58 protein-coding genes and 1 pseudogene (1 of these 59 only partly in view) are annotated in these 55,073 nt (G+C 63.2%); 37 read left to right on the top strand and 22 right to left on the bottom strand.

Annotated elements, in window-relative coordinates; all coding sequences use genetic code 11:
• The first annotated feature begins 226 nt into the window (after nt 1–226).
• Nucleotides 227–703 (top strand): Lrp/AsnC family transcriptional regulator, encoded by a 477-nt coding sequence (locus tag NKH33_RS20300; protein ID WP_352469300.1) that lies wholly within the window; start codon nt 227–229, stop codon nt 701–703.
• A gap of 322 nt (nt 704–1,025) precedes the next feature.
• Here the strand turns inward: NKH33_RS20300 and NKH33_RS20295 are convergent, their stop codons facing one another.
• The 3 genes from NKH33_RS20295 to NKH33_RS20285 form a co-directional block, all read right to left on the bottom strand.
• Complete coding sequence (locus NKH33_RS20295) at nt 1,026–1,601, bottom strand: D-sedoheptulose-7-phosphate isomerase (protein ID WP_352586848.1); 576 nt, start codon at nt 1,599–1,601, stop codon at nt 1,026–1,028.
• A gap of 7 nt (nt 1,602–1,608) precedes the next feature.
• On the bottom strand, nt 1,609–3,087 hold the full coding sequence (rfaE1, locus tag NKH33_RS20290; protein ID WP_352921182.1) for a D-glycero-beta-D-manno-heptose-7-phosphate kinase: 1,479 nt from the start codon (nt 3,085–3,087) through the stop codon (nt 1,609–1,611).
• A gap of 139 nt (nt 3,088–3,226) precedes the next feature.
• A complete protein-coding gene (locus NKH33_RS20285) occupies nt 3,227–3,859 on the bottom strand; it encodes a LysE family translocator (RefSeq protein ID WP_352921180.1) in 633 nt (210 codons plus the stop codon).
• Nucleotides 3,860–4,035: 176 nt separating this feature from the next.
• Here NKH33_RS20285 and rfaD point away from each other — a divergent pair, with 176 nt between their 5' ends.
• The 3 genes from rfaD to waaC are packed head-to-tail and all read left to right on the top strand — an operon-like array spanning nt 4,036 to nt 6,946.
• Nucleotides 4,036–4,986, top strand: coding sequence for an ADP-glyceromanno-heptose 6-epimerase (gene rfaD / locus NKH33_RS20280; RefSeq protein ID WP_352450437.1), 951 nt, complete (start codon nt 4,036–4,038; stop codon nt 4,984–4,986).
• Nucleotides 4,959–5,966, top strand: coding sequence for a lipopolysaccharide heptosyltransferase II (gene waaF, locus NKH33_RS20275; RefSeq protein ID WP_352921178.1), 1,008 nt, complete (start codon nt 4,959–4,961; stop codon nt 5,964–5,966). The genes rfaD and waaF overlap by 28 nt, the downstream gene beginning before the upstream one ends.
• Complete coding sequence (gene waaC, locus NKH33_RS20270; protein ID WP_352819953.1) at nt 5,963–6,946, top strand: lipopolysaccharide heptosyltransferase I; 984 nt, start codon at nt 5,963–5,965, stop codon at nt 6,944–6,946. Before waaF ends, waaC begins: the two co-directional genes overlap by 4 nt.
• A gap of 207 nt (nt 6,947–7,153) precedes the next feature.
• On the opposite strand, the gene greA is transcribed toward waaC, so the two are convergent.
• Together greA and NKH33_RS20260 are read right to left on the bottom strand one after the other, a co-directional pair.
• Complete coding sequence (greA, locus tag NKH33_RS20265; RefSeq protein WP_023719113.1) at nt 7,154–7,627, bottom strand: transcription elongation factor GreA; 474 nt, start codon at nt 7,625–7,627, stop codon at nt 7,154–7,156.
• A gap of 325 nt (nt 7,628–7,952) precedes the next feature.
• Nucleotides 7,953–8,510, bottom strand: a complete 558-nt coding sequence (locus NKH33_RS20260) for a tetratricopeptide repeat protein (protein WP_352541060.1) — start codon at nt 8,508–8,510, stop codon at nt 7,953–7,955.
• 236 nt (nt 8,511–8,746) lie between these two features.
• On the opposite strand from NKH33_RS20260, the gene NKH33_RS20255 reads away from it, so the two are divergent.
• From NKH33_RS20255 to NKH33_RS20240, 4 genes are all read left to right on the top strand, one after another.
• On the top strand, nt 8,747–9,172 hold the full coding sequence (locus NKH33_RS20255) for a DUF3775 domain-containing protein (protein WP_023678354.1): 426 nt from the start codon (nt 8,747–8,749) through the stop codon (nt 9,170–9,172).
• A 112-nt stretch (nt 9,173–9,284) separates the two neighbouring features.
• Nucleotides 9,285–10,217: an extensin-like domain-containing protein gene (locus tag NKH33_RS20250; RefSeq protein WP_352921175.1), complete on the top strand. Its 933-nt coding sequence runs from the start codon at nt 9,285–9,287 to the stop codon at nt 10,215–10,217.
• Nucleotides 10,218–10,335: 118 nt separating this feature from the next.
• Entirely contained in the window at nt 10,336–11,190 is an 855-nt protein-coding gene (locus tag NKH33_RS20245; protein WP_352921173.1) for an extensin-like domain-containing protein, read from the top strand.
• Between the two features lie 66 nt (nt 11,191–11,256).
• Complete coding sequence (locus tag NKH33_RS20240) at nt 11,257–11,964, top strand: LssY C-terminal domain-containing protein (protein ID WP_352921172.1); 708 nt, start codon at nt 11,257–11,259, stop codon at nt 11,962–11,964.
• A 47-nt stretch (nt 11,965–12,011) separates the two neighbouring features.
• Here the strand turns inward: NKH33_RS20240 and NKH33_RS20235 are convergent, their stop codons facing one another.
• Nucleotides 12,012–13,031: a zinc-dependent alcohol dehydrogenase family protein gene (locus NKH33_RS20235; RefSeq protein ID WP_352921170.1), complete on the bottom strand. Its 1,020-nt coding sequence runs from the start codon at nt 13,029–13,031 to the stop codon at nt 12,012–12,014.
• Between the two features lie 127 nt (nt 13,032–13,158).
• On the opposite strand from NKH33_RS20235, the gene NKH33_RS20230 reads away from it, so the two are divergent.
• The 3 genes from NKH33_RS20230 to NKH33_RS20220 all read left to right on the top strand — a co-directional run bounded on the left by NKH33_RS20230 (nt 13,159) and on the right by NKH33_RS20220 (nt 16,284).
• Nucleotides 13,159–14,100, top strand: a complete 942-nt coding sequence (locus NKH33_RS20230) for a LysR family transcriptional regulator (protein ID WP_352819949.1) — start codon at nt 13,159–13,161, stop codon at nt 14,098–14,100.
• Nucleotides 14,101–14,159: 59 nt separating this feature from the next.
• The gene (locus NKH33_RS20225; RefSeq protein WP_352541053.1) at nt 14,160–15,470 is read left to right on the top strand and encodes a hemolysin family protein; all 1,311 of its coding nucleotides are present in this window, start codon (nt 14,160–14,162) and stop codon (nt 15,468–15,470) included.
• A gap of 76 nt (nt 15,471–15,546) precedes the next feature.
• Nucleotides 15,547–16,284 (top strand): class I SAM-dependent DNA methyltransferase, encoded by a 738-nt coding sequence (locus NKH33_RS20220; RefSeq protein WP_352770984.1) that lies wholly within the window; start codon nt 15,547–15,549, stop codon nt 16,282–16,284.
• A gap of 118 nt (nt 16,285–16,402) precedes the next feature.
• On the opposite strand, the gene NKH33_RS20215 is transcribed toward NKH33_RS20220, so the two are convergent.
• Complete coding sequence (locus tag NKH33_RS20215; protein WP_352469830.1) at nt 16,403–16,627, bottom strand: NAD(+)--rifampin ADP-ribosyltransferase; 225 nt, start codon at nt 16,625–16,627, stop codon at nt 16,403–16,405.
• Nucleotides 16,628–16,833: 206 nt separating this feature from the next.
• Between NKH33_RS20215 and NKH33_RS20210 the strand changes: the two genes are divergently transcribed.
• Nucleotides 16,834–17,127 carry a hypothetical protein gene (locus NKH33_RS20210; RefSeq protein ID WP_352775083.1) on the top strand — a complete coding sequence of 98 codons (294 nt, stop codon included), beginning with the start codon at nt 16,834–16,836 and terminating at the stop codon, nt 17,125–17,127.
• A gap of 52 nt (nt 17,128–17,179) precedes the next feature.
• On the opposite strand, the gene NKH33_RS20205 is transcribed toward NKH33_RS20210, so the two are convergent.
• Nucleotides 17,180–17,470: a hypothetical protein gene (locus NKH33_RS20205; RefSeq protein WP_352450454.1), complete on the bottom strand. Its 291-nt coding sequence runs from the start codon at nt 17,468–17,470 to the stop codon at nt 17,180–17,182.
• A 611-nt stretch (nt 17,471–18,081) separates the two neighbouring features.
• On the opposite strand from NKH33_RS20205, the gene NKH33_RS20200 reads away from it, so the two are divergent.
• Nucleotides 18,082–20,079 carry an ABC transporter ATP-binding protein/permease gene (locus NKH33_RS20200; RefSeq protein WP_352921167.1) on the top strand — a complete coding sequence of 666 codons (1,998 nt, stop codon included), beginning with the start codon at nt 18,082–18,084 and terminating at the stop codon, nt 20,077–20,079.
• 247 nt (nt 20,080–20,326) lie between these two features.
• A complete protein-coding gene (locus tag NKH33_RS20195) occupies nt 20,327–20,800 on the top strand; it encodes a VOC family protein (RefSeq protein ID WP_352541103.1) in 474 nt (157 codons plus the stop codon).
• A 56-nt stretch (nt 20,801–20,856) separates the two neighbouring features.
• Here the strand turns inward: NKH33_RS20195 and gcvA are convergent, their stop codons facing one another.
• Nucleotides 20,857–21,750 carry a transcriptional regulator GcvA gene (gene gcvA, locus NKH33_RS20190; protein ID WP_352819945.1) on the bottom strand — a complete coding sequence of 298 codons (894 nt, stop codon included), beginning with the start codon at nt 21,748–21,750 and terminating at the stop codon, nt 20,857–20,859.
• Between the two features lie 207 nt (nt 21,751–21,957).
• Here gcvA and NKH33_RS20185 point away from each other — a divergent pair, with 207 nt between their 5' ends.
• The 5 genes from NKH33_RS20185 to NKH33_RS20165 all read left to right on the top strand — a co-directional run bounded on the left by NKH33_RS20185 (nt 21,958) and on the right by NKH33_RS20165 (nt 25,559).
• Nucleotides 21,958–22,143 (top strand): DUF1127 domain-containing protein, encoded by a 186-nt coding sequence (locus NKH33_RS20185; RefSeq protein ID WP_352567970.1) that lies wholly within the window; start codon nt 21,958–21,960, stop codon nt 22,141–22,143.
• Between the two features lie 72 nt (nt 22,144–22,215).
• Nucleotides 22,216–22,701 carry a VOC family protein gene (locus NKH33_RS20180; protein ID WP_352450460.1) on the top strand — a complete coding sequence of 162 codons (486 nt, stop codon included), beginning with the start codon at nt 22,216–22,218 and terminating at the stop codon, nt 22,699–22,701.
• Between the two features lie 34 nt (nt 22,702–22,735).
• Nucleotides 22,736–23,461, top strand: coding sequence for an SDR family oxidoreductase (locus tag NKH33_RS20175; RefSeq protein ID WP_352586823.1), 726 nt, complete (start codon nt 22,736–22,738; stop codon nt 23,459–23,461).
• 234 nt (nt 23,462–23,695) lie between these two features.
• Nucleotides 23,696–24,130 (top strand): FKBP-type peptidyl-prolyl cis-trans isomerase, encoded by a 435-nt coding sequence (locus tag NKH33_RS20170; protein WP_352450461.1) that lies wholly within the window; start codon nt 23,696–23,698, stop codon nt 24,128–24,130.
• Nucleotides 24,131–25,244: 1,114 nt separating this feature from the next.
• The gene (locus NKH33_RS20165) at nt 25,245–25,559 is read left to right on the top strand and encodes an HAD family acid phosphatase (protein WP_352921164.1); all 315 of its coding nucleotides are present in this window, start codon (nt 25,245–25,247) and stop codon (nt 25,557–25,559) included.
• Between the two features lie 41 nt (nt 25,560–25,600).
• Here NKH33_RS20165 and NKH33_RS20160 read toward each other — a convergent pair whose 3' ends face one another.
• The gene (locus tag NKH33_RS20160) at nt 25,601–26,581 is read right to left on the bottom strand and encodes a quinone oxidoreductase family protein (RefSeq protein ID WP_352921162.1); all 981 of its coding nucleotides are present in this window, start codon (nt 26,579–26,581) and stop codon (nt 25,601–25,603) included.
• A gap of 98 nt (nt 26,582–26,679) precedes the next feature.
• On the opposite strand from NKH33_RS20160, the gene NKH33_RS20155 reads away from it, so the two are divergent.
• Nucleotides 26,680–27,072, top strand: a complete 393-nt coding sequence (locus NKH33_RS20155; RefSeq protein ID WP_023678376.1) for a winged helix-turn-helix transcriptional regulator — start codon at nt 26,680–26,682, stop codon at nt 27,070–27,072.
• Between the two features lie 74 nt (nt 27,073–27,146).
• Here NKH33_RS20155 and NKH33_RS20150 read toward each other — a convergent pair whose 3' ends face one another.
• Complete coding sequence (locus NKH33_RS20150; protein WP_023678377.1) at nt 27,147–27,752, bottom strand: NADPH-dependent FMN reductase; 606 nt, start codon at nt 27,750–27,752, stop codon at nt 27,147–27,149.
• A 91-nt stretch (nt 27,753–27,843) separates the two neighbouring features.
• Between NKH33_RS20150 and NKH33_RS20145 the strand changes: the two genes are divergently transcribed.
• Nucleotides 27,844–28,212: a winged helix-turn-helix transcriptional regulator gene (locus NKH33_RS20145; RefSeq protein ID WP_023678378.1), complete on the top strand. Its 369-nt coding sequence runs from the start codon at nt 27,844–27,846 to the stop codon at nt 28,210–28,212.
• A gap of 50 nt (nt 28,213–28,262) precedes the next feature.
• On the opposite strand, the gene NKH33_RS20140 is transcribed toward NKH33_RS20145, so the two are convergent.
• From NKH33_RS20140 to NKH33_RS20125, 4 genes and pseudogenes are all read right to left on the bottom strand, one after another.
• Nucleotides 28,263–28,583 carry a hypothetical protein gene (locus tag NKH33_RS20140; RefSeq protein ID WP_352921160.1) on the bottom strand — a complete coding sequence of 107 codons (321 nt, stop codon included), beginning with the start codon at nt 28,581–28,583 and terminating at the stop codon, nt 28,263–28,265.
• Between the two features lie 143 nt (nt 28,584–28,726).
• The gene (locus tag NKH33_RS20135) at nt 28,727–29,122 is read right to left on the bottom strand and encodes an acyl-CoA thioesterase (protein ID WP_023678380.1); all 396 of its coding nucleotides are present in this window, start codon (nt 29,120–29,122) and stop codon (nt 28,727–28,729) included.
• Nucleotides 29,123–29,180: 58 nt separating this feature from the next.
• A complete protein-coding gene (locus NKH33_RS20130; RefSeq protein ID WP_352921158.1) occupies nt 29,181–29,399 on the bottom strand; it encodes a hypothetical protein in 219 nt (72 codons plus the stop codon).
• A gap of 119 nt (nt 29,400–29,518) precedes the next feature.
• Nucleotides 29,519–30,446, bottom strand: a pseudogene (locus NKH33_RS20125) (LysR family transcriptional regulator).
• A 107-nt stretch (nt 30,447–30,553) separates the two neighbouring features.
• Here NKH33_RS20125 and NKH33_RS20120 point away from each other — a divergent pair.
• The 6 genes from NKH33_RS20120 to NKH33_RS20095 all read left to right on the top strand — a co-directional run bounded on the left by NKH33_RS20120 (nt 30,554) and on the right by NKH33_RS20095 (nt 36,575).
• Entirely contained in the window at nt 30,554–31,345 is a 792-nt protein-coding gene (locus NKH33_RS20120; RefSeq protein WP_023678383.1) for an alpha/beta fold hydrolase, read from the top strand.
• A 127-nt stretch (nt 31,346–31,472) separates the two neighbouring features.
• Nucleotides 31,473–32,045, top strand: a complete 573-nt coding sequence (locus NKH33_RS20115; protein ID WP_198023584.1) for a GNAT family N-acetyltransferase — start codon at nt 31,473–31,475, stop codon at nt 32,043–32,045.
• The gene (locus NKH33_RS20110) at nt 32,026–32,682 is read left to right on the top strand and encodes a hypothetical protein (RefSeq protein ID WP_352921156.1); all 657 of its coding nucleotides are present in this window, start codon (nt 32,026–32,028) and stop codon (nt 32,680–32,682) included. Before NKH33_RS20115 ends, NKH33_RS20110 begins: the two co-directional genes overlap by 20 nt.
• A 148-nt stretch (nt 32,683–32,830) precedes the next feature.
• Nucleotides 32,831–34,447: a GMC family oxidoreductase gene (locus NKH33_RS20105; RefSeq protein WP_352921154.1), complete on the top strand. Its 1,617-nt coding sequence runs from the start codon at nt 32,831–32,833 to the stop codon at nt 34,445–34,447.
• Nucleotides 34,444–35,655 (top strand): mandelate racemase/muconate lactonizing enzyme family protein, encoded by a 1,212-nt coding sequence (locus NKH33_RS20100; protein ID WP_352816082.1) that lies wholly within the window; start codon nt 34,444–34,446, stop codon nt 35,653–35,655. Before NKH33_RS20105 ends, NKH33_RS20100 begins: the two co-directional genes overlap by 4 nt.
• A complete protein-coding gene (locus NKH33_RS20095) occupies nt 35,652–36,575 on the top strand; it encodes an NAD(P)-dependent oxidoreductase (protein WP_352921151.1) in 924 nt (307 codons plus the stop codon). Before NKH33_RS20100 ends, NKH33_RS20095 begins: the two co-directional genes overlap by 4 nt.
• A gap of 92 nt (nt 36,576–36,667) precedes the next feature.
• Here NKH33_RS20095 and NKH33_RS20090 read toward each other — a convergent pair whose 3' ends face one another.
• On the bottom strand, nt 36,668–37,606 hold the full coding sequence (locus tag NKH33_RS20090; protein WP_352683501.1) for a diacylglycerol/lipid kinase family protein: 939 nt from the start codon (nt 37,604–37,606) through the stop codon (nt 36,668–36,670).
• Between the two features lie 737 nt (nt 37,607–38,343).
• Between NKH33_RS20090 and NKH33_RS20085 the strand changes: the two genes are divergently transcribed.
• The 3 genes from NKH33_RS20085 to NKH33_RS20075 all read left to right on the top strand — a co-directional run bounded on the left by NKH33_RS20085 (nt 38,344) and on the right by NKH33_RS20075 (nt 40,591).
• Nucleotides 38,344–38,778: a DUF4383 domain-containing protein gene (locus NKH33_RS20085; RefSeq protein ID WP_023719157.1), complete on the top strand. Its 435-nt coding sequence runs from the start codon at nt 38,344–38,346 to the stop codon at nt 38,776–38,778.
• A gap of 6 nt (nt 38,779–38,784) precedes the next feature.
• Complete coding sequence (locus NKH33_RS20080) at nt 38,785–39,915, top strand: hypothetical protein (RefSeq protein ID WP_352921149.1); 1,131 nt, start codon at nt 38,785–38,787, stop codon at nt 39,913–39,915.
• A gap of 160 nt (nt 39,916–40,075) precedes the next feature.
• Nucleotides 40,076–40,591 carry a hypothetical protein gene (locus NKH33_RS20075; protein WP_352921147.1) on the top strand — a complete coding sequence of 172 codons (516 nt, stop codon included), beginning with the start codon at nt 40,076–40,078 and terminating at the stop codon, nt 40,589–40,591.
• Between the two features lie 8 nt (nt 40,592–40,599).
• On the opposite strand, the gene NKH33_RS20070 is transcribed toward NKH33_RS20075, so the two are convergent.
• The gene (locus NKH33_RS20070; RefSeq protein ID WP_352921145.1) at nt 40,600–42,222 is read right to left on the bottom strand and encodes an FAD-binding oxidoreductase; all 1,623 of its coding nucleotides are present in this window, start codon (nt 42,220–42,222) and stop codon (nt 40,600–40,602) included.
• Nucleotides 42,223–42,340: 118 nt separating this feature from the next.
• Here NKH33_RS20070 and NKH33_RS20065 point away from each other — a divergent pair, with 118 nt between their 5' ends.
• On the top strand, nt 42,341–42,835 hold the full coding sequence (locus tag NKH33_RS20065) for a YegJ family protein (protein ID WP_352469768.1): 495 nt from the start codon (nt 42,341–42,343) through the stop codon (nt 42,833–42,835).
• 15 nt (nt 42,836–42,850) lie between these two features.
• Here the strand turns inward: NKH33_RS20065 and NKH33_RS20060 are convergent, their stop codons facing one another.
• Both NKH33_RS20060 and NKH33_RS20055 read right to left on the bottom strand, forming a co-directional pair.
• The gene (locus NKH33_RS20060) at nt 42,851–43,822 is read right to left on the bottom strand and encodes a DUF3137 domain-containing protein (RefSeq protein ID WP_352921143.1); all 972 of its coding nucleotides are present in this window, start codon (nt 43,820–43,822) and stop codon (nt 42,851–42,853) included.
• Between the two features lie 72 nt (nt 43,823–43,894).
• Complete coding sequence (locus NKH33_RS20055) at nt 43,895–44,935, bottom strand: CapA family protein (protein WP_352921141.1); 1,041 nt, start codon at nt 44,933–44,935, stop codon at nt 43,895–43,897.
• A 141-nt stretch (nt 44,936–45,076) separates the two neighbouring features.
• Here NKH33_RS20055 and NKH33_RS20050 point away from each other — a divergent pair, with 141 nt between their 5' ends.
• The 6 genes from NKH33_RS20050 to NKH33_RS20025 all read left to right on the top strand — a co-directional run bounded on the left by NKH33_RS20050 (nt 45,077) and on the right by NKH33_RS20025 (nt 52,951).
• On the top strand, nt 45,077–46,321 hold the full coding sequence (locus NKH33_RS20050) for a hypothetical protein (protein WP_352921139.1): 1,245 nt from the start codon (nt 45,077–45,079) through the stop codon (nt 46,319–46,321).
• A gap of 114 nt (nt 46,322–46,435) precedes the next feature.
• A complete protein-coding gene (uvrB, locus tag NKH33_RS20045; protein WP_352921137.1) occupies nt 46,436–49,726 on the top strand; it encodes an excinuclease ABC subunit UvrB in 3,291 nt (1,096 codons plus the stop codon).
• Nucleotides 49,727–50,158: 432 nt separating this feature from the next.
• Nucleotides 50,159–51,688: an ABC-F family ATP-binding cassette domain-containing protein gene (locus tag NKH33_RS20040; protein ID WP_352469763.1), complete on the top strand. Its 1,530-nt coding sequence runs from the start codon at nt 50,159–50,161 to the stop codon at nt 51,686–51,688.
• Nucleotides 51,689–51,790: 102 nt separating this feature from the next.
• Nucleotides 51,791–51,964, top strand: coding sequence for a hypothetical protein (locus NKH33_RS20035; protein WP_023719167.1), 174 nt, complete (start codon nt 51,791–51,793; stop codon nt 51,962–51,964).
• A gap of 127 nt (nt 51,965–52,091) precedes the next feature.
• Nucleotides 52,092–52,520 (top strand): VOC family protein, encoded by a 429-nt coding sequence (locus NKH33_RS20030; protein WP_352921135.1) that lies wholly within the window; start codon nt 52,092–52,094, stop codon nt 52,518–52,520.
• A gap of 77 nt (nt 52,521–52,597) precedes the next feature.
• The gene (locus tag NKH33_RS20025) at nt 52,598–52,951 is read left to right on the top strand and encodes a DUF1428 domain-containing protein (protein WP_023678403.1); all 354 of its coding nucleotides are present in this window, start codon (nt 52,598–52,600) and stop codon (nt 52,949–52,951) included.
• Here NKH33_RS20025 and NKH33_RS20020 read toward each other — a convergent pair.
• The 3 genes from NKH33_RS20020 to NKH33_RS20010 form a co-directional block, all read right to left on the bottom strand.
• The gene (locus NKH33_RS20020; protein ID WP_352921133.1) at nt 52,938–54,593 is read right to left on the bottom strand and encodes a tetratricopeptide repeat-containing sulfotransferase family protein; all 1,656 of its coding nucleotides are present in this window, start codon (nt 54,591–54,593) and stop codon (nt 52,938–52,940) included. The genes NKH33_RS20025 and NKH33_RS20020 overlap by 14 nt on opposite strands.
• Nucleotides 54,594–54,777: 184 nt before the next feature.
• A complete protein-coding gene (locus NKH33_RS20015; RefSeq protein WP_352683477.1) occupies nt 54,778–55,044 on the bottom strand; it encodes a DUF1488 family protein in 267 nt (88 codons plus the stop codon).
• Between the two features lie 10 nt (nt 55,045–55,054).
• Nucleotides 55,055–55,073: the end of a hypothetical protein gene (locus NKH33_RS20010; RefSeq protein WP_023678406.1), read on the bottom strand. It continues 164 nt past the right edge of the window; the window shows 19 of its 183 coding nt (coding positions 165–183); the start codon falls outside the window, past its right edge; the stop codon is at nt 55,055–55,057.

The raw sequence follows: 55,073 nt of genomic DNA, 5'->3' as shown, positions 1-55,073 counted from the left end.
ATTGTGGCATGAACTCTCGTCGATTGTTGCGCGTAATGTAAGTGTTGCCTGCGATGCCAGCAAGGCAAGTTGCCGTTCGTCCCCGGAAAGCTTCGGCGCCGGCGACGGCGACAAGCAACCCGCAGCAAGATGTGCGAAAATCCTCGATCCAGCGGATGGAATGGACAGCAAAGTCGTTTAATTACAAAGTCGCGAAAGATTCTTTCGCGTCACCACGGAAGCCACCATGCCGATCAAGGCCGATCTCGATGCCATCGACTGGAAGATCCTGCGCGAGCTTCAGCAGGACGGACGCATGACCAATGTCGAACTGTCGGGCCGCGTCGGCATTTCGGCGCCGCCGTGCCTGCGCCGCGTCAGGCGGCTGGAAGAGGCCGGCATCATCCGCGGTTACCGCGCTTTGCTCAACGCTCCGGCGCTCGGCCTCGACGTCGTCGCCTTCTGTCTGATCGGCCTGCATCACCAGGCCGACGCCGAACTCAAGACCTTCGCCGAGCGCACCCGCGGCTGGCCGATCGTGCGCGACGCCTGGATGGTGTCGGGCGAGTCCGATTTCCTGCTGCATTGCGTGGCGAGCGATCTCGGCACCTTCCAGACCTTCGTCATCGAGGAACTGGCCTCGGCCCCCAATGTCGATACGGTGCGAACCGCGCTGACCATCCGCCGGGTCAAAGACGAAGGGCTGGTGGCGTTTTCGGCTTAAGAGAGCAGGCAAAGCGGCTGCGAAACAAAAAACCGGAAACAAAAAACCCGCCTCGGCGGGCGGGATCGTCGGTGGAATCATCACCATACCGAAATTAGTAGCATAGCTGCCGGCACAAAGCAAGAACAAAATTGCCTTCAGCGTTGAAGATTGGCTTCATTCCAGCTTAGGTTCCTCGCCCCACGAAAGTGGGGAGGTGGCTCGGCGAAGCCGAGACGGAGAGGGGAACCGCGCTCTACGAAGCCCCCTCTCCAGCCGCTTCGCGGCCACCTCTCCCCCGCTTCGCGGAGGGCGAGGAACCCAGGTCCTGAGAGTTCGAGGATCACCCTGCGTCGCAGAGGCGCGTTTCGACCATTTCGCACAAATGGTGGTAGAGGCACAAATGCCCCTGCTGGATGATCGGCGTCGAGGTCGAGGGTACGTTGAGCAGGATGTCCGAGAGCGGCTTCAGCTTGCCGCCGGTGTCGCCGGTCAGGCTGACAACCGTCATGCCCATCATGCGCGCCTGTTGGGCGGCGGCGAGGATGCTTGGCGAATTGCCGCTGGTCGAGATGGCGAGCAGCACGGCGCCCGCCGAACCATGCGCCTCGACCTGGCGCGCAAACACCGTGTCGAAGCCGTAATCATTGCCCCAGGCGGTCAGCACCGCCGCGTTGGCCGGCAGCGCGATGACGTTGTAGGCCTTGCGCTCCCTGAGGAAGCGGCCGACCAGCTCGCCGGCGATATGGATGGCGTCGCTGGCCGAACCGCCATTGCCTGCTATCAGCAGCGCCTTGCCCTGCGAAAGCGCGGCGACGACGGCGCTGACCGCCCGCTCCATCTCGCTGGTCAGGTCGCGCTCGACCATCGCCGAAATCGCGGCCGCCGAGCGCGCCAGGTAATCGTTCAGTTCGGACATGAAACCCTCAGTTCCCGGCGCGCAATCTGCCGATGGTGCCGGTCGTGCTCTTGCCGGCGACGAGGTCGACCAGCACGACGCGGCCGCCGGCCTTCTGCACGACATCGGCGCCAACCACCTGATCGACCGTATAGTCGGCGCCCTTGACCAGTATGTCGGGGCTCAGCGCCTCGATCAGCGAAAGCGGCGTATCCTCCTCGAAGATGACGACGGCGTCGACCGAGGCAAGTGCTGCCAGCACGCAGGCCCGGTCATGCTGGTCGTTGACCGGGCGCCCCGGCCCTTTCAGCCGGCGCACCGAGGCATCGCTGTTGAGGCCGAGCACCAGCCGGTCGCACTGGCTGCGCGCCGCATGCAACAGGCTGACATGGCCGGCATGCAGGATATCGAAACAGCCATTGGTGAAGCCGACGCTCAAGCCCTCGTCTTTCCAGCCCGCCACCAGCCGCACGGCGGCGGCGGCATCGAGGATCGCATCCAAGTGGGCGACCGGACCATGCGAGCGAAACAGCGCACCGGTGAGTTCCTCGATCGTCAGCCGCGCCGTGCCGCGCTTGCCGACGACAACACCGCCGGCGGCGTTGGCGATCGATCCGGCCATGACACGATCAGCCCCTGCTGCAAGAGCCAGCGCGAAGGTCGCGATTACCGTGTCGCCGGCGCCCGAAACGTCGAACACTTCGCGCGCCTGCGTGGCGATATGGCGGGCATCGTCCGCACCGATGACGCTCATGCCCTTTTCGCTGCGCGTCGCGACGACGAAATCGAAACCGTGCGCCGAAATCAGCTGGCGTGCCGCCGCCTCGATTTCGTCGTCGGCAAACACTGCGCGGCCGACCGCCTCGCCGAGTTCCTTGCGGTTGGGCGTGATTGCCGTCGCGCCGGCATAACGCGCATAGTCGCGGCCCTTCGGGTCGACCAGCACCGGCTTGCCCGCTTGCCGGCAGATCGAGATCAGCTCGCCGGCGACGCCGTCGAGCAGCACGCCCTTGCCATAGTCGGACAGGATGACGATGTCGGCGCCCGCCAGCGCTTGGCGAAAATGCCCGATCAATGTCGCGCGCTCGGCATCGCCCAGCGGCTTGATTTCCTCTTCGTCGAAACGCAGCACCTGCTGGTTGAGCGCGCTGAAGCGGCTTTTCGACGACGTCATGCGATCGGCATCCTGCGCCAGCCCGCCGGTGTCGACGCCAAAGTCGCCGAGCATGCGCATGAGGTTTTTGCCGGCCTCGTCAGCGCCGATCACGGAGACCGGCATGACGGCAGCGCCGAGCGAAACGATATTGGCGACGACATTGCCGGCGCCACCCATCGCCAGCGTTTCGCCGCGCCCGTGCAGCACGGGGATCGGCGCCTCCGGCGAAATGCGCTCGATCACGCCGTTGACGAAACGGTCGAGGATGAAATCGCCGACCACCAGCACGGTGGCGCCGCCGAAGCGCGAAATGGCGCGGTGAAGAGGTTCGGGAGAGGGCAGCTTGATCATGTCAACGCGTGGGAGAGCCGATTTTCAGTGATGGGAAATTCGATTGGCAGGGCCGGCCGTTCATGGCGATGCCGATATACCGCAATTTCAGCCGACGCAACGCCGGGCCTTCGACCGGTCGCGGCGGCGAGACAGTGCGTCAGCTTTTCTGCAACGCGACATGCACGCCCAGAGCGACAAGCACCGCACCGCCAGCGCGCCGCATCAGGCGCTGCGCCCGGCTCGACTGCCGCAGCCTGGCGATCACCGCGCCGGCCAGTATCACGCAAACAATGTCGGCCGACGAGAACATCAAATTGACGATTGTTCCAAGCACAACGAACTGCAGCCAGACCGGAAACGCTGCCGAGGCATCGATGAATTGCGGCAGGAACGCCATGAAGAAAATCGCCGTCTTGGGGTTGAGCACCTCGACGGCAATGCTCTCGAAAAAGGCGCGGCGGGCGGATTTCGGCTGAATTCCCGGCAAGACAACGTCGCCTTGCGCCTTGGCGCGAAACAGCGAAACACCGAGCCAGATCAGATACAGCGCACCGACCAGCTTGACCGCCATGTAAAGCACCGGCACGGCATGGAAAAGCACCGACAGGCCGACAGCGGCGGCGAAGACATGAACGTAGCCGCCAAGATGGATGCCGAGCGCCGCCATCAGGCCGGACCAGCGGCCGCGCGCCATGGTTTGCGCGGCGGCATAGAGCATGGCCGGGCCGGGGATATAGGCGAAGATCGCCGTGGTGGCGAAAAAGGCGACAAGCAGTTCGGTTGACGGCATTACCTTGCTCCTGTCGCCGGTCGGCCGGCAGGCCGACTGAAACGTGACGTTTGCGGCGCCACTATGGCGCTCATCCGGCCGCCCAGCCACCTGCTTTGTCGACAGCCCGGCCCGCCTCCCCTATAAGGCCAGAATCCCACAAGGGCTACAACCGGCACAAGGTACCAGAGGCTTTCATGATCATCGTCACGGGCGGCGCCGGCATGATCGGTTCCAACATCGTCGCCGCGCTCAACGCCGAGGGTTTCAGCGACATCCTCGTCGTCGACGACCTCACCGACGGCCACAAGATCGCAAACCTCGCCGATCTCGAGATCGCCGACTATCTCGACAAGGACGATTTTCTGGCGCGGATGGAGGCCGGTGACCTCGGCCGCATCGAGGCCGTCTTCCACCAGGGCGCCTGCTCGACCACCACCGAATGGAACGGCAAGTTCATGATGGAGGTCAACTACGCCTATTCGAAGCGCCTGCTGCACGCCTGCCTGGCCCTGCGCGTGCCGTTCCTCTATGCCTCCTCCGCTTCGGTCTATGGCAGCGGCGCCGAGTTCCGCGAGGAGCCGCAATGCGAACGGCCGCTGAACGTCTATGCCTATTCGAAAAAACTGTTCGACGACTATGTCCGCCGCACCGTTTTCGATACCGATCACTCGCCGGTCGCGGGCCTGCGTTATTTCAACGTCTATGGACCGCGCGAGGCGCATAAGGGCGCCATGGCCTCTGTCGCCTTCCATCTGTTCAACCAGGTCGAGCAAGGGCAGAATCCCAAGCTGTTCGGCGCCTATGGTGGTTTCGGGCCCGGCGAGCAGAGCCGCGACTTCATCCATGTCGGCGATGTCGCCGACGTCAATCTGTGGCTGTGGAAACGCGGCTCGAGCGGCATCTTCAACTGCGGCACCGGCAAGGCCCAGCCGTTCCGCGCCATTGCCGAAACGGTGATCGATACGCTGGGCCAAGGCCAGATCGAGTTCATCGAGTTTCCCGACCACCTCAAGGGCAGCTACCAGAGCTTTACGCAAGCTGATATGTCCCGCTTGCGCGCAGCCGGTTACAATGGCCAGTTCCGCACAGTGGAAACCGGCGTCAGAGACTATGTCGAATGGCTGAAAGCCCAACGATCCTCGTGATCGGCCCACGCTGGGTGGGCGACATGGTGATGGCGCAGTGCCTATTCCAGGCGCTGAGGGAGCTTCATCCGGATGCCGCCATCGATGTGCTGGCGCCGGCATGGGCAGCACCGCTGGTCAAGCGCATGCCCGAAATCCGTCAGCAGATCGACCTGCCGCTGCAATCCGGCGCATTCGAATTCCGCATCCGAAGGCGCTTCGGCCGCCTGCTGCGCGGCCGCTACGACATGGCCTTTGTCCTGCCGGGAAGCTGGAAGTCGGCGCTGATCCCGTTCTTTGCCGGCATTCCGCGCCGTGTCGGCCATCTCAGGGAAATGCGCTACGGGCTGCTGACCGACATCGTGCCCTTGCCCGATCGCCTGAAGCGGCGCACCGCGCAGGCCTATTTCAGCCTTGCCCGTGGCGGCGCCTTCCAGACGCCGAAGCTCGCCGTCGATCAAGCCAGCCAGGCGGCACTGCTCAGCCGTTTCGGGCTGACGGCGGGGAAATTCGTGGCACTCATGCCCGGCGCAGAATTCGGCCCGGCCAAGCGCTGGCCGAGCGAACACTATGCCGGCCTTGCCCGTGAGATGATGGCGAAAGGGTTTGGCGTGGCACTGTTCGGATCGAAGAACGACGCTGGGGTGACGGCGGAAATCGCCGCGCTGGCGCCGGGCACGGTCGATCTTGCCGGCCAGACGCGGCTCGAGGATGCCATCGACCTGATCGCCGCGGCGAGGCTCGCCGTCTCCAACGACAGCGGGCTGATGCATGTCGCCGCCGCGGTCGGCACGCCGGTCGTCGCCATCTACGGCTCAACCTCGCCGCAGAACACGCCGCCGCTCGCCGAGCGCCGCGAACTGGTCTGGCTCGGCCTGTCCTGTTCGCCCTGCCACAAAAAAATCTGCCCGCTCGGTCATCTCAACTGCCTGAAAACGCTGGAGGTCGAACGCGTCGTGGCGGCGGCGGAGCGGCTGCTGGAAATGCCGGCCGCCGCATGAAAGTGCTGATCGTCAAGACATCGTCCATGGGCGACGTCATCCACACCTTCCCGGCGATCGAGGACGCGCGCCGCGCTCGGCCGGATATCTCCTTCGACTGGTGTGTCGAAGAGGCATTTGCCGGCATTGTGGCGCTGCATCCAGCCATCCAGACCATCCACAGCGTGGCGATCCGGCGCTGGCGCAGGAAGCTGCTCGAGCCCGGCACATGGCGGGAAGTGATCGGCTTGCGCCGCGCCTTGCGCGATTGCCGCTACGACCTCGTTCTCGATGGGCAAGGCTTGCTGAAATCGGCGCTGGTGGCGCGGCTGGCGGCAGCGCCGATCGCCGGTTTCGATCGGTCGAGCGCTCGGGAGCCGTCGGCGACCTTGTTCTACGACCACCGGTATCCCGTGCCGCGCGGCCTGCATGCCATCGAGCGCACGAGACGCCTGTTCGGGCTGGCGCTCGGCTACGAGCCGGATCTTTCCCGGCTTGACTCCGGCATCGCGCCGCCGGCCGGAAGATCCATTCTTGTCGGTGAAAAGACCGCCTTCCTGCTGCATGGCACCAGCCGCGAGGACAAGAAATGGCCGGTCGCGGACTGGATCGAAACCGCCCGTCTGCTGGTGGACAAGGGGATGACGCCGGTCACCACCTGGTCGAACGATCGGGAACAGGCGGCTGCCGAAGCGATCGCCGGCGCCGTTTCGCAAACCGTGGTGGTCGCCAGGTCGCCGCTTGCCGAGATCGCCGCTGTCATCGGCGGCTCGACGCTGGTCATCGGCGCCGACACCGGCCTGACCCATCTCGCCAGCGCTTTCGGCCTGCCGACGGTGGCGATATTCCTCGCTACCGAGCCCGGCCTGACCGGCCCGCGCGGACCATTCTCATCGACGCTGCTGGCCAGGCCCGGTCACAGCGTCACCCCGCCGGAGGTGATGGCGGAAGCCGAGAGGCTTGTGGAGCGCCAGACGCTTGGTCAGGCCGGTGACCGCTGATTTGCTCAATCCATTCAATCGGAAAGGTCAGCGCTGCCCCTTCCCTTCTCCCCTTGTGGGAGAAGGTGGATCGGCGCGAAGCGCCGAGACGGATGAGGGGTGTTGGACGGAGTGCGGAGGGAGCCAAGCTGGAACACCCCTCATCCGACCTCGCTTCGCGAGGCCACCTTCTCCCACAGGGGGAGAAGGCAGAGCAGCGCCAATCCCCTAGATAAATTGCACCTGGACGATCTCGTAGCCCCTGGCGCCGCCCGGTGCGTTGACCTCGATGGCGTCGCCGACTTCCTTGCCGATCAGCGCGCGCGCGATCGGCGAGGAGATCGAGATGCGGCCGGATTTCACGTCCGCTTCCTGGTCGCCGACGATCTGGTAGGTCTTTTTCTCCTCGGTATCCTCGTCGACCAGCACCACGGTGGCGCCGAATTTGACCTTGTCGCCGCTGAGCTTGGTGACATCGATCACCTCGGCCCGCGCGATCAGGTCCTCGAGCTCGTTGACCCGGCCCTCATTGAGGCTCTGTGCCTCTTTTGCCGCGTGATATTCGGCATTTTCGGAGAGGTCGCCATGCGAGCGCGCTTCGGAAATCGCCTCGATGATACGCGGCCGCTCCTGTTGCTGGCGCCAGCGCAGTTCTTCCTTCAATGACGCGAACCCCTCGCCTGTCATCGGGACCTTGTTCATAATGCCTGACCTTTCCTGCCGCCGCCCCCGCAATCGGGAGCGACCTTGTCGATGGTACAAAAAGAAAACGGTCCGGCAGCCTCGCTAACGGAACCGTCTCACCACAATCTTGCAAGATATAGCAATCTTCGCGGGTTTTTCACGTCCAAAAAGTCGGTTTTTGAAAAATCATCCACCGATTGCACGGCTGACCCCACGTCGAGCGGGGTTTCCAAGATCGTATCGTGTACCGTGATGCCAAATTCCAGTTCCGAGCAGCATGTGAGCACAGCAAAAAACCGGCTGCGATCGCCGCAGCCGGTATGAGCAGCGTCCGGAAGTCGGATCAGCTCCTCATGAAGTGATCGATCTGCTCCGACAGCATGCCGTATTCGCGAGACCCCTTGCCCGTGCGCTTCTCGATCTCGCGGAGCTGTTCCTGGGCGCCAGCAAGATCGCCGATCTGCAGGTGCGCCTCGCCGAGATATTCGCGCACCAGCGTGTAGTTCGGGTCGATGCGCAGCGCTTCCTCGTAATAGCCGAGGCCGACGGTGACGCGGCCGGAATGGCGGTGCGAATAGCCGAGATAGTTGAGGATACGCGGGTCCTGCTTGTTGGCGGCGAGGCTGAGCACGGCGATCGCCTCGTCATAGCGTCCATCCATCGCCAGCGCGCGACCGGCATCATAGATGCTGTCGTCATCCAGCATGCCTTGCTTCGGCGAGACACATTTCTTCTGCTTCTTGTCCCAGGCCTGCCCCTTCTTGCACTGGCTCTGGCCGCCGCCGCCATTGCCGCCGCCGCCACCACCACCTCCCCCGCCTTCACCAGCCGAAAACGCCGGAGCCGCAATCAGCGGCAGGGCGGCAATGGCCATGGCGTAAATCAGCAATCGTCTGCGCATTACACTCTCCTTTGAACCTGACAATGCAACACTAACGCCGGGCCGAAGCCGTTTCGTCCCCGGAAAATGCCATCCTATCTCAAAACCGCGATCTCTCCCAGCAAGGCCATCTTATCCCGGGAAGAGAGGGCATCGGAAATCATGCTCACGATCAACGCCGCCGCGCAAGATAACGTGACGAGCGCTGCAAATCCGCTATCATCGGGCCGACCGAGCACGAAGCAGGGAGACGGCCGGTGCAGCAACGCGTTGAACGAGACTGGGAGCTTTCGATCGGTCCCGACACCGTGCGCCTGTTCATCCTGAAGGCGAAGGCGCTCAGCGCCGCCGTCAACGAAGACTATGCCGACGGCGCCGAGCACGAGGTAGAGCTCGACGGCAACGCGCACGACAACCACCATCATGACGGCCTTGCCGAGGAAAGCTCCGAAGATCTCACCGAAGAAGAATTGCGCGAGCTGATCGACGATCTCAATGTCGACGAAGCGGCCGAACTGATTGCGTTGGCCTGGGTCGGCCGCGGCGACTATGACGCGACGGAATGGACGGACGCGCTGTCCGCCGCCCGCGAGCGCGCCAACAAGCGCACGGCAAAATATCTGCTCGGCATGCCGCTGCTGGCGGACTGGCTCGAGGAAGGCCTGGAGGCGATCGGCGCGTGACGGCGCGGTTACCGATTGTGATCGCCTCGAACCTTCGTCCAAGGCAACTTCCCTGCATTCTGGCCGTTGCGAGCTGATGGCGGCGTTTGGTTTTTCCGGATTGTGCAGACTGATGCTCGCCGTTGCGGCGGCGTCGCTGCTGGCGGGACCTGCATTAGCCAAGGCGCCCGAACTACCGCAAACCGCACCGGTTCCCCAGCCCAACCGGGAAGCCACTTCGCCATCGCCAACCGAGATCCCGGTCCCCGAACCACGCCCCGCTCCGGAGGCTGAGCGGCCCAAAAACGGTCAGCCTCAAAACGATCAGCCCCAAAATGGCCAGTCCAAGACCGAGCAGCCGGAGCCACCGGCGATCGCACCGCAGCCGCCTGAAAAGCCGGCGCAGGCCGAGCCGCCGGCAAACCCATCGGTCGCGCCACCAAACCCCGCCGAGGCAGACGAGAAGGCGGAGCAAAAAATCCTTCCTGATCCTCGATCGGCCGCCATTGCCGGGAAAGAAATGCCGGCCGAGGAATTGGCCTGCCGCAGGCGGCTGAAATCGATGGGCGTCGATTTCGAGGAGCGCAAGCCCGAGCATGATACGGCGGTCGGTTGCTCGATCCCCTACCCGATCGTGCTGAGGACGCTCGGCAAATCCATCGCCATCGGCCCGGAGCCCGAGCTGAATTGCCAGATGGCGGAAGCGGCCGCACGCTTTGCTGCTTCGGTCATCCAGCCTGCCGCAAAGGCCGAGTTCGGCGCGGATATTAAATCGATCGGCCAGGCCTCCGCCTTTGTCTGCCGGTCGCGCAATGGCGGCGGCAAATTGTCGGAGCACGCCTTCGGCAACGCGCTCGATATCGCCAGCTTCAAGCTTTCGGACGGGAAGGAGATCGATGTCGGCCCCGCGCCGCCGGAAAAGGACGCGAAATTCCTGAACGCAGTGCGCAAGGCAGCCTGCGGACCGTTCAAGACCGTGCTTGGCCCCGGCAGCGATGCCGATCATTCGCTGCATCTCCACTTCGACCTCGAACCGCGCCGCAATGGCGGCACGTTTTGCCAGTGACATCGAGCCCGCCGAGATCGGGCGCCGCAATTTGGCCGCAGGCGTGAACGGCGCCGCTGATTTTTCCTTTACCCTTGGCGATTAAACTCTGTGCCATCTGGGGACAGGAACCCTGCCGATGGCCGGAATATTTCGCGCTGCGCTTGCCGCCGCGCGGCAAACAAGGCGCGCGCGTATGGCCGGCAGGCTTGCCGCCATGCTTGCCATTGCGGGGGTCTCCGCCTGCAATACCGGCAGCGTGCTGTCGCTGCAGCCGGCCGTCGATGTCGGCAGCCAGACCGCTGCCGTCCCGCCCAATTCCGGCGCGCCCAATTCCGACCCACAAAGTTCCCGCCCGGAATATTCCGGCATGCAGCGCCTCGTCCCGTCCAACCCCTATATGACCGCCGCCTATCCGCGCATGGACAACCCGATGTCGCCGGCCGAACAGATGCCGGCCACCGAGATCGATTGCCGCAAGGAACTGAAACGCCTCGGCGTTGTCTACACCGACGTTGCGCCGATCCATGAAGGCCAGTGCGGCATCGACTATCCGGTCAAGGTCTCGGCCATCGGCAGCGTCGAGATGAAGCCGGCCGCGACGCTGACCTGCGACATGGCCGCCACCTTTGCCGGCTGGACCAGGAACGAACTCGTCCCGTCGGCCCGCTGGCGCTATTTCTCGGGCGTCAAGACCATCCACCAGGGCTCGAGCTATTCCTGCCGCAGGATCGCCGGCGAAGGTGTTTTGTCCGAACACGGCAAGGGCAATGCGCTCGACGTGATGAGCATCGAACTCAACAATGGCGACGATATCGACGTCCGCAAGCCCGGCCTGTTCGCCTTCCGCACCCGCGGCTTCCTCAACAATGTGCGCGCCGACGGCTGCCAGTATTTCACCACCGTGCTCGGCCCCGGCTACAACTACGACCACCGCAACCATTTCCATTTCGACATCAAGAACCGCAAGAACGGCTATCGCGCCTGCCGCTGATTGCAGCCCCTGCCCAAGACTTGCTGCGCCGGTTAAGATGATGCGCAGACGCTTGGGTGGTGCCTCTTGAGCCAACGAAGCCTTCGACGACGTGCAACGACCTGGTTGGTGGCATGCTGTGCCGCTTATCTTTCGCTCGCCTATTTCGCCGCGCCTGAGTTCTGGACGTTGCGGGACCGCAATTTTCGCAATCAGCAATTCGAGATGGTGACGCACACGCCGCAAGGCATTCCGGGCGATCCGATCAATGTCGGCCTTGTCGGCACCAAGAAGGAGGTTGTCCATGCTTTTGCCGTCGCCGGCTGGGATACGGCAGACGCCATCACGCTGAAGACCGCCATCGAGATCGGCGAAAGCGTGCTGTTCAACCGCCCCTATCCCGACGCGCCGGTCAGCCGGCTTGTGTTCGAAGGCCGCGCCCAGGACCTCGCCTTCGAAAAGCCGGTCGGCGACAGTGCCGACCGGCGCCATCACGTCCGCTTCTGGCAGACCGATGCGACCGGAGACGACGGCCGGCCGCTCTGGCTCGGCTCGGCAAGCTTCGACCGGGGCGTCGGCCTCAGCCATGACACCGGCGCGATCACCCATCATATCGGCCCCGACGTCGACGCCGAGCGCGACGGGCTGATGCGCGACCTCTCCGCCGCCGGCATGCTGATCTCGACCAGCGAGATACCAGGCGTCGGCGCCACAAAGACCGGGCGCAACGGCGAAGGCGATCCCTATTTCACCGACGGCAGGGCCATCATCGGGGTCCTGCTGCAACTGCCGTAGGCGCGCAATCGGCCTTCCCGTCTGACAGCCATTTCGTCCCGACGGGCTCAGGGCACGGTGATCACGATCTTGCCGAACGGTCCTGTCTCCAGACGCTCAAATGCCTCCGGCACCTCGTCGAAGCCAAACACCTTGTCGATCACCGGCTTGATCGCGAGCGTCTCGATCGCCTGGTTCATTCGCTCGAAGGCGCGGCGGTGGCCGATCGATATGCCTTGTACGACGATCCGGTTGCGTATGAACGGCAGGACCGGAAAATTGAGTTCCATGCTGCCGAGAAGGCCGATCACCGACAGCCGGCCGTCGGCGCCCAGCGCGTTGAGCGAGCGTCGCGCATTGTCGCCGCCGACCATTTCCAGCACGTGGCTGACGCCGGCGCCGTTTGTCAGCTCACGCGCAGCCTCGTCCCATGCCGGCTGGCTGCGATAATTGATCGCCTTCCAGGCGCCGAGCGCCTTCGCCCGCTCGAGCTTCTCGTGGCTGCTCGAGGTGACGATGGCGCGCAGGCCGAAGGCGGCGGCAAATTGCAGCGCAAACAGCGACACGCCGCCGGTGCCCTGGATGAGAACGGTTTCCCCCGGGATCGGCTTGGCCGCCTCGACCAGCGCGAACCACGCCGTCAGCGCCGCGATCGGCAGCGTCGATGCCTCGACGTCGCTGAGCGACGGCGGCGCCGCCACGGCGGCATCCTCATGAAAAAGCACATGCTCAAACAGCATGCCGGGCAGTGACGAACCAAGCGTATGCTTGTGCAGCACCGGCGGGGCGTCGCCGTCCGGCCAGTCGGCGATCACCTGGCCGAGCACGCGCTGCCCGATGCCGAAGCGGCTGACTTCGCTGCCGGTGGCGACTACTTCGCCTACCGCGTCCGATGTCGGCACGAACGGAAAGCTGAGGTCCGGTATCAGCACGCCATCGACGATCATCCTGTCCTTGTAATTCAGCGATACCGCTGTGACGCGTACCAGAAGATCATGCGGCCCGGCTTGGGGCAGCTTTCCATCAGCCGGCTTCAACCTGGACAGGCCGAAACCGTTCATCTGCCAGGATCTGTTTTCGGTGCTCATTTGGTTCGCGCTCCGTGGTTGATGATTGCGCGAGACATTTACGCCGTTTCACTATGGAGAAAAGTGCTTCCATGTGGCATGTTCTGCAACAGATTAAGGAGCAAAACTCTACAATAGGAGCGCTTCATTGGAATCGGCCAATTTGCAAGGCATCGTCGCATTCGTTCACGCGGTGGAGGCCGGAAGCTTCACCGGCGCCGGCGCGCGGCTGCATGTCACCAAATCGGCGGTCGGCAAGTCGATCGCGCAGCTGGAACAGCGATTAGGCGTTCGCCTGCTCAACCGCACCACCCGCAGCCTCAGCCCGACCAGCGAGGGCCTGAGCTATTACGAAGCCTGCGTCAGGGCATTGGCCGAGATCGATGCCGCCCAGTCGCTGCTCGCTTCCCGCAAGCAGGTGCCTTCCGGCCGGCTTCGTGTCGACCTGCCTCTGGCCTTCGGCCGCCGGTGCGTCGCCCCAGTGCTGTTCGAGATTTCCAAAAGATATCCGGATCTGACGATGGAAATCTCCTTCAACGACCGGCGCGTCGACTTGATCGAGGAAGGCATCGACCTGACGGTGCGTATGGGCGACCTCGACGACAGCTTGTCGCTCGCCGCGCGCCGCATCTATGCCCAGCGTTCGGGCGTCTGCGCCGCCCCCGCCTATCTCGACGCCCATGGCAGGCCGCAATCGATCGAGGACCTGGCCAGGCACAGCCTCATCGGCTACGGCCGCGACGGCACTGTCCATCCCTGGACCGTCAGGCATGCCGACGGCCGTCTCGAAAAATTCGCGCCCAAGGCACGGCTGGTGCTCGGTCACGGCGAACCGATGCTCGATGCGGTACTGGCCGGCTGCGGCATCGTCTATCTGCCGACATGGCTGACGGCCGACAGCATCAGGCGCGGCGAGCTCGAAATGGTTCTGTCGGACTGTCTTGTCGAAAACACCGTGGTGCATGCCATCTGGCCGGTAACACGCAATCTCGCGCCAAAGGTGCGCGTCGTCGTCGACGCCCTGATCGAGCATTTTGCCGCGCCGTCCTGGGATGCGGCAGGAGTGCCGCCTGATTGCCCGGCTCGCTAAATTTAAAAAGCGCGACCGTCCTATTTTCGAAAACAGCGCGGCAATGCTATGGACCCGGCATGCTTTATGCTGAAATTGCCATCGTGGTCGTCCTCATCTGCATTAACGGCCTTCTGTCGATGTCCGAGCTCGCCATCGTCTCGTCGCGGCCGGCGCGCCTCAAGACGATGATCGACCGCAACGTCAAGGGCGCCGGCCGGGCCCTGGCGCTCGGCGCCAATCCGGGAAAATTCCTGTCCTCGGTGCAGATCGGCATCACTTTGGTCGGCGTCTTGTCCGGTGCCTTTTCCGGCGCCACGCTCGGCGAGCGGCTGGCCACCTCCCTGGCGTCGGCCGGCATCCGCGAAAGCCTCGCCGATCCGCTCGGCGTCGGCATCGTCGTCGCCCTCATCACCTATGGCTCGCTGATCATCGGCGAACTGGTGCCCAAGCAGATCGCATTGCGCGACCCCGAACGGGTCGCCGTCAGGGTTGCCCCGGCAATGACCATCCTCGCCGGCGTCTCGGCGCCGCTGGTCTTCCTGCTCGATTTTTCCGGCCGCGCCCTCCTGTGGCTGCTTGGCCAGCGCGGTCAGAGCGAGGATAAGGTCACCGACGAGGAGATCAAGATGCTGGTCGCCGAAGCCGAGCACCACGGCACCATCGAATCCGACGAACGGCGGATGATCGCCGGCGTCATGCGGCTCGGCGACCGTGCCGTGCGCGCGGTGATGACGCCGCGCACCGAAGTCGACTGGATCAATCTGCAATCCGACGAGGCGGCCATCAGGAAGCTGCTGATGGACACCCAGCATTCGCGCCTGCCGGCCGGCGACGGCGGCGTCGACGCCATGATCGGCGTCGTCCAGACCCGCGACGTGCTGGCCGCAATGCTCGGCGGCCGCGCTCTCGACCCGCGCCGGCACGTGCGGGCCGCGCCGATCGTGCACGACCAGGCCGACGCGCTGGACGTGCTTGCGACGCTGAAGGAATCCGACGTGCCGATGGCGCTGGTGCATGACGAGTACGGCCATTTCGAAGGCATCGTCACCCCGGCCGACATTCTGGAAGCGATCACCGGCGTCTTCCGTTCGGATCTCGACGCCGGCGAAGAGGAAAACGCCGTCAAGCGCGAGGACGGCTCATGGCTGCTCGCCGGCTACATGCAGGCCGACGAGATGGCAGAGGTCCTCGGCATCGACCTGCCTGAGAGCCGCGATTATGAAACCGTCGCCGGCTATGTGCTGTCGCATTTGCACCATCTGCCGGCGACCGGCGAATGCGTCGACGCGCAAGGCTGGCGCTTCGAGGTCGTCGACCTCGACGGCCGCCGCATCGACAAGCTCATCGCCACCCGCCTGCCCGGCGGCCACCGCGAGGTCGTGCGGTAACGATCGACGCGACTTATGGGCTATATGCTCGCGGCGACACCGCTCGCACAGTCAAAGTTGATTGGGAATACCGCCTATGGTCGACCACCTTTTCGCCGACCCGTATCTCGCTGCCGTCTACGATGCCTGGCACCCGAGATCTGCGCGCGACGACTATGATTTCTACCTGCCCCGCATTCTAACAGCAGACGCGGTGCTTGATGTCGGATGTGGAACGGGCACCCTCCTTCACGAGGCACGCCTGGCCGGACATTCAGGGCGGCTCTGCGGCATCGACCCAGCACCCGTCGTGTTGAATCGCGCACGAACGCGCGCGGATATCGAATGGGTTCTCGGCGATCTCCAATCGGCCGGCTGGACAGCCGAATTTGATCTCATTGTGATGACGGGGCACGCATTCCAGGCCCTTGTCAGCGACGAAGACCTGAGGGATTTCATGGCGGCTGTCCGACACGCCCTTGTCCCAGGCGGATGCTTCGCGTTCGAAACGCGGAACCCTTCGGTGCGGGCGTGGGAGCACTGGACACCCGAAAATGCGGTCGTCGTTGAGCTGCCTGACGGGTCGCTGGTGCAGATCACAACAGAGGTGATCGTGCCGTTCGATGGACAGACGGTGACATTCACCCACAGGTTCGGCGGAAAGCATCCGAGCCTTCCGCAAGTTAGTCGCAGCACCTTGCGATTCCTCGAGACGGACGCCTTATCGAGCCTGCTGGGGAACGCGGGGCTACGGATCGAACAGCAATTCGGCGACTTTGACGGCAGCCCACTTGGCCCTTCGAGCCCAGAGATCATCACGTTCGCGGCCAGATGAAAAGGAGCATCCGCTCTCCAGCCAGCAAGCAACGACAACTCGCGGCCCCATTGCGGACGTGGAGCCGTATTTTGCGGCGGCTGCGACGCAGAAATGAGACTGCCGACCGTCAGCCAGGTCAAGCTTGGCAATCGCAGGACTCAGCGATCAATCGATTGCCTCGATGCCTTGTGCCCTCAGCCGTTCGAGATGGTCCATCATCCAGAGTGCCGGTTAGATAGACCCAGGCTGCCTGCTTTCGCGCGCCGTAGTTGGCGCTGTGGCCGGCTTCGATCAGGTCTCCCGGTTTAAGGTCGGCCCGGGTGCCGTGGTAGAATTGGCGCGGCTGGTCGGAGGCTGTCATCGGCTCGCTACTCATCCTCGTTGTCTCAGGCATCATGGTGCGCACTATTTCATGCACCTCATCGAACCAAGCCTCCGGCCGCGCGGTTATCGGCCGTCCGCGCTCAGCGCTGCCGACATCCATTCCGGTCATACCGCCCGATGCGCGCTAGCGGTCGGCTGCCGGCGCGGTTATTATCGGCGGCTGCACCGTCGCCAAGGTGGAAAATGGATCTGCAAGTCTTCAGAGACTCGATTGCGAAACCACAGCCGCCAGCCGGCTTGAGCCCTGCCCTGCAGGCGCTGTGGTGGGATGCAAAGGGCGATTGGGTCAAGGCGCACGAGTGCGCGCAGCAGCGCGACGATACGGCGGGCATGCACGTGCATGCCTATCTCCACCGCAAGGAAGGCGACCAGTCGAATGCGGAATATTGGTATCGCCGCAGCAACGCGGCGCCGTCGACCTTAACGCTTGACGAGGAATGGCAGGAGTTGGCAGGTACACTTTTGCAGCAAAGCTGACGCTTGCTCAGTCATCGTAAAATGGCCGGTCCTGCATCCACTCGCCGGGGTTTCAGCTGGCGCCCTGGGGCTTGTCCCTGCCGTTCCATTCCGCATTGCGCGCCTGCGCCTCTTCGGCGATCAGCTTGAACTCCCGCATCTTCGCAGCTTCGATGGCGAATGCGCGGCTTGGCAGGACGCCAGGGTCCTCCTGACTGTTCTGAAACTGAAAACGGGCCTCCAGTTCGGCCCATATTCGCTCGGGTGCCGTATCCTTGCTGGCAAGCAGCGCAACGACCAGCGCCAGAGTCTCGCGCTGGGCGTTCAGCCGCCCTTCGATCTCTTCATTCGGCAATTCGGACATGCGGGTCGCTTCCAGTTTCTGGCTCAACGGCAAAATCGCACCCTTGTTCCGGAATTCAGCGCTGGCACGTTCAGGCTGAGCAGCGGATGCTCGCCGGCAAAGCAGTGCCGGGCAGCTCCTCGCAAACATCGTGGAGATCACCGAGTTCGAAGTCGATGCACTACTGACTTTGTCCAGCTTGAGCGGGCCGACACCATTCACCTACCCCTTTCGGCTGGCGCCGACGGGCCACAGGACGCATCTCCACTTCGAGGCTTCGATTACCGGGAAAGGGCTTCCCGGGCCGATGGCACTTCTCGCGCCGCTTGCGTCCAGCTTCTTCGAACGCGGCAATGCGAACAAATCTTGAGAGCCTGAAGCGAATTGTCGAGACTGCTCGTCCAGCAGATTGATCCCAAGGGTCGCCGTTCAACCTCATTCCAGCAGACTTCCGGATTCCACCCCGTAGCCGGCACCTGCGGTTAACTGCCCGCGACGATCAAAGCCTGTCATCGAGAACGGCCATAGGCTGCTGCGAGCACCGGAACAGCTGAGAAGCCTTGGCGTTGTTGGCATCCGGGATCTCGAGCGGACGCTATGAAACCTTCTGATTTTTAACCCGTTATCGCCGGATGCCCGAGGCTAAATTTAAGCTGAAATCGGTTGACGGCGCCCAATCGCGCGATGCCGAGAAGTCGCGCCGCGAGAAACAATCGACTGTCGAAGTCGCGTCAGAGGTCGTCGGCCAGCCCGCGCCGCCGCCGGATGTCACCGAACCCGATCCCGAGCTGACACCTGAAGAGGCCGAGCGGACGCGCAAGAGATACCTGCTTAAGCGCTTCTGGATCAGCGCGCGCGGTTACTGGAGCGGCAGTGGCGACAGGGTCGCCTGGCCGTTGACGATCGGGCTGCTGGTCCTGATCGTCGCCAATGTCGGCTTCCAGTATGGGATCAATGTCTGGAACCGCGCAATTTTCGACGCCATTGAGCAACGCAATGCCCACACCGTATATTGGCTGAGCGCCGTATTCCTGCCACTCGTGATCGGAAGCGCCAGCCTTGTGGTGGCACAGGTCTTCTTTCGCATGAGGATACAGCGCCGCTGGCGGTCCTGGCTCACCACCGCGGTCATCGCGCGCTGGCTCGCAAGCGGCCGCTACTATCAGCTGAACCTCGTCGGCGGCGATCACAGCAACCCCGAAGCCCGCATCGCCGAGGATTTGCGGATTGCCACCGAATCGCCCGTCGATTTCATCGCCGGTGTCATCGTCGCATTTCTGTCGGCCTCGACCTTCATCGTGGTGCTCTGGACGATCGGCGGCGCCCTGACCCTGACGATTGCAGGTTCGACCGTCACCATTCCCGGCTTCCTAGTCATCACCGCAGTGCTCTATTCCGCGATCACGTCCACTTCGATGGCGGTCATTGGCCGCCATTTCGTCCACCTCTCCGAGGAAAAAAATCAGGCGGAAGCCGAGTTCCGCTACACGCTGACGCGCGTGCGGGAAAACGGCGAGAGCATCGCATTGCTCGGCGGCGAGGAGGAGGAGCGCAGCGGCATGGACAAGACATTTGCCCATGTGCTCAGGCAATGGGCGCTCCTTGCAGGCCAGCACATGCGCACGGCACTGGTGTCTCAGGGGTCGAGCCTGTTTGCGCCTGTCGTGCCGGTCTTGCTTTGCGCTCCAAAGTTCCTCGAAGGCAGCATGACACTTGGACAGGTCATGCAGGCTGCCTCGGCCTTTGCCATCGTGCAGGGCGCGTTCGGATGGCTGGTCGACAACTATCCCCGTCTCGCCGATTGGAACGCCTGTGCTCGGCGCATCGCTTCGCTGATGATGTCGCTCGACGGGCTCGAGCGGGCGGAACAGAGCAACACGCTGGGACGCATAAAGCGCGGCGAGACCGGCGGCAATGCGATGCTCAGCCTGAACAATCTCTCCGTGTCGCTCGACGACGGCACCGCCGTGGTCAAGGAAACCGAGGTCGTGATCGAACCAGGCGAGCGGGTGCTCGTCGCCGGCGAATCCGGCTCGGGCAAGAGTACGCTGGTGCGGGCCGTCGCGGGTCTGTGGCCATGGGGTAGCGGCAGCGTCAACATCCGCGCCGACAGACGGTTGTTCATGTTGCCGCAACGGCCCTACATCCCGACCGGGACGCTTCGCCGCGCTGTCGCCTATCCAGGCGCCGCCGACAACTGGACGCTGGATAAGATCAAGGCTGCCCTCGACAAGGTGGGACTCGACTACCTCAACGACCGGATCGAGGAGGACGCGCCATGGGACCAGACCTTGTCGGGTGGCGAAAAGCAGCGCCTCGCCTTTGCGCGTCTTCTACTGCACCGCCCCGATATCATCGTGCTGGACGAGGCAACGTCGGCACTCGATGAGAAGAGCCAGGACAAGATGATGGAGATGATTATTCGCGAATTGCCGAAGGTCACCATCATAAGCGTAGCGCACCGCGCCGAGCTGGAGGCCTTCCACAGCCGCAAGATCACATTGGAGCGGCACAAGGGCGGCGCAAAACTTGTCAGCGATATCGAACTCGTCCCGCGCAAGGACAGACGGAACTTGCTCATGCGCCTTCTGAGACAACGGCGCGCCAACGGAAAGCCAGCGCGACCTTGAGCAAAGCGGCGCTGCCCTTCGCAAAGAGTGAGGCCGCCGGTCGGACCAGGCGGACCATCGCCGGTTCGAGTCACTGCCCGTATCTGGTCCTGAAAGCACCAGCCGTGGTACCTTGATTCCGGGCAGCTGCTGCTGTCGGAACGTCGATGGCACGAGCGCATTTCCATGTCCGGTGCAACGCCGATGCAACCCGGGTTGATTTCAAAAGCCCAGATTGATTTCGAAAGCAAAGGGACCAGCAATGACAATCGCCAAGAACACGATCTGCCTTTGGTACGACAAGGACGCCGAGGCTGCGGCCCGCTTCTATTCCGAGATTTTTCCCGACAGTTCGGTGAAATCCGTCCACCGCGCTCCCAGCGACTACCCGTCCGGCAAGGCAGGCGACGTGCTGACGGTCGAGTTCACGGTCGTCGGCATCCCCTGTCTCGGCCTCAATGGCGGGCCCGCGTTTAAACACAACGAAGCCTTCTCCTTCCAGATCGCCACCGACGATCAGCAGGAGACCGACCGCTATTGGAACGCCATCGTCGGCAATGGCGGCCAGGAAAGTGCCTGCGGCTGGTGCAAGGACAAATGGGGCATCTCCTGGCAAATCACGCCGCGCGTGCTGACCGAAGCGATGGCCGCCGGCGGCGATGAAGCAAAGCGCGCATTCGAGGCGATGATGGAGATGAAGAAAATTGACGTTGCGGCGATCGAGGCGGCGCGGCGCGGCTGACAGTCCTGCGGTGACCCGAAGCGGAAGTCGGTGCATCACCCGGTCCGGCCTTCCCGTCAGTCCATTTGCGGCGTGACTTCTGAGAGCAGCCAATCCCTGAAAGCCTTGACTTTGCGCTGACGGATCGCCTCCGGCGGGTAGACGAAATAGAAGCTGGAGGGGGATTTCAGGGCGTGGCCGAAGGGGCGGACGAGCCGCCCGGCGGCAAGGTCGGCCGCAACGAGCATGGTCCGGCCGAGCACCACGCCCTCGCCTTGTGCGGCCGACTCCATGGCAAAGGTGGCAGAGTCGAAGGTAATCCCGCTCTGCGGGTCCACGCCCTCGACCCCGGCGCTTGCCAGCCAGGTCGCCCAGTCGATCGGAAAGCTGTCACGGATCAGCGTGTGGTGTTTGAGGTCCTCAGGCGTGCGGAGCGGATGTGCACCCTCAAGAAGCTTTGGGCTGCACACTGGAAACACCTCCTCGCCGGTGAGGAACTCTGACGTGAGCCCCGGATAGTTTCCGTTGCCATAACGGACGGCGACATCGATGCCGTCGCCGAGGAAGTTGGTCAGCTTCCCGCTTGTCGAAACCCGCACATCGACGTCGCCATGCGCACGGTGAAAGCGATAGAGGCGCGGCACCAGCCATCTGCCCGCGAAGCCATCGGAGGTGCTGACGTTCAATGTCGAGCTCGAATAGCGGGCTGTTGCTGCCGCGGTGGCGGTGGCCAACTGGGCGAGCGCCTCGCGCACCGCCCGCGCATAGGGCTCGCCAACGGCTGTCAGACTCACCGAACGCGTACCGCGCTCGAACAGCTGCACACCGAGCTGATCCTCAAGATTCTTGATCGCCCGGCTGATCGCACCGTGGGTGACATGAAGTTCCTCTGCCGCCTTGGAGAAACTCAACAGGCGCGCCGCGGCCTCGAAACTTGGCAAGGTGGTGAGGGGAGGCAGCTTCCGGGGCATGGATCGATACCTGTACGTGTGAGTGATGCTCACAGATTGTCGCCGATAAGTCGTTTGTCGTCCAGGCCAGAAGCCGGCATGTTTGCTCGCGTAATCAGTCATTCACCGCCGCTGCAAAAGGCGAGTTTGATGTGACTGATACTCTCGCTGACGAAAGTCGCGGGGCAACTGCTGAAACCAAAACTGCCGCCACTCTGGGAGAGCACCATGAACGCCAAACGAGTTGAACCCATCGTCGACGTCCTGACCGGCATGGCCGGCCGCATTCTCGCCTCGAGCAGCCGGCGCCGGACCGGGCGGCAGATTGCACGCTTCTCGACCCGCCGGCTCGAAGACCTCGGGTTTGCCCGCGACTGGGACGGTTCGGTCTATCGGCCGTCGGACCACCGCTAGCCTGAACGAAAGCAACAGCGGACAGGCTCTTCGCCAAAGATCGCTGTCGCAAGGAATTAATGGAGAACGGACATGGCCACCATCCACCCATTCCTCTGGTTCAACACCGACGCGGAGCAAGCCCGCGATTTCTATCTCTCGGTCTTCAAGAACAGCAAAGCGCTCCAGACCATCGAATACACCGACTGGGTGTCCGGAACCAACAAGACGGTCCCGCATGCCACCTTCGATTTCGAGCTCGAAGGACTGCACCTTACTGCGCTCAATGCCGGGCCGCAGCCGCCCTTCAACGAGCGGCTCTCGCTTTACATCGAGACCAGGGACCAGGCCGAGACCGACTACTACTATGAGGCGCTCACCGCCGGCGGCGGCAAGGCACAACCCTGCGGCTGGCTCACCGACAGATACGGCGTCTACTGGCAGGTCATCCCGGAAATCCTGCCGCGGCTCAGTGCCGATCCGGATCGCGAAAAGGCCAACCGCGTCCGGCAGGCGATGTACGGGATGCGCAAGATCATCATCGCCGACCTCGAAGCCGCCTATGCCGGCAAGGCCTGACCCTCACCGCAATCGCAACGAACGGAGAACCCTCATGACATCGCTCGTGGACAGGAAAGTCATCGTCGTCGGCGGTAGTTCCGGCATCGGTCTCGGCGTCGCGGAAGCTGCTCTCAACGGCGGAGCGAAGGTCGTGATCGTCGGACGCTCGCCCGAGAAACTGCTGGCTGCCGAACGGACGCTCAATGCGGGCCGCGTGACCAGCGTGGTCGCCGACATGACCGACGAAGCGGACGTCGCTCGCCTGTTCGACGAGGTCGGTCCCTTCGATCACCTCGTATCGACCGCCGGAACACTGCCGCCCGGCGATCCGATCGGCAGTACCGACATGGAGGCTGTGCGAGGCTTCGTCGATAACAAGCTGATTGGCGCTGTCATGCTCTCCAAGCATGCTGTGCGCACCCTGAAAGCCGGCGGCTCGATGACCTTCACCTCGGGAATAAATAAGGATCGGCCGCCGGTGCCGGGAGGCTCGGTCGTCTCCGCGATTGCCGGTTCATTCAGCTACTTCGCCCGCGCTCTGGCGCTCGAACTGGCCCCGACGCGCGTCAATGTCGTGTCGCCCGGATGGGTCGATACACCGATGTGGGACATTGTTGGAGAAGCCAAATCCAGCTTCTTTGCCGACATGGCTGCCCGGTTGCCATCGAGAAAAATTCCGACCGCTGCGGACGTCGCCGCCGCCTACCTCTACCTCATGGAAAGCGACTTCACGACCGGCGAGACGATCCGCATCGATGGCGGCCATAACCTGATCTAGCCGCCATTTGCACGCCGCCTGGATGGGCTGAGCCGGCATGACTGCTAGACCGGTGCACTGCTGCCGAAGGCGACGAACGCCGGCGGGTCATGCCGGCGTCGCGCAATCGGGGTTTACATCGGCAGCCAGGTCCCTAGTTTTAGCGTTTCGCGCCGCGCACCTAAGTGTGTGGATGATCGAGGACGGGACCGTGAGCTCTGGCCGGCCCCTCGAAACTTTCAAAGGATGGCTATCATGACACAGGCCAAGAATGGCGACACCGTGCGCATCAATTACAATGGCCGCCTGGCTGACGGCACTCAGTTCGATTCTTCCGGCAACGAACCGCTGCAATTCACGTTGGGTGAAGGACAAGTGATCGCCGGTCTCGAAACCCATGTCGAGGGTATGGAGGTGGGCGCGAAAAGCACCGTCACCATTCCCGCCGACGCCGCCTATGGCCCCCACCGCCCCGAAGCGGTCATGACCGTCGACCGCGCCCGCGTACCAGACAACATCAATGTCGATATCGGCGCTCGACTGCAGGTCAGAACCCCGGAAGGGCGCCCGATGCCGGTAACAGTCGTCGGCGTGGACGACACCAGCGTCAAGCTCGACGGCAATCATCCGTTGGCCGGGCGCGATCTCGTGTTCGACGTTGAACTGGTCGAGATCGTTCAGGCGGCGTAGGGCACGGCAAAGCGCGTGACGGCCATGATTTTCGGGTGACGCATTTCGACCGGCGGTTCCGGCGGTGCGTCACCTGTTTGGAGGCAAAGACCGCGACGGCGGAAATCGTGTAGCGTGCAGCAACCCATAGAGACATTCGGCATCTGGAATGTCCAATTCAGGTCGCGGTCTCGAGGACCTGTGGAAGGGTAGTGTCTCAGTTTGAAATTAAGACGACGGTCCATCGTAGTCAGGCGGTGGCGGCGTGCCTGGCCACCGAAGCACGACTTCCTCGCAGGAGTCTTGCATGCGCATGACGCGGACGGCGTTGCCGATCACATCGGCGGGGCGCTTCTGGCCTTTAGGTCCGGTGGGCAATTGCTGCCTCCTGAATTGGCCAGCGCTTATACGCGACGACCCAGAGAATGATTATCATTCCCAACGGGACCACAGAGAGAAGCACCCACGCCCGAGACATTCTTAGTCGCCCAAACAGCACCCACGCGGGGATTGCTGTGAGGACTGTCAACAAGGCGAATGGTAGCAACTGAATCGGATCTGACATTGGGTGCCTTCCATGCTTTCCGCTGAGCACATAGGCGGTTTCGCCTAGGCGAGCAAACCGGGATAGGCGCTTTCGCATATTTCAAATTTCAAACTGAGACACTACCTTTGGAAGACCTCGCTTGACAGCCGACTTCTCGTGACAGCAAAGTCTCGTGATGCGGGCGATTGGTTGGAATAGAATTGCGCGTGCCGGGGCAATCGTGCTGATGATTGGCACAAATGTTCCTGCGCCGGCACGTTCCGACTCGCTCCTTCTCACAAGCCCGTCCCAGCCAGCCAATGTCGGCGATGCGATGCTGGCGGCTGCCAATTATCATGATTCCGGCGACTATGACCGCGACCTTGCCGCTGTGGCGAAGCAGGCAGGCGACTGGGTCATCAAGCGCGCAATGGAGGTGCCTCGCCCCGCACTGGTGCTCGATATCGACGAGACGGCTTTGGCCAACTGGGAAGTGATCACACGTGACAATTTCGGCCGCCCGATCGGCGGCGCCTGGACATCGCAATCGATGGTCCCTGTGGCTGGGCCGCCTGGGATCAGCTTGCGAAGGATCCGGCCATCGACGCCGTGCTGGAGGTTTTCCGGCAGGCGCGAACGGCGAAAGTCGCGGTGTTCTTCATCACCGGACGTCCGGAGGACCAGCGTCAGGCAACCGAACAGAACCTGCAGTCGGCCGGCTATGCCGGCTACGAGCACCTTTACATGGTCCAGCCTGGGGCCAAATACGGCTCCGCCGCAGATTTCAAGGCACCCATAAGGGCCGAAATCGAAAAGGCCGGCTACACGATAATTGCCAATGTCGGTGACCAGCCATCCGACCTGTTCGGGGGGCATGCGGAGAAGCTGTTCCTGCTGCCAAATCCGTTCTACCGGGTTCGCTGACGGCCTGTACGGCACAACCCCGGATCCTTGCGGAGCACCTACTAAGGTATCAAGACGACCTTGCCGGTCGCGCTGCGCTCCTCCAGCAGGCGATGCGCCTGGCTGGCCTGGTCGAGCGGGAAGCGGCCACCTTTGGTCACCACAAGCTGACCACCAGCGGCCAGACCGAAAAGCTCCAAAAGGCCGTCACGGAGCCCGTCCGTAGACAGCAACGGCAGCAGGGCAAAACCCTTCAGCGACTGGTTGCGGCCGATCATCGCCTCCATCTCCGGGGCGCCGAGCGCGTATCTGCCAAGTGCTGCAAACACCAACTCTCCGCGAGGTGCCAGAGCCTCCAGCGCAACCGCCGTCAGCGGGCCGCCGACAATGTCGTAGATGATGTCGACGCCGGCGCCGTCTGTGGCTGCCCGGACGTGCACCGGCCAATCCGTGTTGCTGTAGTCGACGGCAGCATCGGCTCCCAGCGACAAAGCAAGGTCGAGCTTGGCCTTGCTGCCGGCTGCCGCGATGACACGGCTCGCGCCGGCGCGCTTGGCAAGCTGGACGAGCAACGAACCGACGCCGCCCGCGGCAGCGGCGACCAGCACCGATCTGCCGGCCGGCGGGCTTTGCCGCGATAGATACAATGCCGTCAGTCCTTGCACCATCAATGCCGTCGCGTTTTCGAACGAGAGCGAATCCGGCAAGGGCACGGTCAGGCTTGCGTCGATCGTCACATACTCGGCATAGCCGCCAAACGGGCGGCTCGAGGCGAACAACGGCGCGGCGACGCGCGTGCCGAGCAAGGAAGCGTCCGCCCCCTGGCCAAGCGCCTCCACGATCCCGGCGGCCTCGACGCCAGGGATCATCGGCAGTTGCGGCGTCACCGCATAGCGATCCGCGCGCATCAGCACTTCGAAGAAATTCACCCCGGCCGCATGAACGCGGACCAAGACTTCGCCGGCTTGCGGCTCAGGCTTCGGCACCGCGACTATGTCGAGAACGTCGGGCCCGCCGAAGCGGCTCAGTTGAATGGCTCTCATCGCATGCACCGATCGCTGTTGGCATCGGCCGCTGTTTGCCACTATCTGCCTGGCTTCGACTACACACCGATTTGTCCGCTGCTGACCGGGAGGTGACCATGGCCAAGCTGATCAAGAGACTGCCGACGCTGCCGGCGGAGCGCGCGCTGAAAGTGATTTCAGGCCGCTGGAAGGCGGTCATCCTGTACCATCTCTTCGACGGCCCCCGGCGGCTGTCGGCGCTGCAGGCGCTGATGCCCGATATCACCCAGAAAGTGCTGATCCAGCAACTTCGCGAAATGGAAGAGCACGGCCTCGTCCGCCGCGAGATCTTTGCCGAGATACCTTCGCGCGTCGAATATTCGGCGACGCGGCTCGGCCTCAGCCTCGAGCCGATCCTGCTGGCACTTTGCCAGTGGGGCCAGCATCACGCCGACGAGCTGAATGAGATGGACCGCCTTGCCGATTGCATCATCAGACCACGGCAAGCGCAGGACGCCCATGCCGTATGAACAAAAAGGGCGGCGCATGCGCCGCCCCAATGCTTGGGAGAATTAATCCTTGGGAGGACTGCTCGAACCTGTGCTCAGGCCGCCTTGACTTCCTCGGCGACGGCATCGGCCTGACGCGCCGTCTTCAGCACCCTGGCCCACCATGCAATGTCGTTGACCAGCGCGGTTGCCGCCTGGTTGAGGTGCTCGAACTCATCGAGCTTCTTGTCGCCTTGCTTGACGGCAAGGAAATCGGCCCAGGCGATGTGTACGGCGGACTTCACCGGCGCCATCTGCAACTCGACCGCATGCAGCCTCAGCTGCTCGACCGCGCGCGCGCCACCGACGCTGCCATAGCCGACGAAGCCGGCCGGCTTCTTGTTCCACTCGTTGGCGGCGTAGTCGATGGCGTTCTTCAGCACGGCCGTCGGGCCATGATTGTATTCGGCGGCGGTGAAGATGAAGCCGTCGAATCCGGCGACCTTCTTTTGCCAGCGCTGCGCCACTTCGTTCTGCGACGGCACCCAGGCGGAGGATGCGACCTCATCGAAGAACGGCAGCGGGAAATCGCGCAGGTCGACGACTTCGACGTCGATGTCGGCGTGCGACTTGGCTATCTTGGCAATCCATTGGGTCGGGACGTCGGCAAAGCGGGCCGCGCGGGTTGAACCAATGATGATGGCGATTTTGGGTTTTGACATAGAGGGGGCTCTCCTTACGGGAATACTGGTATCGTTTAGATACCTGAGCTATATGAGTAACTGGCCGTTCAATGTGCAAGGAGGCACTTTTTTGTTACCAAGGCACCCGCACCGCACCGAGGACTGCCGCGCCATCTCGGAAATCCTGCAGCGCGTCGGCGACAAATGGACGGTGCTCGTAGTCGGCAAGCTTGGCAACGGGCCGCTGCGTTTCAACGAGTTGCGCAGCGCGGTCGGCGGCATTTCGCAAAAGATGCTGACCACGACCTTGCGCGGGCTCGAGCGCGACGGCTTCGTTACGCGCACCGTGTTCCCGACCATCCCGCCGCGGGTCGACTACGAATTGACCGATCTTGGCTACGAACTGCTGGTGCCGGTCGATGCGCTCGGCGAATGGGCACGCAAGAACACCGAGCGCGTCAAGGCGGCGCGCGAGAAGTTCGACGCCATGCACAGCTGAACCCTTGTGCTGCAAGGGTTTGAACCTGCCCGGGAGCCTCCGGATGAGCGCTACTGCTGTAACTGCATCTTGGTCTTCGGCAGCTTCTCGATCCGGTTCCGTTTCGGGTTGGGACTGACCACCCTGCCGCCAATCGTGCAGGTCGTGGTCGTCTCCTTGCGGCAATTGCTCACCGTCGTGCCGCTGGTGTCGCATTTCGTCGCCGAGCAGATCTCGCACTTGGCCGCCTGCCCGTTGATGGTGCGGTTTTCCGACGTGCAGGTGGCGCCTGGATCGCCTTTTTTGACCTCGGCAAAAGCGCTTGCGGACGACAGGCAGAGCAAGGCTGCAAAGCCACTCGCCAGGGCAGCGTTCAGCATGTGTTGACGCATTGTGTTTCCTCCCAAGATCCCGTCGGTCGCGCTGCAGGCGCGCATGCGGGAACCCGTTAGCCAAAGACCCCGCGGGATCGCTGTCCGCATCCCCCGCGCGGGAGAGACGGCTGTTTAAATCCGTCTTCTGGAATCAGGCCGGGTCAGCCTTCGGCCGGAACCGCCTTCGGCTTGCCTTCGCCGTCCAGCGCCACCATGACGAAGTCGGCATGGGTGACCTTCTCCATCAGGTCGGAGAGATAGCGCTGCGCCCAGGCCTCGACCTTGAGCGTCATCGAGGTGCGGCCGACGCGTTCGACATGCGTATAGATGCACAGCGTGTCGCCGATCTTCATCGGCTTGGCGAAGGACATTTCCTTCACCGCCGCCGTCACCACGCGGCCCTTGGCGCGCTCGGCGGCGCGGATGCCGCAGGCGAGATCCATCTGCGCCATCACCCAGCCGCCAAAAATGTCGCCTGCCGCATTGGCGTCGGAAGGCATGGCCAGCGTCCTGAGCGTCAGATCGCCGATCGGCCGCCCGTCCGCGTAATGCACCATTTGGCCAATCCTCTCGAAGCCGATTGTCCCGATCCCGTATCGTCATGGCACGGACAGGTCAACGCGCCACTGGACAGGTCGCGGCCTGAAGTTCGGCTATCGGTCGACAGTGTTGAAAAGATGCTGTGCGAAGCGGGACGTAGGCATAGGCGTTGCCCTCGCGGATAACATGACCGATGCCTGGAAAGCGCAGGTGCATGCCTGCGACGAGCAGGCCATCCGCCGACACCATGTCGAGCACCTTCTTGCGTGTGACGATTGCGGCCTTCTGGTCCACGTCGAAGGCGATTGCCCATTCCGGATGCGCAAATTGCAGCGCGGAGGCGTGGATTACGTCAGTGAAGAGCAGCAGGTGGTTGGCCTCCGAACGGCCTCGCTGAGCCCCGGCTTGGCCGCCTACTGGACAGGTGTCCGACGTTCGAGCGCTCGACGCAACGTCGGCGCCTCTTGCTCGATATGATCCCACAGACGGTTCGAGATCGGCCCGTGCGGCCGGTCGCGGCGGCGCGCCACCACCAACTCCTCGGTGCGGCCTGGCAGATGACGGCCGGCAACGGATTGCAGGCGTCCGTCGCGCAGCTCTTCCTCGATCAGGAAGCGGGGCATGTGGCCCCACGCGAGGCCCTGCAGGATGATTTCCTTCTTCATCCCCTGGTCGGCCACCATGCATTGCGGCGCACCCTCGATCATGAAGTAGTCTTGTTGCGGTGAATGGCGGGCCGTGTCGCGCATGACACATTGGGTGAACGCGTGCATCTGATCCGGCGTGATGGGGTGCTTGATCCGCTCCGGTAGAAAGCCCGACGCCACTACTGGGACGAAGGGCACCTTGCACAGATCGATCCATTCCACCCGCGGATCGCTCTTGTCGATCCAGTGCAGGATCAAATCGGCTTCGTCATCGAAGAGGCGCTCCCACGGGCCGCCCACCGCCTCGAAATGCAGGTGCAGGCGTGTGCCCGGACACTGGGCGAAGAACCGTCCGAGCATGCCCAATGCCTGCGGGGCGCGGGCAAAGGTCGCCGATCACCACATGGATCTCGCTTTCTTCGCCCATTGACAGCTGAGCAGCATGAAGCCGCAAGCCCTCGAGCTCGCGCAGCAGCGATTGTGCCCTGCGATGGAACGACAGCCCTGCCTCGGTGGGGCGCACGCGATAGCCGCTGCGATCCAAAAGAACGAGGTCGAGTTGCCGCTCCAGCTTTGCAACGGCTGCGAACACAGCCGGGTGCGAACGATGCAGCATGGCCGCCGCAGGCTGAAAGCCGCCGCAGCGGACCACGGCATCGAAGCATTGCAGGTCGTGCAGGGTGAATTCGGCCATGTCGGCTTCTATTACAGAGATAGTCCTATGTTTGTAATATCTTCAAAAGCGTGCCGCAGCTAGGCTTTGCCACATTCAACGCTCCAAGAAGGAAGGTGTATTCACCCATGAATGAGCTGGATTTCGTGACCGTCGGCGATGGCACACGCATCGCCTACCGCATCGACGGCGACGCCGGGAAACCCGTGCTGATGCTGTCGAATTCCATCGCCACCACGCTGCGGATGTGGGACATGCAGGTCGGCGAGCTGTCGAACCATTTCCGTGTTCTGCGCTATGATTTTCGCGGCCACGGAGGGTCGAGCGTTCCGGCCGGCGCTTATTCGCTCGACCGGCTTGGCCGCGACGTGATCGAGTTGCTCGACACCCTGGGCATTGAACGCGTACACTTCCTCGGTCTGTCGTTGGGCGGCTTCGTCGGGCAGTGGCTCGGCATCCACGCGCCCGAGCGGATCGAGCGCTTGATCCTGAGCAACACCTCATCCTACCTCGGACCGGCAAAGCAGTTTGACGAGCGGATTGCCGCCGTGCTGCAGGCGCCGGATATGTCCGAAACCGCCGAGATGTTCCTGGGCAACTGGTTTCCTGCGCGTATGCTGGCGGCCAACGAGCCCGTCATCGAAGAATTTCGCGCCATGCTGCTGGCCATCGACCGGCAAGGCTTGGCTGGTCTGTTCGCGGCGGTTCGCGATGCGGACCTTCGCCGAACCGTAGCGCTGATTTCCAGGCCAACGTTGGTGATCGCCGGCCGGCACGACACTGTGACAGCCGCCAGCCATAGCGAGTTGATCGCGGCGATGGTGCCCGGCGCGAAACTGGTTGTCCTGCCCGCGGTCCACTTGTCGAATGTCGAGTACCCCACCGAGTTCATGGAGGCCGTGCTTGGTTTTCTGCGCTGAGATGGAGCACGACAGGGACGCTGAGTGAAACCCCGGTTTGAACATCCCCGCATGGACCGCAACCTATGATGCGCTAGCGCGCAGTGCAGGCTAGACTGGGCAATATCAATAGCGGATGACGGCTGACATGGAACTTGGCTTTCGCCCATTAACGCCCGATCTGTGGCCGGCGCTCGAGGACCTGTTCGGTGACAGCGCCGTCTGCAGTCGCTGTTGGTGTATGTACGGACGGATCGGCAGTTCTTATCGAAAGCGGCCCGGCGAGGAAAACAAGGCAGCGTTCCGGCAGGCCGTCCAGCATGGTCCGCCTCCGGGTTTGCTCGCTTTCGACGGCGATACGGCTGTCGGCTGGTGCCGGGTGACGCTGCGAGATGCCCTGCCCTGGCTCGATCGGCTATGGCAGCTCAAGCGCGTGGACGACAGGCCGGTCTGGTCCCTGTCCTGCCTCTACGTGCGAAAACGATACCGCAGGCGGGGCGTAACATTCCAGCTGATTGCGGAAGCACTGGAAGTCGCAAGGCGCGCAAATGCTCCGGCACTCGAAGCCTATCCTTTCGAGGCCGACGTATCGCCGAGTGCTTCCGGCAGCGGATATGCCTCCACCTTCGCGCGCGCCGGGTTCAGGGTCGTCGCTCGCAGAACGCCGGCCCGCCCGATCATGCGCTATGATTTCAAGCAGATTGCCGATCATCGCCTGTAGTGCTTGGATCGCTTGCGAGGAAGCTCAGGCACTTCGAAATGAAGCCGGATCGTTTTCAACTTTTGGTCAGAGGCACAACGTGGATTGGTTCACACGACGCAAGCCGTTCTCGGGCGCTGCGAAGTCAGCTTTCCCATTCAGCATGTTGACCACCATGGCAGAGGAGGAGCTGACGCCCTTTGTCGACGACACTTACCGAACGACGTCCCGACATCTCATTTCTGATGGAGCGGTCATCTATATTCCTTATCGGTTACATTTTCTGCCAAGCGTGCGAGAGCATCACCTTGGCTTTTCATTTCCGTCGCATTGCCTGCTGACACGATCGACAGATGGCTTTTTGCGGCAGAAATCAGCCAAGGTGATCCTGTCGCTGAACGAAAGTTGGAGCATCGCCTTCGTCGTTCTGCTGTTGGGCGAATATGTCGTCGAAATCGCCGAAGACATCTACGCCGCAGTACCTGATCTGGACGCTTCAGCCTATGCCAGTTTTGTCCGACAGAACCGAGACGTAATGCGTGCAATGCGCAGCAAGGCCACAAGCTATTGGAATGCCTATTACAGGCGTGCTTATCCCAACCGGAAATCCTATCCAGCCATTGCTGTCCTCAATCAACTCGATGCGTGGGCAAGTTAGGTCTTCATCAATCTTCTTGGCGCTGAAAGTCGAAATTCAAACGAAGTTGCCAGTCGCTTTTTTCACATCGGATGCCGGAAGACCCGGCGACGCCGCGCCGCGCTCAAGTCTAGGCTAGAGCTGAATTCCGGAGCCAGCCGTATCCACCATGCAGACCTATGATTTCATCATCGTCGGCTCCGGTTCGGCCGGCTCGGTCCTGGCCGAAAGATTGTCGGCTTCCGGCCGCTTCTCGGTGCTGGTGCTCGAGGCCGGCGGCAGCGACCGTCGCTTCTACGTGCAGATGCCGCTCGGCTACGGCAAGACCTTCTTCGACCCGGCGGTCAACTGGAACTACAAGGCCGAGCCGGATCCCGGCCTGGCCGGCAATGCCGACCACTGGCCGCGCGGCAAGCTGCTCGGCGGCTCGAGTTCGATCAACGCCATGGTCTGGATCAGGGGCGCGCGTGAGGATTTCGACGCTTGGGCAGCGGCCGGCAATCCCGGCTGGGGCTTCGATGACCTGCTGCCCGCCTTCAAGGCGCTGGAGGATAATCAGGCCGGCGCCGACCAATGGCGCGGCGTCGGCGGGCCGCTGCATGTCACCGACTGCTCGACCTCCGTCCATCCGCTCACCAAGCGCTATCTCGCCGCCGCCAACCAAGCCGGCCTGCCGCTCAACCCGGATTTCAACGGCGCCTCGCAGGAAGGCGCCGGCGTCTACCAGATCACCACCAGGAACGGCCGCCGCATGTCGGCGGCGCGCGCCTTCCTGCGCCCGGCGATGAAGCGCAAAAACGTCCGCGTCGAGATCAACGCCCTAGCGACAAAAATCCTGTTCGAGGGCAAACGCGCCGTCGGCATCGAATATCTCCAGAATGGCGCGACGAAAACCGCCCGCGCCGGCCGCGAGATCATCCTGTCGGGCGGTTCGGTCAATTCGCCTCAACTTCTCCAGCTTTCCGGTGTCGGCCCGTCGGCGCTTCTTGGCGCGCTCGGCATTCCCGTCGTTCACGCCAACGAGAATGTCGGGGCAAACCTGCAGGACCATGTCGGCATCAACTACACGTTCAAGGGCAGGCTGCCGACGCTCAACCAGATCCTGCGCCCGTGGTGGGGCAAGCTGCTGGTCGGCATGCAATACGTGTTTTTGCGCTCAGGCCCGCTGTCGCTGTCGATGAACAATGCCGGCGGCTTCTTTCGCACCGATCCGGCCACGGCACGGCCCAACATGCAGCTCTATTTCCAGGCGTTTTCAACCGTCATTCCGAAGAGCGGCGAACGCCCGATCCTGACGCCCGATCCATGGCCGGGCTTTTCCATCGGGCTGTCCAATTGCCGTCCGTCGAGCCGCGGCGAAATCATGATCCGTTCCGCCAATCCGCGCGATTATCCCAAAATCGTCGCCAATGCCTTTTCGACCGAGGCGGACGTCGCTGAAATGCTGGCGGCGGTGAAATTCGTCAGGAAGATCGCCTCGATGCCGGCGATGGCCGAGATCATCGAGGAAGAGGTTTTGCCCGGTCCCTCGATCACCTCCGACGCGGATCTCATTCAGGATTTCAGGAAGCGCTCGGGCACCGTCTATCACCCGGTCTCGACCTGCCGCATGGGGCCGGACGCGGCGCACGCCGTCGTCGATCCGCGCCTCAAGGTACACGGCATCCAGGCGTTGCGCGTCATCGATGCCTCGATCTTTCCCGACAACATAACCGGCAACACCAACGCCGCCGCGATCATGACCGGATGGAAGGGCGCCGAACTGGTTCTGGAGGATCAGAAATGAAAATCACCGACGTCAAGACCTGGGTGGTCGGCAATCCGCCGCCCGGCATCGGCGGCAAGTATTTCATCTTCGTCAAGCTCACTACCGATGGCGGCGTCGTCGGCTATGGCGAGGCCTACAACGCCACCTTCTCGGCCCATGTCACGGCGAAAATGGTCGAGGACATGGCCGAGCGTTATCTGATCGGCCGCGACCCGCACGATATCGAGACCTTCTTCCGCCGCGCCTATTCATCCGGCTTCACCCAGAGGCCCGACGTGTCGGGCATGGGCTGTTTCTCGGCGCTGGAAATCGCCTGCTGGGACATTATCGGCAAGGAGGCCGGCAAGCCGGTCTACAAGCTGCTTGGCGGCCAGGTACACGAAACGCTGCGTTCCTATACCTACCTCTACCCGCACAGCGGCAGCGTCCATTCGGAGGACGCCCGCGGCAAGAACGTCTACAACGACCCAGATCTGGCCGCCGCCTGCGCGCTCGAATATGTCGAGCAGGGTTTCAATGCGGTCAAGCTTGACCCAGCCGGCCCCTACACCGCCTTCGACGGCCACCAGCCGCGCCTCGTCGACATCGACCTCTCCGCCCGCATGGTCAAGGCGATCCGCGAGGCGGTCGGCACCAGGGCCGACATCCTGTTCGGTACGCACGGCCAGTTCACCGCATCGGGCGCGCTGCGCCTCGCCCGCGCCATCGAGCCCTATGATCCGCTGTGGTTCGAGGAGCCGGTGCCGCCCGACATGCCCGAGGTGATGGCGCAGGTCGCCCGCGCGACCTCGATCCCGATTGCCACCGGCGAGCGGCTAACAACCAAATTTGAGTTCGCCCGCGTCATCGAGAACCGTGCGGCGACCATTCTTCAGCCCGACCTTGGCCGCTCCGGCGGCATTCTCGAAACCAAAAAGATCGCCGCCATGGCCGAAGCCTACCACATCCAGGTCGCGCCGCACTGCTACTGCGGACCGATCGTCGGCGCCGCCAACATCCAGCTTGCGGTGACGCTGCCCAATTTCCTCATTCTGGAATCGCTGAAACAGTGGGACGGTTTTCACGCGAAGCTGCTCAAGAAGAAGATCGAATGGCTGGACGGCAACGTCATCCCGTCGAAGGAGCCAGGCCTCGGTGTCGAACTCGACGAAGCCGTCTGCGAGGCGCATCCCTGGACCGGCAAGGACCTGCATTTGCAGATGCTGCAGACGCCGTTGATGCCGTGAGCGCGCGTCAGAGCTATGCCTTCGTCGGTCTTGGCCATCTCGGCGGCCAGTTCGCCGCCAACCTGATCCACAACGGCTTTGCCGTCACCGTATTCGACCTCGACCAGGCGGCCGTCGAGCGGCTGGTGATGCTTGGTGCCGATGCCGCCAACAGCCCGGCTGATGCCGCTGGCCGCGCCGGCAATGCCATCACCTGCCTGCCCTCGCCAAAAGTCAGCGAGGCGGTGCTGGCCGGCCCCGGCGGATTGCTCGAAGGCCTGCCCGCAGGCGGCAGTTGGATCGAGATGTCGACCAATGGCCAAGACGAGATCTTGCGCCTTGCATCCCTCGCCTCGGCAAGAGGCGTCGAGACGCTCGAATGCCCGGTCACCGGCGGCGTGCATCTGGCAGCCGTCGGACAGATCACCGCGCTGGTCGGCGGCGACACAGCGCTTTATGCGCGCCACCGCCCTGCCGTCGAGGCGATGTGCGCGCGCTCGTTCCTGATGGGTCCGGTCGGCTCGGCGGCGGTGATCAAGGTCATCACCAACATGCTGGCCTTCATCCATCTGGTCGCCGCCGGCGAAGCGCTGATGCTGGCCAAAAAGGGCGGGCTCGACCTTGCCCAGTCCTATCACGCCATCGTCGCCTCCTCCGGCAACAGCTTCGTCCATGAGACCGAAAGCCAGCTGGTGCTGAACGGCTCCTACGACATCGGCTTCACCATGGACCTGGCGTTGAAGGATCTCGGCTTCGCCCTCGGCATGGGTGAAAAATTCGGCGTTCCGCTCGAGCTTGCCTCGCGCGTCGACGCAATCTTCAGGCAAGGCAAGCAGGCCTATGGCGGCAGCGCCTGGTCGACGATGATCGTGAAACTGCTCGAGGATGCCGTCGGCACCGACCTGCGCGCACCCGGTTTCCCGGCTAAACTCGCAAGTTGATATTGGCCGGATTATCAATCGATTTCAGTCGATTGGAGAGATCGCCGGAACCAGAGCCGCAGTCAACTGAATCAAAGACTTAACAGCTTGATTCAATATCTCAGCGTCAATGCGCCGGGCAGGATCTCGAAAGTCGCTGGTATGCGACCCGGCGATTCGCCGTCTATGTCGATCAGCGCGGCGTTCTTTTGCAGATCGCCGAGCGGCTCGACAACCACTTTCTTGCCGCGCAGGATGGTGATCGCAGGATGGTTGCGGTGCCGCCCGCCATAGAGCAGGCGGATGTCCCAGATCAGCTTCAGCTTGCCGGCGGCGCGCAGGATGACGATGTCGAACTCGCCGTCGTTAAGCTCGGCGTCGGGCGCGATCATCATGCCGCCGCCGAAGAATTTGCCGTTGGCCACCGCCACCAATGCCATGCGCGCCTCAACCGGGGCACCGTCGTCGATGGTGATCGCAACCTCCTGGAAGCGGTAGCGGAGGAATTCCCAGACCGTGCGCCAGTAGAACAGTGCCTTGGCCGAAACCTTGCCCTTGCGCCTGTCGGCGTTGACGGCACGGTCGGTAGCGCCGGAAAGCCCGAGGCTGGCGATGTTGATGAAATGGCGGCTGGCCAGTGCGCCATGGTCGTCGACATAGCTGATGCAGCCGGCATCGACCTTGCGCGGCTTGGCCTCGGCAATCCGCTTCAGCGTCAGATCGACATTGTTCGACAGGCCGAGCCCGCGGGCAAAGTCGATGCCGGTGCCGCAAGGCAGCAGCCCGAGTTCGGCCGTCCGGCCGCTTTCCCGGAAAGCCTTCAGCAGCCCGTCGGCGACTTCGCTGGCGGTGCCGTCGCCGCCGGCCGCGATCACCAGCTCGAAGCCGATGGCGGCAAGGTCGAGCGCCAGCCGTTCGGCATCCCCCTCGGCCTGCGTTTCACGCAGCTCGAAATCACCGAAATGTCTTTTCAGCGAAGCCGCAACCTCGGGCCAATGCCGCTTGAGCCTGCCGCCGCCGGCGATCGGATTGAGAACCACCGCGACCTTCAAGCCTGCCTCCCCAAGGCCATCGAACACGCCTTCCAATCATTTGCCGGCATTGAAGCCCGCGCCGGCCTGCGGGGCAAGGGTCGATTACCCGACAATGCGGCTTCGGCATCGAGGCGGCAAATCCCGACCGGCGGCGGCAGAGATCGGAAAGTCGCTATTTTGGCAGGGTCAGTCCCCGATAATCCCGCTATCCACAGGCATGCGGCAGTTCCGCCAAACGCTTATCCGACGTACGTTAAAACCCATCTCAGGCGGCTACCGATCGCCACGCCGAAAGGCAAAGCGGAACGGCGGATTTCCTGAGGCCCGTACGGCCCTGAACGAGAACAGGCTTGCTTGTTGGAGGGATGGACGCCGAGACCTACGGGGCCGCGGAAAGCGTGCGAACGCCGACGGCGGACCGATGCTGCCATGAAGGACGGCAAAAACCTTCGATGGCGCGCTGGGCAAAGCTCGCAAGAGTGGAGACCGGCGTGGTCCGGAACGGACGCTGCCCTCGGGTGGCGACTGGCAGGACCGTCAAAATCAAGGCCGGCATGGCGCGACATCTTTCGGGAGTTGCTGCCGCGACCGTGTCCTGATCTGACAGGGAGGCGCTGGGAGAAATCCCGGCGCCGACTGTCTTTGTGGCCCCGCCTGACGATTTTGCCGGCGACGCTTCACGCTGCGCCAAAATCAGCTACTATCCATTTGTCGTCGGGGGCCGTTTAAAGGGGCTGACGGCAGGGGGACATTTCATGACGCTCATCCAGAAGCTTGCTGTTGCCTATGCTTTCCTGTTCTTCGGCGTTGTTGCCATCGGCTATGTGCCGGCTTTCAACGACGCCGGCGGCAATCTGTTCGGCCTGTTCTCGCTGCAATGGTACGACGATTTGCTGCACGCCTTCTCCGGCGTCTGGGCGCTGGCCGCCGCCTTCATCTCGCACCGCCAGGCGGTGTTCTATTTCAAGCTGTTCGGCTCGGTCTATCTGTTCGACGGCGTGCTCGGCCTGGTCACCGGTTCCGGCTGCCTCGATGGCGGCATCTTCATCAACGGCTTCCGCTCCCTGAACGACATCGAATTCCCGGCCCGCTTCTTCGCCAACCTGCCGCACATCGTCATCGGCGGCTTCGCCGTCTACGTCGGGTTCTGGCTGTCGAAACGTGTGTACGACCATTTCGCCACGGCCTGACCGGCCATGTTCCTGTTCCGCTGGCTGAAGCGCATCATCAAGGCGATCCTCTGGCTCGTCGTCATTGTCGTGTTGATCCCGATCGCCGGGCTGGCCTACGGCTTTCTCACGACGCCGTCGCTGGACACAACGCCATTGCCGGGCGTCGCCGAGGGTGCCCCGCCAAAGGCGCTGGCCGACAAGATCCGTGCCGAGATCCCCGGCTACCAGCGGCCGGAGGAATCGACCTTTCTTACCTATCCGGAATGGGCCATCGTCTACGCCGCCCGCGAATATGCCGGCTTCGTCGACAAGAACCAGCCGAGCGGTTTTCCCTATCTCTCCTATATCGGCCGCTTCTGGCAGGACTATGCGATGGTCATCCGCGCCAGTTCTACCTACAAGTTCAACCTCGACAACCACCAGATGCTGGTGATCATCGGCACCAGCCACACGATCGAGCACGCCATCCAGTGGGCCTATGAAAATACGATCGGCCGCGTCACCGAAGCGACAGCCGGCAAGCGCACCGCCGTCGACATCTACCAGGCCAAGGTGGCGGCCGACTACGCCGGTTTTCTCGATCAGGTGCCGTGGTACCAGTTTCCCTATGCCGAAAAGCGTGCCGGCCTGTTTGCCGTCCAGCCGGCAGCGGACGACAGCGCCGTCCGCACCAGCGAACGCAAGCTCGCCTTCGGCCTCGCCGACACGGTCAAGCAGGGCTATGCCGATCTGATCAAGTCGGCGCTCGCCGCCACCACCGATCCCGCCTTGCTCGATATTCATGTCTGGGCCAAGGGTCCGGTCGGCGAGGTGACGCGCAACGAACCCGACACCTTGCTGGAGCGCGATCTCGGCGCCGACAGCGCGATCTTCGTCACCAGACGCTATCAGGTGTTCACCGACATGATCCCGCGCCTGATCGCCAAGGGCGTCTCCTTCGTCGAGATCGGCGGCAATGACGAGATCATGGTCACCATGCTTTCCAATGACGAGATCAATGTTCCCGAAGGCGCACGCACCTTGTTCAGCTACCCGCTTCCGGCGCAACCTTCGACGCGCCGCACCGGCCTGACCGTCGCCGTGCGCAAGCTGCACATCGTGCTGCCGGCGCTGATGACGGCGGGCGCCAGGCTCGAGCATGTCTACGATTACTGAGGCCTTTCGGTCACAGCCGGCCTCGGCAGGACGTTGCGTGATGCTCCGTCACGCTCATTCCACAATCGCGGCCAAATCCCGCCTTGTTCCGCAACGATTGATGATGCCGTAGACACGTTGTCTTGCGCACATGTGCCAGGCAACTCGGAGGGACACGACCGTGATCAAGACCGCCCTTGTCGCCATGACCATCGTCGGCTGCGATTGCGACGCCAGGCTTTGCGAATATATCGGCGAGACGCCCGCCAAATGGTCGACCATCGCCGAATGCGAAGCGGCGATGAAAAGCCAGATGCTGCACAAGCGCAATTTCGACTATCCGCTGGTCTCCGGCATCTGCCGGACACAGAACTCGTCTTCGTCATCGCAGCTCGCTGCGACCGCTTCCGAGCCTGAATTGACGACGGCCAGTACGGCCGCGACAGACCCGCTGCCACCGGAACTGAGCCATCGGCCCAGTGCTGCGGTCGGAACGCAGGCCACGGCGACGGAAACGGAAGCCGTCCGGCCGGTCGCCTATGAAGCGGCGGTCGATGGCGGCCGCGCCGTGCTCTACCGCACGAAGGCCGGCTACGCCGTGGTCAAGACCGATCTCGGCCGCGCCGCATCGGCAACGATCGGCATCGCCAGGCGTTCGGCGAACTGGCTGGCGGCGAAGCTGCCTGACGGTCTGTAGCCGCCGCTTCAGGCCGCGCCGATCAGTGCCTTGACGGCGCGATAAAAAATCGACGAAAACAGCTCGCCCGGATCGTATTGCAGCTTCTTCGCCAGGAAGGACGGCAGTTCCGGATAGGAGGCAAGCAGCTCCTTGCCTGTGTAGTGGAGCTGGTAGGGCAGGAAAAAACGCCCGCCATGCTTGATCGTCACGTCGATCAGCGCCCTTGTCAGCGCCCGCATCCTGGCATTGCCGTCAGCGTTTGTCGGCTGATTGATGTAGAGCACCAGCGAATAGGCCGGCTCCGGCGCATAATTCAGCGCTACATCCTCCTTGTGGACGATGCGTACCGACGCGTTGAGCACCGGCAGGGTCTGGTTGCGCAGGATCTCGCGCGCTTCCGCGATGAACGGGTTATAGGCCGCCCGCGGGATGAAATACTCGTGCAGGATGTCGGTCTCATCGAGCAGATCGTTGAACAGATAGGGCACTGAATCGTGCATCGGATGGTTGCGCGTGACCAGGCAGGCCTCGCCCTCGCCCATTGCCGTCGTCCGCGCCACCGTGCAGCTCTCGAATTGCGGCTCCAGCGTCTTTTCGGTGAACCATTTCAGCTCCTGGAACAGGCTGCCCCATTTCGCCAGGTTGATGATCACCCGCTTGAGCCCGACCGAACCCGGTTCACCGATTGCCGGCTGGTCGGCCGGCGGCTGGTCGGCGACCTTATCATAGCGGTAGACGATCATATCCTCGAGGAAATTGCCCGGCGCAGTCGACAGATGCCCATAAAACAGACCGATCGCCCTGTTTGGCTCCAGAACCTCGGCGAAGAACGTCGGGAAATCGTCCGATTTGATGATCTCGCGCGAGGTCCGGTAGACGGCGTTGTCGACGATGTCGAGTGTCGCCTCCAGCACCACGCCGAACAGGCCGTAGCCGCCGATGACGTGGCGGAACAGCTCGGTATTTTCGGCCGGTGAGCAGGTCGTCACCGAACCGTCCGCCAGCATCACCCGCATCGATCGGATCGAACCGGCGACCGAGCCGGCCTGGTGGTCCATGCCATGCGCGTTGACCGACAGCGATCCGCCGACCGAAAAGATGTCGGTCGACTGCATCGCCTTCACCGCGAAGCGCGGGTGCAAAAGGTTCTGGATGTCGTGCCAGCGCGCGCCCGGCTGCAAGGTCATCGTCTTTGCAGCCGGGTCGATACTGACCTTGTTGAATTTACGCATGTCGAGGACCAGCGCGTTGTCGTCGAAGGCGTGGCCGCCCATCGAATGGCGCACCGCCGCGACCGAGACCTTCAGGCTATTGGCGCGGGCAAAGGCCAGCGCGCTCGCGATGTGGTCTTCCTTGCTGACTTCGATAACGCCGTAGACCGGTGTCATCGACAGGCCGCTGGCATCGTTGATGTTGCCGCCTTTGGTCAGCCATGGCAGCGCCGGATCGTAGGCTGGCGGGCCCTCCAGCGGCTTCTGCGCCAGGTCGATGCCGTCAATGTCGGCGATGCGCCCGGAATTCTTCTGCCCCGACGGACCGCGCGCCAGCCGCGCCACGGTCGTGCCGCCCCAGAGCATCGCGCCGCCGACCACGGTTGTACCCAGCAGCAGCCGCCGCGACAGGCGAAACCCCTTGCGTTCTTCGACCATAACCCCACCCCACTGGCCCAGGAATAGCGCCTGATGGAGACAAAAACCAGTTGCCAATCAGACGTTCGGCGAACGATGATACGGTTTGTCTGGCGAAAATGTCGAAAGCAGTCGCATCATGAAGCTTGCAGCCCGTATCGCGCTTGCCCTGTTGCTTGCGTTTGCTCCGGCATCAGCCGACGCGCAGACTCCTGGTCAAGGCGACGACAAGGTCGTCAGCGTAGCTGGCGACGATCCGGAGATGGCGGCCGCTATCGAGCAGGCGCGTGCCAGTCTCGACGACTTCCTGGTATTGGCCGACGCACCGCCATCCGGAACGGCCGACTTCCAATTGAAAGTCGTGGTCAGGGACGGGGACGCCACTGAACATTTCTGGGTCTTTCCCTTCCACCGGACGGCGGCCGGATTTGCAGGAACCTTGGACAACGAGCCGCAGACCGTGCACAACGTCGTGGCAGGCCAGGAGATCGAATTCAGCCGGGACGATATTTCCGACTGGGGCTACATGAAGAACGGCCGCCGGGTGGGAAGTTTCACTGTCTGCGTTCTCTTCAAAAAAATGTCGAAGGAAGACGCCGACTATTATCGCCAGAACTATGGCTTCGATTGCTGACGGCTGAATTCTAGTTCAACCGGCTTCTACATCCTTCACGCCGATCTTGCGGACCAGTGCCGCGGTCGCCAGGATCGTGGCCATGTCGGCGATCATCGGCGCAACATGCTTGGCATAGTCGAGCGGCACAGAGATGTCCGGCAGTTCGAAGAAGTTCTTCGTCTGCGGAAGCAGCAGAAAGCCGTCGCTGCCGTTGAGCGCGACGCGTGCCGGTTCCTTCGGCCATGTTTCGCCAAGCCATTCGAGCGCCTGCGCCAGCCGGCCGGTCACCAGCGGCCGCGCCGCTTCGATGTTGTCGGTGTGGAACTCGTAGGCGGCGTCGAGTTCGGGTACGCCGCATGACAGTTGTTCCGTCTTGCTGCCGAACATGCCTCGGAAGAAACCTACCACCATATTGGCACGGCGCGCCGCCACCAAGATTCCCGGGAACGGCGCAATGGTGTCGAACGCGATAATGACGCCCTTGAACGCCTGAGATGTGGTCTTGCCGTTCCTCTCCAGCAGCGTCACCTCATAGAGCTCGAACGCAAAGCCTTCATACCGACCGGAGACGACGTCCTCGAAATACGAACGGTTGAACACGCCAATCGTCTCGCGCGGCAGCCGATCGAAGGAGTTCGGCGTTACGCCATGCTGATAGCGCACGTCCTGGATGAAGCCGAAGACGATCGGCAGCAAACTGTTGCGGAACGTCTGCTGCAATTTGCGCGCCGGCCTGATCGCGTGGAGATAGAGCAGGATCGCCGCCAGGAACCCGCCGATATAGAGGAACACATGCGGGGTCGAGAACCACTGCTCGTTGGGGTCGGCAACCCCGTTGAAGAGCCAGGCCACCAGCGCCACGAAGACAACCACCGATCCGATGAAAAGTGGCACCCGCCAGTGCGTCCGGCGATAGGCCGAAGCCCTTTGCGCCTCGTAGGCCTCGATGTCCTTCCTGAGGCCGGCGATCACCGCTTCGCTCGGCATGAAATCCGCAGTTTCCATCACCCACCCGCCCCACAAGCCCGCCCGCGTTGGGCATGATAGCCGGTTTGGTGGACCGCGTCAGCGCAGCTGTCAGCGCCCGGCACCGAAGATCGCATCGAGGCGGGCCAGAACCATTTGCCTGGATTTTCCCGCCAGCGTTTCAACCGGCATCAGCCGCTCGTGATCGCCGGCGCGCAGCCGCATGAAGGCATGCAGCCGGTAGGCGGCGATGGCCCCGCGCGTGCCGGGATCGTCGCTGATGTCGACGACGAGAATGGCGCCGATGCGGCCGGGCCATGGCTGGCGCGCGAAGGCGGTGCCGATGAAATCGCCGAGCCCATAGGCGACGAGCGTCTTGCCGATCCGCTCGATCGGCTGCACGACATGGGCATGATGCCCGGCGATCAGGCCGACGCCATGTTCGGCCAGAAGTCGCGCCATTGCCCGCGTCTTCGCACGTGGAAAATGCCGGAATTCCCAATCCCAATGCGGCACCGCGCAGAGGAGGTCGACACCCGAAGCGGCAGCGTGCGGCCATTGCGTCGGATCGGCTTGCATCGAGACTCGGCCCGCCAACTGAGCCTCGTCGGTATTGCGCCACAAGGTAAAGGCGGCAAGGCCTATGGTCAGCGAACCAACCGCAAACCGCTCGACCGGAGCCGCACTGCCGATCGTGCGGATGCCTAATTGCTCCAGCGCGGCGACGGTCTCGTCGAAGCCGGCAATACCCTGGTCGAGCACATGGTTGTTGGCCAGCGACAGCACCAGTTTTTCACGCGAAATGCCGGCGGCGGCCAGCGCCTCGGCAAGGAACCGCTCGCTCATCGCGTGGTGCGTGCCGAGCCTGGTGCCCCAAACAGCGCTCGGCCGCTCCACCACCGGGCTTTCGCAATTGCCGACCACCAGATCGGCCGAGGCAAGCAGTGCCGCGATCGCCGGATCGCAGTCTGGCGCGCGGCGATTGGCCACCGCCGAGATATCGCCGACGAAAGCCAGCCGCACCGTCCGCGCCGGCAGTGGTTCGAGCAGGGCTGCGGCCGCCGGAGCAAAGCCGCGCGCGTCGCCATTGAGCGAAGGCCGGAGAAAACGCGGCAGCCACGACAGTTTGTAGGAAAGCGGATAGTTCGACACGCGACGCCCAATCGTTTGCCTTGTGTAGACCGTCCGCCGGATTGATTGAAGCGTCGACTGTTGTGGGTGAACCGCAGGCCACAGGCGCAGCGAACCAAATGCGTGTATGATCCACTGCGGAGCGACAAAGGGGCGATCACGATGACGCGTTTTTCCAGGCTGGTGGCGTGCGCCATCATTCTTCTCCTGCCGCTGGCTTCACCCAGCGCCGCGGCTCCCGAAGCGGCGGCCCTGTTCGAGGCAAAAATCGTAGCCGAACGCGACAGCGCTCTTGCCGCTCTGGAAGCCGCCGTGCCAGGCGATCCGGCAGCCGCCGGCGCCGGCGAATTCTTCACCGCGCTGGAGATCCTGGCCGGCGGCCTGCACCGCCACGGTTTCGACAGCCCGCAATCCTTCATGCTGCCGCTGATGCGGCTGCCGGTGCCGGACAATGCCAATCCCGAGCCGCTGACCTACGAACAATTCCGCGCCATTCTCGTCGCCTTCCGCGACCGGCTGGAGAAATCCGCAGCCACGCTCGGTTCGGTACCCCCCGACGCCGACATCGGCATGGTCATCGACCTCACCCGCCTCGGCATCGACCTCAACGAGGACGGCACGATCGCGCCGGACGAGAGCGCCGCCGCGATCATGGCGTCTCTGTCACGCGGCGGTGGTGCGCCAGACGCGGCCGCACCCGCCCTCACCTTCCGCTTCGACCGCGCCGACGGTTATTGGCTGCAGGGCTATGCCGAGTTCCTGATGGCGCAGGCCGACTTCTGGCTGGCGCATGATTTCAGAAACACGTTCGACGGCTCCTTCCACATGCTGTTCCCGCGCGCAAAACTGCCGCTGCAGGATACGCTCGTGCCGCTAGACGGTGGCACGAATGGCGGCATCCTGACGTCCGAATGGCGACTAGCCGACTTTATCTCCCTGGTGCATCTCATTAACTGGCAAGTGGTCGAGCCTGAGCGCCGGCAAGCGGCACGCCGCCATCTCATGGAAATGATCCGGCTGTCGCGCGAGGACTGGAAAGCCATCCGCGCCGAAACCGACAATGACCGCGAATGGCTGCCCGGGCCGCAGCAGAAAGGCACCAGCCCGCTGACCGGTCTCGAAGTTGGTGAGCAGCAGGTACAGGCCTGGCTCGCCGCCCTTGATATGGCCGAGGATCTTCTGGAAGGCCGCACCTTGCTGCCGCATTTCCGCATCGCCGACAAAGGCATCAACATGAAGCGCTTCTTTGATGAGCCAAAAACCTTCGACCTGGTGCTGTCGATCACCGGCCCGGCCATCGCGCCCTATCTTGAGCGCGGCAAGACTCTCACCAGCGAGGAGTTCAACCAGATCCAGCGCCAGTTCGGCGGCGCCGGGTTTCTGACGTTCGCGCTTTGGTTTAATTGAGCGGCGCACTTCGACGTTGCTCCTGACAGCCTGCTGTCAGCAGCCAAATTGCGCGCGGCACCCTTCACCACTCCGCTCTTTCCATTTTGGCCGATACCTCCCATATTCGGGGCCATGGCCAGACTCTCCGACAAGAAAACGCCGCCGCCGGCGAATGACGAGCGCGCTTCGCCGCCCAAGCGGCGCAGTCCGCTGACCGATTTCCTCGATGCGTCGGAGCCCCTGTACAAGGGCGGCTTTGCCGAGGCGCCGCAGGCCGAGTTCACCGGCGCGCCGCTGACCGGCTCGATCGCCGACTGGGCCGAACAGATCGAGCAGGAAGCCGAGAAGGAAGGGCGTCAAATCTCCCCCCTCGAGGGGGAGATGTCGCCGAAGGCGACAGAGGGGGTCGGCAAAGGAAGCGCTCGGCGTCAAGGGTCGCCGAGCACTGCCGCACCGACCCCACCCGGCGGCTCCGCCGCCACCCTCCCCTCGAGGGGGAGGGAAGGCGCCAAGTCTGCCAAGAAAATCCCGGAGCGCTCCTCTTCTCCCGGCCGTACGGCACGCGGCACCTCGATGGGCGGCGCGGCTTCGGCGCGGGAGCGCACTGCGGCCGGTCTCAACCCTGTCGCTGGCCTCGATGTCTCCCTGGAAGAGGCCGAGACCATGGCCTCGGGCGGCGTCACCGCGACCGTCGCGGCGCTGTCGGCGCTGATCGAATCCGGCAATCCGCTGCACAAGGACGGCGTGCTGTGGACGCCGCACCGCCCTGCCCGGCCTGAGAAATCCGAAGGTGGCATCGCCATCAGGATGGTCTCGGATTTCGAGCCGGCCGGCGACCAGCCGACGGCGATCAAGGATCTCGTCGAAGGCGTCGACCGCAACGACCGCACCCAGGTGCTGCTCGGCGTCACCGGCTCGGGCAAGACCTTCACCATGGCCAAGGTGATCGAGGAGACGCAGCGCCCCGCTCTGATCCTGGCGCCCAACAAGACGTTGGCCGCGCAGCTCTACTCCGAGTTCAAGAAATTCTTCCCGGAAAACGCCGTCGAGTATTTCGTCAGTTACTACGACTATTACCAGCCGGAGGCCTATGTGCCACGGACCGACACCTACATCGAGAAGGAATCCTCGATCAACGAGCAGATCGACCGCATGCGCCATTCGGCGACGCGTTCGCTGCTTGAGCGCGACGACGTCATCATCGTCGCCTCGGTGTCCTGCATCTACGGTATCGGCTCGGTCGAGACCTACACGGCGATGACCTTCCAGATGCAGATCGGCGACCGGCTCGACCAGCGCGCGCTGCTCGCCGACCTCGTCGCCCAGCAATACAAGCGCCAGGATATCAATTTCGTCCGCGGTTCGTTCCGGGTGCGCGGCGACACGATCGAGATCTTCCCGGCCCACCTTGAGGATCGCGCCTGGCGCATCTCGCTGTTCGGCGACGAGATCGAGGCGATCACCGAGTTCGATCCGCTGACCGGCCAGAAGACCGGCGAGCTGAAGAGCGTCAAGATCTACGCCAATTCGCACTATGTGACGCCGCGGCCGACCTTGAATCAAGCCATCAAGTCGATCAAGGAAGAACTGAAGTATCGCCTGCAAGAGCTTGAAAAGGCTGGCCGCCTGCTTGAGGCGCAGCGGCTTGAGCAGCGCACCCGCTTCGACCTGGAGATGCTGGAGGCGACCGGGTCCTGCGCCGGCATCGAGAACTATTCGCGCTATCTGACCGGCCGCCAGCCGGGCGATCCGCCTCCAACCTTGTTCGAATACATACCCGACAATGCGCTGGTCTTCGTCGACGAAAGTCACGTCACCATACCGCAGATCGGCGGCATGTATCGCGGCGACTTTCGTCGCAAGGCGACGCTGGCCGAGTATGGTTTCCGCCTGCCGTCCTGCATGGACAACCGGCCGCTGCGCTTCGAGGAATGGGACGCCATGCGCCCGCTCTCCGTCGCGGTTTCGGCGACGCCCGGCGCCTGGGAGATGGAGCAGTCCGGCGGCGTCTTCGCCGAGCAGGTCATCCGCCCGACCGGCCTCATCGACCCGCCGGTCGAAGTACGCCCGGCCAAGACGCAGGTCGACGACGTCGTCGGCGAAATCCGCGAAACCACGAAGGCCGGCTACCGCACGCTGGTGACCGTGCTGACCAAGCGCATGGCCGAGGATTTGACCGAATATCTGCATGAGCAAGGCATACGCGTGCGCTATATGCACTCCGACATCGACACGCTGGAGCGCATCGAGATCCTGCGCGACCTGCGCCTCGGCGCCTTCGACGTGCTCGTCGGCATCAACCTGTTGCGCGAAGGCCTCGACATTCCCGAATGCGGTTTCGTCGCCATTCTCGATGCCGACAAGGAAGGTTTCCTGCGCTCCGAGACATCGCTGATCCAGACGATCGGCCGCGCCGCCAGAAACGTCGACGGCAAGGTCATCCTCTATGCCGACCAGATCACCGGCTCGATGGAGCGGGCAATGGCCGAGACCAACCGCCGTCGCGAAAAGCAGATGGAGTGGAACGCGGCCAACGGCATCACCCCGGAATCGGTCAAGTCGCGCATTTCGGACATCCTGGACTCGGTCTACGAAAAAGATCATGTCCGCGCCGATATCTCGCAGTTCACCGACAGCGCCGGCGCGATGATGGGCAACAATCTGAAAGCGCATCTCGACGCCCTGGACAAGCAGATGCGCGATGCCGCCGCCAATCTCGATTTCGAGAAGGCAGCCCGTATCCGCGACGAGATCAAGCGGCTGCGCGAGATGGAGCTGTCCATCTCCGACGATCCGCTGGCCAAATATGCCGACATGGAAAGCCCGGTCTCGGGCCGCGAAAAGGGCAAGCACAACAAGGGCGTGGCCAAACACCGTACATCGGAGGAACAGGAGCGTTTCCGCAAGCTCGACGAGGCACGTTCGGCCGAAGAGGCGGCCCGGCCCAACCTCTTCCGCAAGCCGGCACTCGACGAGATGGGCGCCGACGGCGCCGTGCCGGTGAAGAAGCCGCTGTTTTCGAAGCCCTCGCTCGACGCCATGGGGCCGGGCACGGATATGCCGACCCCGGCCGGCGCAGTGTCGCGTTCGCTGTTCAAGAAGCAGTCGGCCGAAGAGGCGCACGGCTCCGACTTCGGCATCCCGGGCGAACCGACCAAGCCGCTATTCAAGAAGAACTCGCTCGACGAGATGACCGTGCGGCGGACGGAAAAGCCGGTCGAAGGAAAGGTGCCAGCGAAACCACAGCCGATCTCCCCCGGTGTGGGGGAGATGCGCGGCAGGGCAGAGGGGGGCGCAAAGGAACGCAACGATTCCGCCAAACCCATTGTCCGCCAGCGCAGTGGTATCGGCTCCTACGAAGACCCGGCCGACGCCCGCCGTGAAAAGCGCCGCCCCGGCAAGACGGGGCGCCCGGGACGCTAGCGAGCTTCCCTTCTCCCCTTGGAGGAGAAGGTGGATCGGCGCGCAGCGCCGAGACGGTTGAGGGGTGCTGGACGGATCGCCGTCGGTGCCAAGCTGGAGCACCCCTCATCCGACCGCTTCGCGGCCACCTTCTCCCACAAGTGGAGAAGGGGGAGCCTAGCCACTTGCCATCGGCCCTAGCCTTGGTGTAGCCAGTTTCTACAACTCGAACGTCTTGAAAGGAGGGCTGCGTGTTATTTTCTCACCACCGTCAGCGCGGCCCTGTCTTTGCCCTGCGAGCTAGCTTGCAGGGCTGACCAGGGACGGTCCGGGTTTTTCCCCGCTTCGATTTTTTGGTCTGCCCTTCGTGGTGCGCAATGCCGAGCCTAATGGCTGGCACGTGCACCGTCAAAGTGCATTGAGCCGGGCTCCGGCAAGACCAGAGAAATCAAAATGGCCCTGATCAGCCTCAAATCCCTCGGCGTCACCCTGAATGCGCCGCTGTTTTCCAACCTCGACCTCACCATCGGCACCGGCGACCGGCTCGGCATCGTCGCCGCCAATGGGCGCGGCAAATCCACTTTGCTGAAGTGCCTGACCGGCGAGATGGAGCCGACATCAGGCGACATCACCCGTACGCGCGGCCTGCGCGTCGGCTATGTCGAGCAAGTCGTCCCGGCAGCGCTGGCCGGGCGCAGCTTCCAGCAGGTGGTCGCTGATGCCTTGCCGGCCGGACAGGTCGAAAGCGAACAATGGCGCGTCGATGTGGTTCTTGACTCGCTTGACGTGCCAGAACCGATGCGCGGGCGGCCAATGCAGGCGCTGAGCGGCGGCTGGCAAAGGCTGGCGTTGATCGCCCGCGTCTGGGTCACCGATCCCGACGTCCTGCTTCTCGACGAGCCGACCAACCATCTCGACCTCGGCAAGATCAGCCAGCTCGAGACCTGGCTGAACGCGCTGCCGCGCGAGGTGCCGGTGGTGATCGCCAGCCATGACAGGGCGTTCCTCGATGCCACGACCAACCGCACGCTGTTCCTGCGTCCCGAACAATCACCGGTGTTTTCGCTGCCCTATTCGCGGGCGAGGCTTGCGCTGGACGAGGTCGACGCCTCGACCGAACGCAAGTTCCAGCGCGACATGAAAGTGGCGCAGCAGCTGCGCCGGCAAGCGGCCAAGCTCAACAATATCGGCATCAATTCCGGCAGCGACCTTTTGACGGTCAAGACCAAGCAGCTCAACCAGCGGGCAGAGCGCCTGGAAGAAGCGGCAGCGCCGGCACACCGCGAAAAGTCGGCGGGCGCGATCAAGCTTGCCAACCGCGGCAGCCATGCCAAGGTGCTGATCACGCTCGACGAGTTGGTGGTCGGAACACCTGACGGCACGGTTCTGTTCAGCACCGGCAAGCGCCACATCTGCCAAGGCGACCGCATCGTCCTGCTCGGCCGTAACGGCGTCGGCAAATCACGGCTGATCGGCCTGATCCGGAACGCCATCGTCGAGCCGGAAACGGCGGCGCAAAGCCTGAAGGTGACACCGTCGACCGTGCTCGGTCATAGCGACCAGGCGCTGTCCGGCATCGACGGCGATGACACGCCGCTGGCGATGCTCTCGCGCAAATTCGACGTCGGCGAGCAGCGCGCCCGCTCGCTGCTCGCGGGCGCCGGCGTCAGCATCGACATGCAGGAGCGAAGGATCGGCGTGCTGTCCGGTGGGCAAAAGGCGCGGCTGATGATGCTGGCGCTGAGGCTCGCCAATCCCAACTTCTATTTGCTCGACGAGCCGACCAACCACCTCGATATTGATGGCCAGGAGGCGCTGGAAGCGGAATTGCTGGAACATCAGGCGAGCTGCCTGCTTGCCTCGCACGACCGCTCCTTCATCCGCGCGGTTGGCAACCGCTTCTGGCTGATCGAGAAACGGCGGCTGACCGAGGTCGACGACCCGGAAGCTTTCTTCCGGGAGGTAGCCGAAGCCGGCGGTTAAAAAATTGCGGAAAAAATCCGGCGCTCTGTCGGATGATGATCGCATGCCACGTCCTTGGGTTGCCGACACGGTGATGCCGGCGCCAATCGAGGAGAAAGCATCATGTCCATTCTGTCATCCATAGGTCACGCCGTAACGCGTTACTCGGCGGCTCGCGCCCGTTATCGCAGCGAACGCGCCATCCTGTCATTGCCGATCGAGCTGCGCAAAGATATTGGCTGGCCGGAAATCGTCGTCGACGCGCAAAACAGCCCGCGGATTCGCATCGAAGGTTGAAGGTGGCAGTTGGCCGTCGCGGCAGGCGCCATTTCAAATCCAAAAAACCATCGGCCGTGTAGGATCGTCGCCGTTCCGTTCGTCCTGTGGTTCGCAAAGGCAAACCAGACGCAAAGAGGAGCATGACATGAATGACCAGCCGCAGACCCAGCCCGCCGCCAAAGTGCGTGGCGGATTGACGCCCTACCTTCAGCTTGACGGCGCTTTCAAAGCCGCAGAATTTTACCAAAAGGCCTTCGGTGCCGAGCAGGTCTTTGCCTATCCGCCGGACGAACAGGGCCGTACCATGCATATCCATCTCCACATCAACGGTTCGACCCTGATGCTTTCCGACTTCTATCCCGAGCATGGAATGGCCGCTGTGAAGCCGCAGGGCTACACCATGCAGCTCCATCTCGGCAGCGACGACATCGACGCCTGGTGGCAGCGGGCCATCGAGGCGGGCTGCGAGGAAGTCGTGCCGTTGCAAGTGATGTTCTGGGGTGATCGCTGGGGCAATATGCGTGATCCGTTCGGCGTCGAATGGGCAATGAACGCACCGGTGAAAGCAGCTTAGCATTCCACACAGGCTGTGTCTGAAATCACCTCTCCCGCTCCAGAGGGAGAGGAAAACGATCGCATGGAGGAAATCAGATGTCCTATGTCGACGGTTTCGTACTTGCCGTACCGAAGGCAAAGCTCGATGCTTACAAGAAGCTGGCGGAAACCGGCGGCGCCGTCTGGAAGGAGCACGGTGCTCTTGCCTACGTCGAATGCGTCGGCGACGACGTCCCTTATGGCGAGCTCACCTCGTTCCCGCGCGCCGTACAGGCCAAGGACGACGAGGTCGTCATCTTCTCATGGGTGGTCTACGAATCGCGCCAGAGCCGCGACGCGGTGATGGCCAAGGTGATGGCCGACCCGCGCCTCAAGTCGGACTGGGAGACCATGCCATTCGACGGCAAGCGCATGATCTTTGGCGGTTTTCAGCCCTTCATCGAGCTGTAGGCGCCCCTCGATCAAGTTTGTCGTGCAGCGGCTTCAGCCGGTCGCCATAGCGCTTCCACAGGTCGACCGAGCCCTGATACATCGGCTGGCGCACTTGCGCAGCCGACGCCGTTCGCACCGGCCGGTCGGTCTCGTGGAACGACAGCACGGCGTCGTCCCACGGCAGGCCGAGATGGGCGATCAGCGCCCGCGACCGGCCTTCCTGGTCGGCGACGAAATCCTCGTAGCGAACGTCGTGCACGACATCAGGCAGCACGGCATGCCAGTGCGCCATGATGTCGGTGTACAGATTGTGGAAATCGGCGAGCTCGTCGAGATCGTAGCCGTAGCGATGGCTGTCGCCGCGGAAGTGCACCTTGTAGATCGACAGGCAGGTCGCCGCCGCATCGCGCGCGCAATGGATGATCTTGGCCCGCGGCAGCATCATGTGGATGAAACCGACCAACAGGAAATTGCCGGGCATCTTGTCGGTGACGTGTCGAGAACCCGGATAGCGGGCGTGCAGCATGTCGAGATAGGCCTGGCCGGCCTCGGCATAGGCCTTGTCGGGCATGTCGGCGATGCCCCAGGGAAAGCCGCCCTTCATGCTGAGCGGAAACTGCTTGCCGACCGCCGTCTTCAATATGCTGAGCTCGCCGGCGCCATAGACCTGCGGATGGCTGGCGATGATCTGCTCGACCAGCGTGGTGCCGGAACGCGGCATGCCGACGACGAAGATCGGCGTGTCCTCGGCTATCTCGCTCGGCTTGTGCCTTTCAAAAAAGGCCTTGTCGAACACCGCCTTCATCGCCTCGAACTCGCCGCGCGTCTTGCCGGCGTCGTAGTCGATGCCCTGGCGGCGGATCGCGTTGCCTTCGGCGAAATAGTCGAAGGCGCGGCCATACTCCCTGAGGTCGTCATTGGCCTTGCCGAGACCGAAGGAAAGCTGCATGCGCGCCAGGCTGCCTTGCGGCGCCTTGGCGTGCTCCGCCTCCATGCGGGCAAGCTCGGCGTCGCGCTCCTTTTGGCGCTTGACCTGGGTAAGCATCAGCCAGGCCCTCGCCATGCCGGGGTCCACAGCCAGCGCCTGCCTGAAAAGATCCGCAGCCTCGTCGAGATTGCCCTTTTCCATCAGCCCGACACCCAGGCCGTGCAAAAGATCGGCATCCTTCGGCCGGATCGTCAGCGCCTCGCGAAAAACAGCCAGTGCCTCATCCAGCCGGCCCGCTTCCTGCAGCGTTTCGGCAAGCCCGACGCGGGCGCGGACATGGAACGGGTTGCGGCCGATCGTGCCGCGATAAATATCCTCGGCGCCTTCGAATTGGCCGAGCTGCTTCAGCGACGAGCCGAGATTGTCACGCGCCGCCAGCTGGTCCGGCCGAATCGCCACCACCTTGCGGAAGAGATCGGCGGCGGCCGCGACCCGGCCGAGGTCGCGCAGCACGGTGCCGAGATTGTTGAGGAAATCCGGATTGTTCGGTTGCAGACGCACCGATTGTTCGATCAGCGCCAGCCCCTCGGCGCTGCGCCCGGTCTGGTGCAGCAGAAGCCCGAGGAAATGCGCAGCAGCCGGGTGGTTGGCCTTTTGCGCCAGCACCTGTCGGTAAAGCGCCTCGGCTTCCTGCCGGCGCCCGGCCTGGTGCAGCTGCAGCGCCTGCTGCACGTGCTGGTCGAGCCCCAGCGGCGGCTGTCCGCCTGAGCCGTAACGTGCGCCTGCCGGTTGTCTCGGATCTCTGTTGATGGGAAACCTGCCGTGTTGTCCGCCTGCCGCGATCTAGGCCATCGCTGCGGCGCGTGCAAGAGCAGACGGCGGTCGCTACGAAGCAAAACTTCGAACCCGGGGGAGCCTACCGAAAGTCGGCCGGCGTCAGCACATACATGTTCCTGCGGCCGTGCGAGTAGGCTTGGCGCGCAATCTCGTGGATCGACGAACGCTTGGCGTCGAAGGCGCTGAGAAATTCGGCCTCGGCTCCGCTTGCTGCCGGGTTTGCCGCCGAAAGTGCCGCGACCTCGACAAAGAACGGGACTTCGAGCATGCCGTCATGGCCGACGAAACGAATGCGCTTGGCCGCCGGGTCATAGGAGCGGCTGGGATTGGGAAAATTGAGCGTCATGGCTTGCGCGTCAAATCAGGCGGTTGCTT

This window comes from Mesorhizobium sp. M1182 (genome assembly GCF_040318335.1).
GTDB lineage: Bacteria > Pseudomonadota > Alphaproteobacteria > Rhizobiales > Rhizobiaceae > Mesorhizobium.
This window is presented reverse-complemented; position numbering and strand designations above follow the sequence as displayed.

What these genes read in the sequence shown, in the direction of transcription:
- NKH33_RS20225 (WP_352541053.1), top strand. Translation starts at nt 14,160, where the DNA reads ATGCTTTATGCTGAAATTGCCATCGTGGTCGTCCTCATCTGCATTAAC.
- NKH33_RS20150 (WP_023678377.1), bottom strand. Translation starts at nt 27,752, where the DNA reads ATGTCAAAACCCAAAATCGCCATCATCATTGGTTCAACCCGCGCGGCC.
- NKH33_RS20025 (WP_023678403.1), top strand. Translation starts at nt 52,598, where the DNA reads ATGTCCTATGTCGACGGTTTCGTACTTGCCGTACCGAAGGCAAAGCTC.
- NKH33_RS20205 (WP_352450454.1), bottom strand. Translation starts at nt 17,470, where the DNA reads ATGTCCGAATTGCCGAATGAAGAGATCGAAGGGCGGCTGAACGCCCAG.
- NKH33_RS20155 (WP_023678376.1), top strand. Translation starts at nt 26,680, where the DNA reads ATGGCCAAGCTGATCAAGAGACTGCCGACGCTGCCGGCGGAGCGCGCG.
- NKH33_RS20105 (WP_352921154.1), top strand. Translation starts at nt 32,831, where the DNA reads ATGCAGACCTATGATTTCATCATCGTCGGCTCCGGTTCGGCCGGCTCG.
- waaF (WP_352921178.1), top strand. Translation starts at nt 4,959, where the DNA reads ATGGCTGAAAGCCCAACGATCCTCGTGATCGGCCCACGCTGGGTGGGC.
- greA (WP_023719113.1), bottom strand. Translation starts at nt 7,627, where the DNA reads ATGAACAAGGTCCCGATGACAGGCGAGGGGTTCGCGTCATTGAAGGAA.
- NKH33_RS20200 (WP_352921167.1), top strand. Translation starts at nt 18,082, where the DNA reads ATGCCCGAGGCTAAATTTAAGCTGAAATCGGTTGACGGCGCCCAATCG.
- NKH33_RS20100 (WP_352816082.1), top strand. Translation starts at nt 34,444, where the DNA reads ATGAAAATCACCGACGTCAAGACCTGGGTGGTCGGCAATCCGCCGCCC.
- NKH33_RS20120 (WP_023678383.1), top strand. Translation starts at nt 30,554, where the DNA reads ATGAATGAGCTGGATTTCGTGACCGTCGGCGATGGCACACGCATCGCC.
- rfaE1 (WP_352921182.1), bottom strand. Translation starts at nt 3,087, where the DNA reads ATGATCAAGCTGCCCTCTCCCGAACCTCTTCACCGCGCCATTTCGCGC.
- gcvA (WP_352819945.1), bottom strand. Translation starts at nt 21,750, where the DNA reads ATGCCCCGGAAGCTGCCTCCCCTCACCACCTTGCCAAGTTTCGAGGCC.
- NKH33_RS20300 (WP_352469300.1), top strand. Translation starts at nt 227, where the DNA reads ATGCCGATCAAGGCCGATCTCGATGCCATCGACTGGAAGATCCTGCGC.
- NKH33_RS20140 (WP_352921160.1), bottom strand. Translation starts at nt 28,583, where the DNA reads ATGCGTCAACACATGCTGAACGCTGCCCTGGCGAGTGGCTTTGCAGCC.
- NKH33_RS20085 (WP_023719157.1), top strand. Translation starts at nt 38,344, where the DNA reads ATGACGCTCATCCAGAAGCTTGCTGTTGCCTATGCTTTCCTGTTCTTC.
- NKH33_RS20215 (WP_352469830.1), bottom strand. Translation starts at nt 16,627, where the DNA reads ATGACAGCCTCCGACCAGCCGCGCCAATTCTACCACGGCACCCGGGCC.
- NKH33_RS20080 (WP_352921149.1), top strand. Translation starts at nt 38,785, where the DNA reads ATGTTCCTGTTCCGCTGGCTGAAGCGCATCATCAAGGCGATCCTCTGG.
- waaC (WP_352819953.1), top strand. Translation starts at nt 5,963, where the DNA reads ATGAAAGTGCTGATCGTCAAGACATCGTCCATGGGCGACGTCATCCAC.
- NKH33_RS20175 (WP_352586823.1), top strand. Translation starts at nt 22,736, where the DNA reads ATGACATCGCTCGTGGACAGGAAAGTCATCGTCGTCGGCGGTAGTTCC.
- NKH33_RS20260 (WP_352541060.1), bottom strand. Translation starts at nt 8,510, where the DNA reads ATGCGCAGACGATTGCTGATTTACGCCATGGCCATTGCCGCCCTGCCG.
- NKH33_RS20065 (WP_352469768.1), top strand. Translation starts at nt 42,341, where the DNA reads ATGAAGCTTGCAGCCCGTATCGCGCTTGCCCTGTTGCTTGCGTTTGCT.
- NKH33_RS20245 (WP_352921173.1), top strand. Translation starts at nt 10,336, where the DNA reads ATGGCCGGAATATTTCGCGCTGCGCTTGCCGCCGCGCGGCAAACAAGG.
- NKH33_RS20070 (WP_352921145.1), bottom strand. Translation starts at nt 42,222, where the DNA reads ATGGTCGAAGAACGCAAGGGGTTTCGCCTGTCGCGGCGGCTGCTGCTG.
- NKH33_RS20060 (WP_352921143.1), bottom strand. Translation starts at nt 43,822, where the DNA reads ATGGAAACTGCGGATTTCATGCCGAGCGAAGCGGTGATCGCCGGCCTC.
- NKH33_RS20050 (WP_352921139.1), top strand. Translation starts at nt 45,077, where the DNA reads ATGACGCGTTTTTCCAGGCTGGTGGCGTGCGCCATCATTCTTCTCCTG.
- NKH33_RS20035 (WP_023719167.1), top strand. Translation starts at nt 51,791, where the DNA reads ATGTCCATTCTGTCATCCATAGGTCACGCCGTAACGCGTTACTCGGCG.
- NKH33_RS20220 (WP_352770984.1), top strand. Translation starts at nt 15,547, where the DNA reads ATGGTCGACCACCTTTTCGCCGACCCGTATCTCGCTGCCGTCTACGAT.
- NKH33_RS20015 (WP_352683477.1), bottom strand. Translation starts at nt 55,044, where the DNA reads ATGACGCTCAATTTTCCCAATCCCAGCCGCTCCTATGACCCGGCGGCC.
- NKH33_RS20030 (WP_352921135.1), top strand. Translation starts at nt 52,092, where the DNA reads ATGAATGACCAGCCGCAGACCCAGCCCGCCGCCAAAGTGCGTGGCGGA.
- NKH33_RS20135 (WP_023678380.1), bottom strand. Translation starts at nt 29,122, where the DNA reads ATGGTGCATTACGCGGACGGGCGGCCGATCGGCGATCTGACGCTCAGG.
- NKH33_RS20170 (WP_352450461.1), top strand. Translation starts at nt 23,696, where the DNA reads ATGACACAGGCCAAGAATGGCGACACCGTGCGCATCAATTACAATGGC.
- NKH33_RS20160 (WP_352921162.1), bottom strand. Translation starts at nt 26,581, where the DNA reads ATGAGAGCCATTCAACTGAGCCGCTTCGGCGGGCCCGACGTTCTCGAC.
- rfaD (WP_352450437.1), top strand. Translation starts at nt 4,036, where the DNA reads ATGATCATCGTCACGGGCGGCGCCGGCATGATCGGTTCCAACATCGTC.
- NKH33_RS20285 (WP_352921180.1), bottom strand. Translation starts at nt 3,859, where the DNA reads ATGCCGTCAACCGAACTGCTTGTCGCCTTTTTCGCCACCACGGCGATC.
- uvrB (WP_352921137.1), top strand. Translation starts at nt 46,436, where the DNA reads ATGGCCAGACTCTCCGACAAGAAAACGCCGCCGCCGGCGAATGACGAG.
- NKH33_RS20235 (WP_352921170.1), bottom strand. Translation starts at nt 13,031, where the DNA reads ATGAGCACCGAAAACAGATCCTGGCAGATGAACGGTTTCGGCCTGTCC.
- NKH33_RS20115 (WP_198023584.1), top strand. Translation starts at nt 31,473, where the DNA reads ATGGAACTTGGCTTTCGCCCATTAACGCCCGATCTGTGGCCGGCGCTC.
- NKH33_RS20210 (WP_352775083.1), top strand. Translation starts at nt 16,834, where the DNA reads ATGGATCTGCAAGTCTTCAGAGACTCGATTGCGAAACCACAGCCGCCA.
- NKH33_RS20250 (WP_352921175.1), top strand. Translation starts at nt 9,285, where the DNA reads ATGCTCGCCGTTGCGGCGGCGTCGCTGCTGGCGGGACCTGCATTAGCC.
- NKH33_RS20295 (WP_352586848.1), bottom strand. Translation starts at nt 1,601, where the DNA reads ATGTCCGAACTGAACGATTACCTGGCGCGCTCGGCGGCCGCGATTTCG.
- NKH33_RS20040 (WP_352469763.1), top strand. Translation starts at nt 50,159, where the DNA reads ATGGCCCTGATCAGCCTCAAATCCCTCGGCGTCACCCTGAATGCGCCG.
- NKH33_RS20180 (WP_352450460.1), top strand. Translation starts at nt 22,216, where the DNA reads ATGGCCACCATCCACCCATTCCTCTGGTTCAACACCGACGCGGAGCAA.
- NKH33_RS20185 (WP_352567970.1), top strand. Translation starts at nt 21,958, where the DNA reads ATGAACGCCAAACGAGTTGAACCCATCGTCGACGTCCTGACCGGCATG.